We start from the raw sequence: 57,671 nt of genomic DNA on the forward strand, positions 1-57,671 counted from the left end.
GCGTTTGTTGGTCCAACCTTAATTGCTTTCTCTAACGAACATCCGGGCGCTGGCGCTCGTCTGTTCAAAGAGTTCGCGAAAGCGAATCCAGCATTTGAGATTAAAGCTGCGGCCTTTGAAGGTGAGTTAATCCTAGCGAAAGATATCGATCGTCTGGCAACTCTCCCAACTTACGATGAAGCAATCGCACGCCTGATGGCAACCATGAAAGAAGCCGCTGCCGGCAAATTGGTTCGTACACTGGCTGCTCTGCGCGATCAGAAAGAAGCTGCATAAGCCCTTTCCTTCGTTGCTTTTTAACGTATAAACTATTTCTGAATTTTAGGAACACTTGTTATGTCTATCACTAAAGACCAAATCCTTGATGCAGTTGCAGAAATGTCTGTAATGGACGTTGTTGAACTGATTACTATGATGGAAGAAAAATTCGGCGTTTCTGCTGCTGCAGCTGTTGCTGTTGCTGCGGGCCCTGCTGAAGCTGCTGAAGAAAAAACTGAATTTGACGTTGTTCTGGCATCTGTTGGTGCGAACAAAGTTGCAGTTATCAAAGCAGTACGTGGCGCAACCGGTCTTGGCCTGAAAGAAGCTAAAGACATGGTAGAATCAGCTCCTGCAGTTATCAAAGAAGCTGCAAGCAAAGACGAAGCTGAAACTCTGAAAAAATCTCTTGAAGAAGCAGGCGCTTCTGTTGAACTTAAATAAGTTCAATTTCAAGAACGCAGCTTAAGTAATTAGGCTGATGGCTGGTGATTTTTTAATCACCAGCCTTTTTGCGCTGTAAAGCGTGATGGGTGTTAACAGCTTTTCACGCAGTTTTAATGTTAACAAACAACCCTCCAATACTTCTTTCTATTTGACTACTTAATATACTGTGTTCTGCGCTACGACCCGCTCGGGTAGCTCGGTAGCAATTGCAACGCAATGAAATGATTTAAGAGTAATAGCAATGAGTATTCAGGAAAGTATTCATTTTCCATTTCTTCAAAAAACGCGTTCCTGTTCTGCCCTTAATCTAAAGGCGAACGATTTGGGTCACTGATCAACGAGCTGAGGAAACCTATGGTTTACTCCTATACCGAGAAAAAACGTATTCGTAAGGATTTTGGTAAACGTCCACAAGTTTTGGATATACCTTATCTCCTTTCCATCCAACTTGACTCGTTCCAGAAGTTTATCGAGCAAGATCCTAATGGCCAGAATGGTCTGGAAGCAGCTTTCCGTTCTGTATTCCCAATTCAGAGCTACAGCGGTAATGCTGAACTGCAATATGTCAGCTATCGTTTAGGCGAGCCTGTTTTTGATGTTAAAGAATGTCAAATTCGCGGTGTGACCTATTCTGCACCATTGCGTGTAAAACTGCGCCTGATCGTGTATGAGCGAGAAGCTCCAGAAGGCACCGTTAAAGACATCAAAGAACAAGAAGTCTACATGGGTGAAATTCCACTCATGACTGAAAACGGAACTTTTGTTATCAACGGTACTGAGCGTGTTATCGTTTCCCAGTTACACCGTAGTCCTGGTGTATTCTTCGATAGCGATAAAGGTAAAACTCACTCTTCAGGTAAAGTGCTGTATAACGCACGTATTATTCCTTACCGTGGTTCATGGCTTGATTTCGAATTCGATCCGAAAGATAACCTGTTTGTACGTATTGACCGTCGCCGTAAATTACCTGCGACCATTATTCTGCGTGCAATGGATTACAACACCGAAGAAATCTTAAATCTGTTCTTCGATAAAACTGTATTCCAAATCCGTGATAACAAACTGATGATGACGCTGGTTCCTGAGCGTCTGCGTGGTGAAACTGCTTCTTTCGATATCGAAGCAAACGGCAAAGTCTATGTTGAAAAAGGCCGTCGTATCACTGCTCGTCATATTCGTCAGTTAGAAAAAGAAGAAGTTAGCAACATCGAAGTACCTGTTGAATACATCGCAGGCAAAGTTGTTGCAAGAGATTACATCGATGAGAGCACCGGTGAGCTGATTTGTGCAGCAAACATGGAACTGTCATTAGATATGTTGGCACGTCTGAGCCAGTCTGGTCACAAAACAATCGAAACATTGTTTACCAATGACCTAGACCACGGTGCTTACATGTCTGAAACCGTTCGCGTCGACCCAACTAACGATCGCTTAAGCGCTCTGGTAGAAATCTACCGTATGATGCGCCCTGGTGAGCCACCAACACGCGAAGCTGCAGAAAACCTGTTCGAAAACTTATTCTTCTCTGAAGATCGTTACGACTTGTCTGCTGTAGGCCGCATGAAATTCAACCGTTCACTAAACCGTGAAGAGATTGAAGGTTCAGGCATCCTGAGCAAAGAAGATATCATTGAGGTAATGAAAAAACTCATTGAGATCCGTAACGGTAGAGGTGAAGTGGATGATATCGACCACTTAGGTAACCGTCGTATTCGTTCCGTTGGCGAAATGGCTGAGAACCAATTCCGTGTAGGTCTGGTTCGTGTTGAGCGTGCAGTGAAAGAGCGTCTTTCTCTGGGCGACCTTGATGCATTAATGCCACAGGATATGATCAACGCTAAGCCAATTTCAGCCGCAGTTAAAGAGTTCTTTGGTTCCAGCCAGCTGTCTCAATTTATGGACCAGAACAACCCACTGTCTGAAATTACGCATAAACGTCGTATCTCTGCATTAGGCCCTGGTGGTCTGACTCGTGAACGTGCAGGCTTCGAAGTACGTGACGTACACCCAACTCACTATGGTCGTGTTTGTCCAATCGAAACCCCTGAAGGTCCGAACATCGGTCTGATCAACTCATTATCTGTTTATGCACAGACCAATGAGTACGGTTTCTTAGAAACCCCATACCGTTTAGTTCGTGATGGCATCGTAACAGATGAAATCCATTACCTGTCTGCAATCGAAGAAGGTAACTTCATCATTGCTCAGGCGAACACCGTATTAAGCGACGATGGCCGTTTCATCGAAGAACTGATTACTTGTCGTAACCGTGGTGAATCAAGCTTATTCAGCCGTGAACAAGTTGAATATATGGACGTTTCGACTCAACAGGTTGTTTCTGTTGGTGCGTCACTGATCCCATTCCTTGAACACGATGATGCTAACCGTGCATTGATGGGTGCGAACATGCAACGTCAAGCGGTTCCTACTTTACGTGCTGACAAACCATTAGTTGGTACAGGTATGGAACGTGCGGTAGCGGTTGACTCCGGTGTTACTGCTGTTGCAAGACGTGGTGGTTCAGTTCAATACGTTGATGCTTCTCGTATCGTTATCAAAGTTAACGAAGATGAGATGTATCCGGGCGAAGCTGGAATCGATATCTATAACCTGACTAAATACACTCGTTCTAACCAGAACACCTGTATTAACCAGATGCCTTGCGTATCTTTAGGTGAACCAGTTGAACGTGGTGATGTGTTAGCTGACGGTCCTTCAACAGACCTCGGCGAATTAGCACTGGGTCAAAACATGCGCGTGGCATTCATGCCATGGAATGGTTATAACTTCGAAGACTCCATCTTAGTTTCAGAGCGTGTTGTTCAAGAAGACCGTTTCACAACCATTCACATTCAGGAACTCTCTTGTGTGTCTCGTGACACCAAATTAGGGCCTGAAGAGATCACTGCGGATATTCCAAACGTTGGTGAAGCAGCTCTGTCTAAACTTGATGAATCCGGTATCGTTTATATTGGTGCAGAAGTGAAAGGCGGCGATATTCTGGTTGGTAAAGTAACCCCTAAAGGTGAAACCCAATTAACACCAGAAGAAAAACTGCTGCGTGCTATCTTCGGTGAAAAAGCTTCAGACGTTAAAGACTCTTCTTTACGTATCCCTAACGGCGTATCAGGTACGGTTATCGACGTACAAGTATTTACTCGTGATGGTGTAGAGAAAGACAAACGTGCTTTGGAAATCGAAGAAACTCAGTTACGTGATGCGAAGAAAGACTTAACAGAAGAGCTGCGTATTTTTGAATCCGCACTGTTCTCTCGTATCCGTTCTGTACTGATCAGCGGTGGTATTGAAGCTGATAAACTGGACAAACTACCTCGTGACCGTTGGTTAGAATTAGCATTAGCTGATGAAGAGAAACAGAACCAGTTAGAGCAATTAGCTGAACAGTACGATGAACTGAAATCTGATTTCGCTAAGAAACTGGAAGCAAAACGTCGCAAGATCACTCAAGGTGATGACCTTGCACCGGGCGTACTGAAAATTGTTAAGGTTTATCTGGCTGTTAAACGTCAGATTCAACCGGGTGATAAAATGGCGGGTCGCCATGGTAACAAAGGTGTTATCTCAAAAATCAACCCAGTTGAAGACATGCCTTACGATGAAAACGGTAACCCAGTTGACATCGTTCTGAACCCGCTGGGCGTACCATCACGTATGAACATCGGTCAGATTCTGGAAACGCACTTAGGTATGGCTGCTAAAGGTATTGGTGAAAAAATCAATGCTATGCTTAAACAGCAGCAAGAAGTTGCCAAACTGCGTGAATTCATCCAGAAAGCGTATGATTTAGGTGATGATCCGCGTCAGAAAGTTGACTTAACTACTTTCTCTGATGAAGAAGTTATGCGTTTGGCTGAGAACTTGAAAAAAGGTATGCCAATTGCAACACCAGTATTTGATGGTGCAAAAGAGAAAGAAATTAAAGAACTGCTGAAACTGGCTGGTTTACCAACGTCAGGTCAGATTACATTGTTTGATGGCCGTACTGGCGAGAAATTTGAGCGTCAAGTAACCGTAGGTTACATGTACATGCTGAAACTGAACCACTTGGTTGACGATAAGATGCACGCCCGTTCAACTGGTTCTTACAGCTTGGTTACTCAGCAACCGCTGGGTGGTAAAGCGCAGTTCGGTGGTCAGCGTTTCGGGGAGATGGAAGTGTGGGCACTGGAAGCATACGGTGCAGCCTATACGCTTCAAGAAATGCTTACAGTTAAATCGGATGACGTTAACGGCCGTACGAAGATGTATAAAAACATCGTCGATGGCAGCCATCAGATGGAACCTGGTATGCCGGAATCTTTCAACGTATTGCTGAAAGAAATCCGTTCACTGGGTATCAACATCGAACTGGAAGACGAGTAATTCGTTTTGCGCCGGAAGGTCTGATTTTCAGTCTTCCGGCCGATGTAAGTACTGGGATTTGGCGAGAGTGACTTGACCTCTCGCCCAATAGGTCTAACTCCGACAGGAGCATTTTGTGAAAGACTTAATAAAATTTCTGAAAGCGCAAACCAAGACCGAAGAGTTTGATGCGATCAAAATTGCTCTGGCATCACCTGACATGATCCGTTCATGGTCATTCGGTGAAGTTAAAAAGCCAGAAACCATTAACTACCGTACGTTCAAACCTGAGCGTGACGGACTTTTCTGTGCGCGTATTTTTGGGCCAGTAAAAGACTACGAATGTCTGTGCGGTAAGTACAAGCGTTTAAAACACCGTGGTGTGATTTGTGAGAAGTGTGGCGTTGAAGTTACACAAACTAAAGTGCGTCGTGAGCGTATGGGTCATATTGAACTCGCGTCTCCAACTGCGCATATTTGGTTCTTAAAATCACTGCCATCCCGTATCGGTTTGCTGCTCGATATGCCACTGCGCGATATCGAACGCGTTCTGTATTTTGAATCTTATGTTGTTGTTGAAGGGGGTATGACCAGCCTTGAACGTGCACAGATTCTGACAGAAGAGCAATACTTAGATGCGCTGGAAGAATTCGGTGACGAATTTGACGCGAAAATGGGTGCGGAAGCAATCCAAGGTCTGCTGAAAAACCTCGATCTTGAGAACGAGTGCCAAACGCTGCGTGAAGAGTTAAACGAAACTAACTCAGAAACCAAGCGTAAAAAGCTGACTAAGCGTATCAAACTGTTAGAAGCGTTTATTCAATCTGGTAACAAACCAGAGTGGATGATCCTGAACGTTCTGCCAGTTCTGCCACCTGATCTGCGTCCATTAGTACCACTGGATGGTGGTCGTTTCGCTACATCGGATCTGAACGATCTGTATCGTCGCGTAATCAACCGTAACAACCGTCTGAAACGTCTTCTGGATCTGGCTGCGCCAGACATCATCGTACGTAACGAAAAACGTATGCTGCAAGAAGCGGTTGATGCACTGTTAGATAACGGTCGTCGTGGTCGCGCAATCACAGGTTCTAACAAACGTCCTCTGAAATCTTTGGCTGATATGATCAAAGGTAAACAAGGTCGTTTCCGTCAGAACTTACTTGGTAAGCGTGTTGACTACTCAGGTCGTTCTGTAATCACCGTAGGTCCATACCTGCGTCTGCATCAGTGCGGTCTGCCTAAGAAAATGGCGCTTGAGTTATTCAAACCATTTATCTACGGCAAATTAGAATTACGTGGTCTGGCAACAACCATTAAAGCTGCGAAGAAAATGGTTGAGCGCGAAGAAGCGGTTGTTTGGGATATCTTGGATGAAGTTATCCGCGAACACCCAGTTATGCTGAACCGTGCACCAACACTTCACCGTCTGGGTATCCAAGCGTTCGAACCAATTCTGATCGAAGGTAAAGCTATCCAATTGCACCCACTCGTTTGTGCGGCATATAACGCCGACTTCGATGGTGACCAAATGGCGGTACACGTTCCTCTGACTCTGGAAGCTCAGTTAGAAGCGCGTGCGTTGATGATGTCAACCAACAACATCCTGTCTCCGGCAAGTGGTGAGCCTATCATCGTTCCTTCTCAGGACGTTGTATTAGGTATCTACTACATGACGCGCGACTGCGTAAACGCGAAAGGCGAGGGCATGGTTTTAGCCGGTCCTAAAGAAGCTGAGCGTGTTTACCGTTCTGGCCATGCTTCACTGCATGCCCGCGTTAAAGTTCGTATCACTGAAGAAGTGAAAGACAGCGAAGGTAACATTACGATTAACACTGGTTTAGTTGATACCACTGTTGGCCGTGCAATTTTATGGATGATCGTACCGAAAGGTCTGCCTTACTCGCTGGTTAACCAAGCGTTAGGTAAGAAAGCTATCTCCAAAATGCTGAACACCTGTTACCGCGTACTGGGTCTGAAACCTACTGTTATTTTTGCTGACCAAATCATGTATACCGGTTTTGCCTATGCGGCACGTTCTGGTGCATCGGTTGGTATCGACGATATGGTTATTCCAGAGAAAAAAGCTGGGATCATCGCCGAAGCAGAAGCAGAAGTTGCAGAAATTCAGGAACAGTTCCAGTCTGGTCTGGTTACAGCAGGCGAACGTTACAACAAAGTTATCGATATCTGGGCAGCGGCAAACGAACGTGTTGCTAAAGCGATGATGGAAAACTTGTCTACTGAAGCAGTCATTAACCGTGATGGCGAAGAAGAACAACAAGTTTCCTTCAACAGTATCTTTATGATGGCCGACTCCGGTGCTCGTGGTTCTGCAGCGCAGATTCGTCAGCTGGCCGGTATGCGTGGTCTGATGGCTAAGCCAGATGGCTCCATCATCGAAACGCCAATCACGGCAAACTTCCGTGAAGGTCTGAACGTTCTCCAGTACTTTATTTCTACCCACGGTGCTCGTAAAGGTCTTGCGGATACCGCATTGAAAACTGCGAACTCCGGTTATCTGACTCGTCGTTTAGTTGACGTTGCTCAGGACTTGGTTGTCACTGAAGATGACTGTGGTACTCACGAAGGTATCCTGATGACTCCGGTTATCGAGGGTGGCGACGTTAAAGAACCACTGCGTGAACGTGTACTTGGACGTGTAACTGCAGAAGATATCCTGATCCCAGGTACTGCAGATATTCTGGTTCCACGTAATACACTGTTACACGAAAAACTGTGTGACCTGTTAGAAGCTAACTCTGTTGACAGCGTGAAAGTACGTTCCGTAGTAAGTTGTGAAACTGACTTCGGTGTGTGTGCTCACTGTTATGGTCGTGACCTTGCTCGTGGTCATATCATCAACAAAGGTGAAGCTATCGGTGTTATCGCGGCACAGTCAATCGGTGAGCCGGGTACACAGCTGACGATGCGTACGTTCCACATCGGTGGTGCGGCATCTCGTGCGGCAGCAGAATCTAGCATCCAAGTTCGTAACACAGGTACGTTGAAACTGTTCAACGCGAAATATGTTACTAACTCAGAAGGCAAGCTGGTAATTACTTCTCGTAATACAGAACTGCGTCTGATCGACGAATTCGGTCGTACTAAAGAGAGCTATAAAGTTCCTTACGGTGCGCACTTAACGAAAGGTGATGGTGCAGCAGTGATCGGCGGTGAAACCGTTGCAAACTGGGATCCACACACCATGCCAGTTGTCAGTGAAGTATCTGGTATCATCAGCTTCTCCGACATGCTTGAAGGTCTGTCAATGACTCGTCAAACTGATGAGTTAACGGGTCTATCTTCAATCGTTGTTATGGATACTGCTGAGCGTACCAGTGCTGGTAAAGACTTACGTCCTGCACTGCGTGTCATTGATGCGAATGGTAAAGATGTTCTGATCCCTAACACAGACATGCCTGCTCAGTATTTCTTACCGGGTAACGCAATTGTTCAGTTAGATGATGGCATCGCAATCAACGCCGGTGATACTTTAGCGCGTATTCCACAAGAATCCGTGGGTACTAAAGATATCACGGGTGGTCTGCCACGCGTTGCTGACCTGTTCGAAGCTCGTCGTCCGAAAGAGCCTGCGATCCTGGCTGAAATCAGCGGTATTATCTCATTTGGTAAAGAAACCAAAGGGAAACGCCGTCTGGTTATCACTCCATTAGATGGAAGTGAGCCATACGAAGAGATGATCCCTAAATGGCGTCAGCTCAACGTATTCGAAGGTGAAATCGTTGAACGCGGTGACGTCGTTTCTGATGGTCCTGAGTCTCCACATGATATCCTGCGTCTGCGTGGTGTTCATGCTGTGACTCGTTACATCACTAACGAAGTTCAGGAAGTTTACCGCTTACAAGGCGTTAAGATTAACGATAAACACATCGAAGTTATCGTTCGTCAGATGCTGCGTAAAGTTACCATCGAAGATGCAGGAAGCTCTGAATTCCTCGAAGGTGAGCAGGTTGAGTACTCTCGCGTTAAAGTATCGAATCGTAAACTGGAAAATGAAGGTAAAATTCCAGCTAACTTTGGTCGTGACCTACTGGGTATTACTAAGGCATCTCTGGCAACAGAATCCTTCATCTCAGCAGCATCGTTCCAAGAAACGACTCGCGTACTGACAGAAGCTGCGGTAGCAGGTAAACGTGATGAACTGCGCGGTCTGAAAGAGAACGTTATTGTTGGACGTCTGATCCCAGCGGGTACCGGTTTCGCGTATCACCAAGATCGTATCCGTCGTCGTCATCTGAGCGAAGCTGTGGAAGCTCCACAAGTCAGCGCAGATGAAGCAACAGCGAACTTAGCTGAACTGTTAAATGCAGGTTTTAGCAGTGACAACAATTAAGATCCATTAAATTTTAATTGTTTGAAACAAAAACCGATGCCGTAATAAGCATCGGTTTTTTTATAACTAAAAATCACAACAAAGAGATTATTTTTTAATGGTTGTCAGAATATCGACGTGAGGATAAGAAATATAATTTTGTAAATGGTCCAAATGCTTTAATGGTGGCGGAATCAATATTTCTTTTTTGGCTTCATCCAATCCAGCACTTCTAAATATTTTATTCAAAGTCTCAGTAAACCAGTAACAGATAGGAAAGCTTTTCTCTTCTGGAAAATGTCCTAACTGAATTCGGGTTATACTGCCATCCTTTCTTGGTGATTCATCGAATAGGTTGAAACCATAAGGTTGATAAAAATTAGGCGTATTATTCAATTCTGTATTTAAAACCAATGTAATTAATTTTCCTCCGCACTTAAGTAAACTTGAAATATGAAAGATCATTGATTCTAATTCGTAACGATCTTTCATACATACCATTGGATAAATAGCAATCACAACATCAAAATATTGCTGATAACATAAAGGAATATAAGAAAGATATTCAATGTCTAAAGGGGCATTTTTCTCCTGTTGACGCGCATAGTTAAGCATTCCCTTTGATATATCATAGCCCATCACTTCTTTGGCTCCCATCGCCTTGAATTCTCTAGATAAACTACCTGGCCCACAACCGAAATCAAGTACGGTACGCCCCGTTAAATTACCAAGTAAATTCTTTATTGTTGGGATTTCTAAATATTGACGATATGGCCAATGTAATGATTGATGATAGAACTCTGGTAAATCATCAAAAGGGGAATCAGGTAGCGTATTTAAGTTTTCTATTGATTCTTTTTCATTGAGTAATTGATATTTTCTAAGCATAAAAACCTCTTTCTTATCGAATGAAATAATGATTTTTTTAGTGTAACAGTCATTTTTGATCTATTTTTAATCTTTAAAATAAGGTCTTAATAAAAAAGATTTGTAATATAAATTAATTTATCGTGACTGAGTTTATTTCTATATTTTTGAAAATCATGGGGTTAATTAGAGTGATTTTTAGGTGTGATAATTATTAAGTGTTATGTTTGTGATATTTATTATTGTGTCAATCTGAATGTAAATAAAGGAATAATGGCGTCCATGATATAAATTATATTTAGGATGGGAGCTGCAATATTATTTATTAAAAGATGAAAATAAACGAATTAAATTCATTCAGTTAATAGGAATATACACATGAAAAAAAATACAGAAAATAATGAAGTTGAAAATAATAACACTGAAAATGATAATAATAAGACATCTAGCAGTACGATGCAGAATATGACTTCACTTGGGGTGCCAAGTATTATGGTTAACCAAACCTCTCAGCTGGTGACTGGTACGGGAGATATCGCTTTAGACTTAGTTGTGGTGATTGACACTAGCGGCTCCATGTCTGATGAGTCCACTGATTTAAGCCAACAAATAGATGCGGCTATTGAAAAAGCGGCAGCAAATTGCCCATCCCATTTAAGGGCGACATTTTTAGGTATCCAAGGCGTTTGGACGGGAACTAAGTTTGATCAATCAGTGAGTGATTATTTAATCTTAAAAGGGGTAAACGAAAGCAACCTACAAGCGCGGCCACCTTTTAAAGAGGCTGATGGTATTGACCATGCAGGTAATAAAGAAGATCTCTGTCGTGCCGTCATTGATGTGAGTAAATACTTTGATTGGCGTGACGGTGCTCGTCGCGCCATTTTTGTCTTAGGTGATGAAGGCATGGAGGGGGGCGGTGGTCGACTTACCAGTGCAGCAATAGCTAAAAACAATGAAGCAATTGAGGTTGCTCAACATGCCCATGTCAAAGTGTATACCTACCAAGGTACACCTGATGATACGCCAACCAACCTCGACCGTTTCCCAAGCTTAGCGGATAGAGACAGAGTAACAAAAGAATATGCTCGTTTAGCGGAACAAACTGGGGGGCGTGCGTATATTTACACCACGGGAATTGCGAATTTCAGCTTAGTGTTAGAAGAAATTCTCTGTGACAGTCTTATCCCTCCTACTATCCCAAACCCAGAGCGTTCAGACTGTGCGAATGTCTGTGACCAACTGCCGACTATCTTAGGAACGGTGAATACGCTAGCTGAAATTATCAATAAGGCGATAGATGCTTGTTGTGGTAACGAGAGTCATCATAGTCACCATCCGCACCACCATTCAGGCTGTCAGTGTCAAAAATAATAATCAAAAGGCCTGCAATTGCAGGCCTAATACTACGATGAGTCAAATGAATATTTGTGAGAAAGCTTTTATAAATTGGGATTACTGACTGGTATCTATGATAAAAAATGAATAAAGTACCTCGCTAATATACCGCTCATAACGTTAGTCATAGGTAACAGAGGATAATATTTTGGCTCCTATCACCGAAGAAAAACATGATGGACAAACTCTGCTAGTCAGTAGCTCACGGCTAAATGATGGAACATCTATTATGTTTTATCGAATCGGAACAGATAAGCCTGAGTATGAAATTGAAATATATAGCCATGCTAGTCGTTCCAGCTCAGAAGATATTATATGGCTAGATTATGATGCAGAGTATGGCTGTGGTGATGTCCACTCAGACACTTTTCTCAAAATAGATGATGAGGCAGAAGAAGAATTATCTTGTCACTGCTATTACAGCGGAGATAGCATCATTTTGCATGCTCAGCTCCCGATTAATACTCTTCGGCTTATCCAGGCATCGAATAGATTGCAATTACGGCTATCTATTGCAGGATTGGTCATCAATCACGGAAATCACACAATACTACTCTCCGACAGGATAATAAGTGAGTGGAAACAGATTATTGTTCTTCAATAGGATAAGGCCCTCAATGAATTCCATTGGGGCCTTATTTGTGGTGTACAGATTAAACGCTATGGATATATATCAGAGTACGATTTAGTAGAAGATACCGATAATCGCACAGTGGGCAACAAACCCAACCATCAACGGTATGGCGGTTCGTTTCACCACATCGAACGGCTGAAGTTTCGCGCCACTGGAGACGGCAATTATCACCCCCGAAACCGGAGACATACCACGCCCCATATGAGAAGCCTGCTGCATTGGTAGGATCATGGCAATTGGGTTAACACCCATACTGTGTGCAATTTGTGGGATTAACTCCACGAATGCTAAGAATGGTGCGTTACCTGAACCCATAATGATTGCGGCGGCTAAGGTGACTAATGCAAACACAATCGCCATCGCAAATGGTGGTAAACCGACGGATTCTGCACCAAGGATTAATTGGTCGATGGCACCACTGACTTTGATCCCGTGAGCAAACACACCCGCAGCGACTAACAGCCCGACTACGTTACTAAACGCATGCCCCATCCCATTTAAGAAGGTTTGGAACCCATTGCACACTTGCTTGAAGTTACGCACTCGCACGGTTTCCAGCACCATACAAATCGCCATAGCAATCAGTACGATGGTCACAACGTCGAGGTGAATTCCCTCAAAAAACAGGTTGGAAGAGCCGACCGCCATAATGATGGGCAGCATCGGTAAAATCGCATAATAACCCGGAACCGATTTAGCGACTTTTTCCTTATCATGAGATTGAACGGCTTTACCGATTTCAGGTACGAAACCCTGTTTACGGTCACAATGACGTTGCCAGAAAATATGGGTGATACCGACCACCAGCACAGTGGCTAATGCCGCAGGCCCTTGGTAGTAAAGCACGTATTCAACCACGGACATATCAACGGCTTTCGCACCACGGATAGCATCAATCGCGGTTGGTGTATAAGCAACCCCAAGGGATGTTGCGATAACCCCAGCAGCAGACGCAGGGGAGAGCCCTAAACCAATCATAATTGGGAACATCGTACCCATTAACAGCACCGCTAAGCCTGTCGCTGACGGAATAGCTAACTGTAAGATGCTCGCTAACAAGAATGAGAAAAATAGCAGCACATAAGGTGAGCGCATATTTTTCAGCGGTTTAGTGGCAACACGAACAACGGCTTCGTTCGCACCAATATGATCCATGTAGTGTGCAAATCCCATCAGCGCCATAATCATCAGACCAAGATCTGCGGCACGGCTACTAAATAGGTCACGCATCACTTCGAATGGGTCAAGCCAAGTGATACCGGTGGTTGCTACGCTTTTTGGTAGAATTGGACCCCAGCCAAGAGCGAGGGTACAGATCATCAAGACTAAACCTGCAATTAACAAGACAGGTTCAGCTTTGTAGCCTTTCAAAATAAAGCGAGCAACCAAAACAACGACAATCAGAACCGTTAGAATTGGGATCATGCATTAGCTCCTGGCTTGAAACGCTCTGCGGTGATTTGCACTACTTGCTTCAGAACATCACTTGCGGCATACAGGGATTTCACAGGTAGATATTCATAAATCGAGTGGAAGTTATGAGCACCCGTGAAAATGTTCGGGCAAGGAAGTCCGTTTTGTGAAAGAGCCGCACCATCATAGCCTCCACGCATTGGGATAACTTTTGGTGTGATCCCACAAGCTTCATAAGCTGCGTGAGCAATATCGATTGGATAACGGTTTTCACCTTGTAGGCTGTTGTACACGTTTGAGTAACGGTCAGCTAAGGTACAGGTTACGCTTTCTGGTCCCCACAGGTCTTCACAGTGACCCGCTAATTTTTTCAGGAATGCCATACGAGTGCGGTAGCCCTCTTCGGTAAAGTCACGCACATCCATTTTCAGGACAGTGCGAGCACTGTTACCGGACATCTGCTTAACCCAGTAATAACCTTCACGGTTTTCGGTATATTCAGGCGCTTCGCCGCCCGGCAGCATCGCGATAAATTTCTGTGCCATTAGCAGGGAGTTTACCAGTTTGCCTTTCGCGGACATTGGGTGAGCTGATTTACCTGTAAAGACGATTTCCACATCCCCCGCGTTCCAGTTTTCATACACCAACTCGCCAATACCGCAGCAGTCTAAGGTGTAGGCAAAATCAGCACCAAACTCTTTCACATCAAATACTTTTGCACCGCGCAGACCTTGTTCTTCATCAGGAACGAAGCCCACTTTGATGTCCCCGTGTTTGATATCTGGGTTTTGTTTAAAGTACTGCAACATATCCATAATCGAGGCGATAGCTGCTTTATCATCGGCACCTAATAGGCTGGTACCGTCGGTGACAATGATGTCATCACCAAGGTAGTTTTCTAATTCTGGGAACTCACTTTTACGTAGGTAAATGTTGAGTTCTTTATTCATGCAAATATCTTCGCCGTTATAAGGCAAAATTTGTGCTTTGGTGTCGTTAGTCTGCTCTGCGCTAGTATCTAAGTGACCAAAGAATGCCACCGTTGGCACTTGATAATCGAGGTTAGAAGGCAGCGTTGCGGTAACGATGGCCGTATCACGCAGTTTGATGTCCTGTAAGCCTAAGCCTTCTAACTCTTGAACTAATTGTTTGGCAAGAACGCGCTGGCCTTCTGATGATGGCATGATGCCCGCTGCGCCTTTTTCCCTATTCGTGGTGGTGTTAATTTTTGTATAAGAAATAAAACGGTCAACAATATTCATTATTCTCATTCTCCAGCATCATGGTGATGCATTATTTTTATACTTTCATTATTGCAATGAAGATAAACGCTACTTCGTTGCAATATTCTTTTATCATGAATAACGATAAAATAAATATCTGACCAGTTATTTTTTTGACTAAAGACACAGAGTGATTAAAAAAGAAGAATAGAAGTAGCAATATTTAATTATTGAATTAGAATGTTTATCACAAAATACTCAGCGGTAAAGTATATCAATCTTATTGATAAGTAATGGCTATTTTTATTTCCATGCCATCTATTATATTTAATTCTAGATATTCATCTTTCCTAACTTAAATTGTTATTTAACGAAGATAATAAAAATTTAAAATTCAGTTATATTATGGTCATAATTTCATTGTAGTTTAAAAAACCATTAAAATAATTTTTAAATATTATTAATATTTTAATTTAATCGGATTAATGAATCATTGTTTCAGTTTTTGTGATCTGACTAATATAATTATTTAAAAATTAAACGTCGTATTTTCCAAGTTCCATTTAATGGGAAATATTCTCTTCAATATTTCCCATTGAAAAATGAACCATTAACGTCCTAAGTAGCCATCCCAATCTTTCCAAACAGGTTGTAACCCGGCTTGTACTAAAGCATGGGCGACTTGCGCTGCACTGCGGTTATCGTGGGGCGAGAATTGCTCTAACTCGGTTTTCGAATCCGCATAGCCTCCTGGCTGAGTTTTAGAGCCAGCACTGACGCTGTTAATCGCCAGTGGTACCACATGATCCCGAAAATAAGGGGATTCTCGGGTGGACAGCGACAATTCCACTGTAGGAGCAAGCAAGCGAAAGGCACAAATTAGCTGAACAAGCTCCGCATCCCCCATCAGCGAGGCGGGTTCGATTCCTCCCGCGCAAGGACGTAAGCGTGGAAATGAAATAGAATAGCGGCTCTGCCAATAGTGTTGCTGCATATACAGAAGATGCTCTGCCACCATGTAACAATCCGTTCGCCAGCTACTGGAAAGCCCAATTAATGCCCCCAATCCAATTTTATCAACACCTGCTTGACCAAGGCGCTCTGGCGTTGCTAATCGCCAATGAAAATCCTGTTTTTTGCCTTTTAAATGATGAAGTTGATAAGTTGGCTCATGGTAGGTTTCTTGGTATACCATCACGCCATCTAATCCTAAGGTTTTCAGCTCGCGGTACTCTTCGGTTGATAAAGGCTGAACCTCCATCATAAGAGAACTGAAATAGGAGCGGATCACTGGGATATGGCGGCGAAAATAGTCCATTCCGACTTTGGTTTGATGTTCACCCGTTACCAAGAGCAAACTGTCAAAACCAATTTGGCGGATGGTTTCACATTCACGGACAATCTCTGCATCGTCGAGGGTTTTTCGCTTAATACGGTTGCTCATCGAAAATCCGCAATAGGTACAGTCATTGGCACATAAGTTGGAAAGGTACAGAGGAACATAAAACCCAACAGTATGACCAAAGCGCTGACGTGTTAAGCGCTGTGCCTTTTGCGCCATTGGCTCGATATAATGCCGCGCAGCAGGGGAAAGCAGCGCCATAAAATCATCGAGAGTCAACGTGTCACTCTGTAATGCTTGCTCCACATCTGCGGCGGTTTTGCTGTTGATCTGTAATGTAAGGTTGTCCCAATCTAACTGTTCCCAACGTTCCCGAAAGCTTTCAATCATTGCAGCGCCTCCAAAAATTGAGTCAGAGGGCTAGATGCCTCTGCTCGCTGTTTGGGTGCCGCAAGGCCGCTTTGACGAGCGAGTTGTGCCGCTTCAACCGCCATTTTAAAGGCTTGCGCCATTAATACGGGCTGTTTAGCGACGGCAATGGCGGTATTGACTAGCACCGCATCGGCACCCATCTCAATGGCTTCGGCGGCGTGGCTAGGCGCACCAATTCCAGCATCTACCACCACCGGCACATTGGCTTGTTCGATGATGATTTGCAGCATCTCCTTGGTGACTAAACCTTTATTGGTACCGATAGGTGCGCCCAGAGGCATCACCGCCGCGCAGCCCACTTCTTCTAGTCGCTTACACAAAACAGGATCTGCGCTGCAATAAGGCAATACCACAAATCCTTCTTTGACGAGTTGCTCTGCCGCGAGTAACGTTTCGATAGGGTCTGGTAATAAGTAACGGACATCAGGATGAATTTCGAGTTTTACCCAATGAGTGCCGAGGGCTTCACGAGCGAGACGTGCGGCGAAAATAGCTTCTTGGGCATTCTTAGCCCCGGAAGTGTTGGGAAGCAATTTCACCCCCAGCTCTTGAAGTGGCTGCAAAATACCATCATCTTGCCCACGTAAATTAACGCGCTTCATCGCCATGGTCACCAGCTGGCTGCCCGAGGCTTGGATGGCTTGCTGCATTAATGTTGGATTGGCAAACTTGCCTGTTCCTGTAAATAAACGTGACTGAAAAGTGACATCAGCAATTTTTAACATTATTAACCCCCTGCGATAGCTTGAAACAGCAGAATGTTGTCTTGTTCATTCAGAAAATGGCTCTCCCACTGGCTTTTGGGAATGATCACCTGATTGATAGCCAGTGCTGAGCCGGATGTACTTTGCCCGAGTTGCGTTAATAGCTGGTGGACGGTAATGGGCGGTTCAAGCTCCATCGGCTGGTCATTGATTATGATATGCATGTGGCCTCTCGGCAGACGGGGCACTGTTTTGACCGGGTCAGCTGCAAGGTATTCCATTGCTGCTGCTTTCCATCAAACAGGCGTAGTTTTCCACTTAACGGGGAGGGTAATCCCACCAGCAATTTGATGGCTTCTAATGCTTGTAAAGTACCAATCACACCCACCACAGGGCCTAAAACCCCCGCCGTACGGCAGTTACGTTGAGGCTCTTCTTGGTCGGGATACAAACAGGCGTAGCAGCCCGATTGAAAAGGCGGCTCCAGAACCATCAGTTGCCCGCCAAAGCCAACGGCACTGCCGCTGATGAGCGGGGTATTGCTAAGGACGCATGCGGCATTGACTGCATGGCGAGTGGCCATGTTGTCACAGCAATCAAGCACCAAATCCACCTGTTCCACTAAGGGAAGCAAACTGTCAGCATCAAGCTTTTGTTGGAAAATGCGCGTCTGAGTATGGGGATTAAGCTGCTTTAAACGCGCTGCGGCTAGCTGCGCTTTTGACTGGTTAATATCCTGCGTGTCATACAGTACTTGGCGCTGCAAGTTAGACACATGCAGGTCATCATGATCCGCTATCCATAATTCACCGACACCCGCCCCTGCTAGATACAAACTTGCAGGGGAGCCCAGCCCACCTAAACCGACAATCAGTACCTTGCTCTGTTTGAGTTTTTGTTGCCCTTCAGGGCTGACATCCTCAAGCAGCAATTGGCGGCTATAACGCATAAATTCGAGATCATTGAGCATGGTCGTTTTCCTTTAAGCGAGAGGCCGATTCAACCAGATCCAGCAATGTTTGTGTTGCACTTTGCCAGTCATCGGCTTGGGTGATAGCACTGACAACTGCCACACTGCCGACACCAGTGGCGAGCACGGCAGGGGCTCGTTCAATGGAGATGCCGCCAATTGCGACTGTCGGATAGTCTGGAGTCTCTTCTACCATCTGCTGTAACGCCTCTAAACCTTGCGGCGAGGAGGGCATCTGCTTGGTTTGGGTCGGAAAAATATGCCCAAGGGCGATATAAGATGGACGCACTGTTTTGGCAATCGCGACTTCATCAGGATCGTGGGTGGAGATCCCCAGCCGTAGCCCAGCTTGGTGAATCGCCACCAGATCGGTGGTTTCCAGATCTTCTTGCCCTAAGTGGACGCCATAGGCGTCTAACTCTATGGCTAAACGCCAATAATCATTGATAAATAATCGGGCGTTATGCTGCTTACCAAGGGCTATTGCTTGTTGGATCTGTTCACGGACTTGGTGGTCTTGCTTATCTTTGATGCGCAATTGCAAGGTGGAAACACCTGCATTTAGCAGGCGTTCAATCCATTCAACAGAATCCACAACCGGATACAGACCGAGGCAGTGCTCGGTCGGTGGAAATGGACTATTTGGGAGATTAAGCGTTTTGTTCATCACTCACGACCTCAGCAATCTCAGCCCCATGATAGAGTTCGCTACCGTGAGCACGGAACGCTTCCGACATCTGCTCCATGCCCGCTTCTTTTTGTGCTGCCTCTTTTTGTGCTGCATAGTCACGAACTTCTTGGGAAATCTTCATGGAGCAGAATTTTGGTCCACACATAGAGCAGAAGTGGGCAATTTTCCCTGACGCTTGCGGTAAGGTTTCATCGTGATATTTACGCGCGGTTTCTGGATCGAGGGCAAGGTTAAACTGGTCTTCCCAACGGAACTCAAAACGCGCTTTGGACATGGCGTTATCACGGATTTGCGCCCCCGGATGACCTTTCGCGAGGTCAGCGGCGTGGGCAGCAATCTTGTAGGTGATAAGCCCCTGTTTGACGTCTTCTTTATTTGGCAAACCAAGGTGCTCTTTTGGCGTCACGTAGCACAGCATTGCACAGCCAAACCAGCCAATCATTGCCGCGCCAATGCCGGAAGTGAAGTGGTCATAGCCCGGTGCGATATCGGTGGTTAGAGGGCCTAACGTATAGAATGGGGCTTCGTGGCAGTGCTCTAGCTCTTCGGTCATATTGCGGCGGATCATCTGCATCGGCACATGTCCCGGTCCTTCAATCATCACCTGCACATCGTATTCCCACGCAATTTTGGTCAGCTCGCCTAAAGTATGTAACTCTGAGAATTGCGCTTCATCGTTAGCATCTTGTACGGAGCCTGGGCGTAACCCATCTCCAAGAGACAAGGAAACATCATAAGCGGCACAAATTTCGCAGATTTCACGAAAATGCTCATACAGGAAGTTTTCTTGGTGGTGGGATAAACACCATTTCGCCATGATAGAGCCACCACGAGAGACAATACCGGTTAGTCGTTTAGCGGTCATTGGCACATAGCGCAGTAAAACACCGGCATGGATAGTGAAGTAATCCACCCCTTGCTCGGCTTGCTCTAGCAGAGTATCGCGGAACATTTCCCAAGTGAGGTTTTCAGCAACACCGTTCACTTTTTCGAGGGCTTGGTAGATAGGCACGGTACCAATTGGCACTGGGCTATTACGTAAAATCCATTCGCGGGTTTCGTGAATATAGCGACCCGTGGATAAATCCATCACCGTATCTGCGCCCCAGCGGGTAGACCAAATCAGTTTTTCCACCTCTTCTTCAATGGATGAAGTCACGGAAGAGTTACCAATATTGGCATTCACTTTCACTAAGAAATTGCGTCCGATAATCATCGGCTCAGATTCTGGGTGGTTAATATTGGCAGGGATGATAGCGCGACCCGCCGCCACTTCTTGGCGTACAAATTCCGGCGTAATATTTTCTGGCAAAATAGCGCCGAAGCTTTGCCCTGGATGCTGCTGTCTTAAAACTTCACTGCGAATGCGTTCACGCCCCATATTTTCACGAATGGCGATAAATTCCATTTCAGGGGTCACAATACCTTGGCGAGCATAATGCAACTGAGTGACGCATTTGCCTATTTGCGCTTTCAGTGGTGCAGGGCGGTGATTAAAACGTAAGTGATCTAAGCCTGCATCCGCGAGGCGCTGCTGGGTAAAATTGGAGCTGAGATCCTCGACGGCAACAGTATCAGCACGTTCACTGATCCACGGTGCGCGAATTTTTTTCAATCCTTTGTGAACATTGAGTTCAGAGACAGGGTCGCCGTAAGGGCCTGAAGTGTCATAAACAGGAACGGCTTCGTTATCTTCAAATTTAGGATTATCTTTGTCGCCGCCGATAAGTGTCGGGGAGAGCTGGATTTCACGCATCGGAACTTGGATGTCGTCGCGCGAGCCTTGTAGGTAGATACGTTCAGAGTTAGGGAATGAAACACCGGAAATGGTATTAATAAAGTCTTCTGCGGCGTCACGTTGCTCTTTTCGCGTGCGTGCTGGCGCAGCTTTAGGGGAAATATCGGTACTCGGTATAACTGAATTATTAGCATTATTGGACATAGCAATTTCCTGACATCGTCACAGGCTATACGGCGTAAATCGCCAATAGCGGGTTTATCGAAAGAAAGTTGCTTGTCTGGAGTTCGGAGGAGTAATGGTGTGGCGTTGCGGCTAGTTTTTCGCCAAGAAATGAGCGAAAATTGCGCTGAAGATTACTCTTGTTCCCTTCGCGGGTATTAACCCGATCAGGTTCCGCGGATCCCGAATTAACGGTCTCAGCCTGATGCAAATGCATACTAGGCACTCCGACAAGAGCATTCAGTATAAAGTTTCCCCGTCATTCTTCAAGCGATAAGTGCGTTGGCTTCTCTCGGCCACCCTAGTCACATACTTGTGTATGCTCCTAGGGATATCCTCGCTTGCCGCCTTCTTCTCACTCGAATAATTTAGGGGAAATCAGTGTATTGGGTAAAAATTTAAAAAATAGGAATTAATAATTAAAAATGGGGTTTTACAAACTCCACGAATATTGCGGCCAGTGATTTTCGTTGGCGGCTTGGAGAAGACGCGGGTCGCCGTTGACGATAAATGTCTCATCGGCGAAATGGCACATTGGTAGGTCATTGGCGGAATCGGTGTAGAAATAAATATACGCATCAGTGATTGGCTGGTGGGCGATCCACTGGGTTAAACGCTTAACTTTACCTTCTTTAAAGGTCGGGATACCGTCAATTTCGGTGGTGTAGCAGCCATTTGAATGCTTAATATCAATGCCCATCGTGACATCAGCACCGAGGCGATCCGCTACCTTCTTCACAATAAAAGAGACCGTTGCTGAGATCACAATGATCGGGATCCCTTGCGATCGATATGAGGCAACGGTACTTAATGCGTTAGGGTAAATGCGTGGAATGATAATGGTATCCACAAAATCATCTAACCACTCATCGACTTGCTCAGTTTTAAAGCCGTCAAGGGTCTGCAAACTAAACTTTAAGTAAGTCACCATATCCAAATTGCCCGCATTGTATTGCGCCATCATCTCTTTATCGGCTTCGACAAAACGCGGGTCGGTAATGATCTTTTTATCCCACAGATATTGCGTCCAAAGTACGCTGCTATCGCCACGGATCAGGGTGTCATCGAGATCAAAAATCGCTAATTTGGTTTGTGTAGATAGGTTTTGCATGGGGTTCCTTTCGCTGGCTAGCTTATCGTTGGCTAGCTTAGAGCACGAATTTCATTTTTATTAAACATTAACTCAAGGCGTGTGCCCGGCTCAAATAAACGTTCGGATGAGCGGTTGAGCAAGTCTACGGTCATATCCCCCGCAGGCGTGTTTACGCTATAGCGAATGATATTCCCTAAAAGCTGGTGGTCAAGGATCACGGCATCCACTGGCGCTGAAATATGGTTGCCATACTGGCGTCCCATCTCACGAACATAAATAGATTCTGGGCGAATGGCGAGGGTGCCTTGTAAATTGACGCCTAGCATCCCATTGGCTTTTTCAGCGTCCACCAGATTGTAATGCCCCATAAATCGAGCCACAAATTCAGTGGCAGGCTGAGTATAGATATTTTCCGCGGTATCACTTTGGATAATCGAGCCTTTGTTCATTAAGAAGATGCGGTCAGACATAATCATCGCTTCGTCTTGGTCGTGGGTGACGAAAATGGTGGTGAGCTTCAGCTCTCGCTGGATTTCACGAATTTGCTGGCGTAAGTGCTTACGAATACGGGCATCAAGGGCGGATAACGGCTCATCGAGAAGTAAAATTTGCGGCTTCATCACCAATGCACGGGCAAGGGCGACACGCTGGCGCTGACCACCCGAAAGCTGGTGCGGGTATTGGTGCTCTTTGCCTTGTAATTCCACCATCTCAATGACTTCTGCCACAGCTTTATCACACTCAGCGGCGGGCATCTTGCGCATTTTCAACCCAAACGCGATGTTTTCAGCCACGGTCATATTTGGGAATAAGGCGTAGCTTTGAAATACCATGCCCACGCCGCGCTGTTGAGCTGGTTGTTGGGTGATATTCTGGCGGTTGATATACAGCTCCCCGCTGTCAGGTTGCTCAAGCCCAGCGATACAGCGCAGTAAAGTGGATTTCCCACAGCCGCTTGGCCCCAGTAGAGTAATAAATTCCCCTTGCTCAATCGTAAACTGGATATCGGAGAATACTTGGTTCGGACCAAAGGATTTTGTTAGGTTTTCAGCAATAACGTAGCTCATCGTTCATTTCCCTCACGATTCAAGCGCGTTGCTAACCAAGTCAGCAGCAACGTAAATAGGAAGTAAGACATCACTAGCGCAGAGGTAAAGTGTCCGCTAGTTTGACGCATATTAAATAGATAGATCTGCAAGGTTTCGAAGCGGGTTCCCACTAAGATATTGGCGAATACGAATTCTCCCATTAAGAATGAGAAGGAAATTAGTAAGGAGACCAACAATCCTTTACGGATATTTGGCAGCACTATCATTAAAAAAGCTTTAAAGGTGCTGGCACCGAGTAAGTGAGCGGCATCCATTAAGTCATGCAGATTGATCCCTTGAAAGCTGTTCGCCAGTGCGCGGTACATAAACGGCAATGTGATAGTGAAGTAGGTGCCAATTAAGATCCACGGAGTACCGACCAGCATAAATGGCTCATCCGCAAAGATTTGCAGTAAACCGACTGAAGAAACCACAGGTGGGATCGCAAAGGGGAGAATAATCAATAAATCCATCAACCCTTTGAGCTTTGGAAAGCGGTAAAAAACGGCAAAAGTCATTGGCAAAATGACCAGTACGCTGATCAGTAATGTGCCAAAGCAGATCAATAATGATCGTCCAAATGCCATCAAAAAGCGCGGATCTTGCCACAGTTGCAGATACCATTTGATGGATAGGGCATCAGGCATAATCGTCGCGCCCCATGAGCTCGAAATGGAGTAAATAAAGGTGGCGATAATTGGCAGTGCAAGGATAGCGGCAACGGTGCCGAGAACTATTTTATGAAACAGTAAACTCGGGGCTTTTGAGCGACGAATATTAGGATTTAGCATGGTAGCTCCGCTTTAATAGCCAGTGGTGGATGGCGGTGATAAACCCGAGGATCGCAATCAGCGCCACGGACAGCGCGGCTGCCATATTTGGCTCTAAGAACAGGTCGCCAGAGACAAGGCTGGCAATGCGGATCGTCACTAAGTTGTAGTTTCCACTGGTGAGCGCATAAGTACTGGCATAAGCGCCAACAGCATTGGCAACCAAGATAATAAATGTGCCTAACAGTGCAGGGGAAATGACTGGAATGCCCACTTTCAGCCAATAAGTTAATTTGCTGGCACCCATGGTTTTTGCCGCATCTTCCCATTCAGGTTTGAGCGCATCGAATGCAGGATAAAGCAGTAAAATACCGAGTGGGATTTGGAAGTAGATATAGAGCAGCATCAAGCCACTGGCGCTATAAATATTAAAATCATCAATCCACCCCCACGCTTTAAGTTGTAGGGTAATTGCCCCGTTAAAACCTAAGATAATAATAAAGGCGAAAGCTAATGGCACGCCGCTGAAGTTGCTTGCCATGGTGGTAAACGAAATCATGAAATTGCGTACTTTGCCTTGCATCTTATAAATAGAGAATGCCGTTACGCAGGCGATCAGCAAACCAACCACGCTACAAATGAGCGATAGCCATAGGGTGTTTTGAAACGCTTGCAGATAGAAATCGTTGGTGAAGATCTCGACGTAATTCTCAAAAGACCACGCTTCTTCGTAGACAAAACTGTTGAAGAGCACCCATATCATCGGGGCGATTTGAAACAGGCAAAACAGCACAATAAACGGCACGATTAACAGTGCGGCGCGCCAGTGAAAACGCACAAATGGTTTTTTAGTCATTATGGTGCCCTCCGTTTTTGGATGGGGCTGTGCGCAGTCGGCGGGAATGTCAGCCATGAGTAACCTCGGCGAGTAAGTCATCACAAACAGTTTTGTTTGGATGGGGAACATCAAGTAGCTGGCAAACGGTGCCACAAATCGCCGTTTGTTCCATCGGAACGTCTGGGCGATGAGAGAATGCGCTCCCGATAGTAAACAGCGGAACCGTACACTCCTCCGGTAAAATTCCGCCGTGGCTACGGTCGTTATTCATGCCGTGATCGCTGGTGATGATGATTTGGTAGCCTTGTTCTATCCACATTGGTAGATAGTTGGATAAATAAATGTCGGCTTTACGGGTCGCATTGCGATACTGGGGAGAATCAAAACCAAACTTATGCCCCGTATCATCGATATTCATGGGGTGGATCAGCAAAAAATCGGGATCGTGCTGGGTGCGTAGATATTCCGCATCCATAAACAAGTGGTCATCAGGGTAGTGGTCTGCTTGGTAAAAGCAGCCATGCTGAATAGGTAACTGTTTATCATGGGTAAATCGGTCACGGTTCGCCTCGAATGGCGCGCGGTTATACAGCTCACTGACCCAATAGTATGCTGCCGCTGCTGTCGTTTTTCCGGCTTGGTGAGCCAGTGAAAAGAGGCTCTCGAAGTGAGAAAGTCGCACCACATCGTTATTGACGATGCCACTTTGAACCGGAGGAATGCCCGTCAAAATGCATTCGTACAGTGGGCGAGACATGGATGGGAGCTCACACTCCATTTTATAAAGTGTTGCTCTATCGGCTTTGATAAGACCATTGAGATAGCCCATACATTGATGGGCTACTGAATAACTTAAACCGTCAAGAACAACAAGTATGACTTTTTCAGACATCAGACTGTTGATTCCTAATTGCGATTATTGCTGGTGAATTAATACTTGCTGCTGCCACATTTTTGGTAAGTTGCGTGATGACTTTTCCCAGCCTTGCGCATCTTTAATCGGGTGGACATTTTTGTATTGGTCATCTGGCAGTAATTTGGCTTGGATATCCGCAGGCAGTGTCAGGTATTGAGCACGAATCGGGCGCGCATAACCTTCTGCAAGGTTAATTTGACCTTTATCACTGAAGATAAACTCACGGGCTAATTTCGCAGCATTTGGGTTCTTGGCGAATTTATTGATGATGGTGGTGTAACCGGAGATAACGCTGCCATCGGATGGGATAACCACGATAAAGCGGTCACGGTTGATTTGGTCACGGTAGTTCAGTGCGTTGAAGTCCCACAAAATGCCCACTTCCACTTCACCTTTTTCGATGTTGGCAACAGTTGGGTCATTGACGGATAAACGTTTCTGTTTCGCTAATTCACCAAAGAATTCAATGGCAGGCGTTAGGTTATTTTCATCACCACCACGGGCAAAGGCGGCAGCCAGTACGGCGTTGTTGGCTTGTGCGGCAATACCGACATCCCCAACGGTGACTTTGTATTTTCCTTTAAGTAAATCATCCCAGCTTTTTGGTGTGTCTTTGACTAAGTCTTTATTGATCATAAACGCGATAGTACCGGTGTAAGCCAACGCCCAGTGACCGTCTTTATCTTTTGCCCAATCAGGCACTTGTGACCAAGTGGTCGGTTTGTACGGCTGAGTCACGCCTTTTTGCACAGCAACAGGGCCAAATGACGCGCCGACATCACCGATATCTGCGGTGGCGTTATTTTTTTCAGCAGCAAATTTTGCAATTTCCTGTGCAGAGCTCATGTCTGTATCTTGATGCTTTAAACCGTATTCTGTCGATAAATCCTGCCATGTGCCTTTCCAGTTCGCCCATGTGTCAGGCATCCCGACGCTATAAACTTGGCCTTCTTTCTTTGCAGCTTCGATAAGTTGGGTTAAATCGCTGTCAGCCGCAAATGCCATTTGAGAAGCGCTGAGTGACAGTAAAATTGCAGGTACGATAGCTTTCATCTTGTTTCTCTCTATAAGAGTCGCCGTATTGGTTAGTTGGCATGCTAATTATTCGAGATGACAATGAATTGACAGTTGTGTGACACTTTTTAGATGCTGTGACTTTTAAATGTCTAAAAAGTGTCAAAATCGTGAAAGGGTAGTGACGAATCAAACGGTTGTATGACAATCTATAAAACAAGCGTATCTTTAACCGCAACTCAGCATGCTGAAATAGAGAAACAGAATGAATAAACACACATTAGCAGGAACCGAAAGCGGCTGGTGGTTTGTCTGCTTTGCGGGGCGGTTGTGGTTGCCCCAAGGTGATGTACCTAAAGGTGCTGCACAGCAGTTTGGATTAACGGGAAAACTAGCAACTCCGATCGGTGAGTGGCAAGGGGAAATTGTCTGGCTGATTGCTGAAAAAATGCCATCAGATATGGCTTCGCCTCGCGTGGTCGCTTCTCAAGATGAAGGCCTCTTTCGTTTAGCAGGACGGGGCGTTCAACTCGCGGAATTTTATCGCTCGCACCGCTACTGTGGCTATTGTGGAACGGCGATGCGCCACAGTTCAACGGAATGGGCATGTCTGTGCGACCACTGCCATGAGCGTTATTATCCACAAATTGCCCCTTGCATTATCGTTGGTATTCGCCGCGATGATCATATTTTGCTAGCACAGCATCGTCGCCATTCACAAAATCCGCTGTTCACGGTGCTGGCAGGGTTTGTGGAAGTGGGGGAAACCTTAGAAGAGGCAGTGGCTCGCGAAGTGATGGAAGAGAGCCATATAAAAGTGCGTAATATTCGTTATGTCTCTTCCCAGCCTTGGCCATTTCCGCACTCGCTGATGATGGGCTTTTTAGCTGATTATGATAGTGGGGATATTCAAGTGGATCCTAAAGAGTTAGTGAGCGCTAACTGGTATCACTATAATTCCCTGCCGCTGATCCCGCCGGGAGACACGATTGCTCGGCGATTAATTGAAGATAGTGTGGTGCTATGTCGTCAATTTGATGAAGATAACCACTAATTGCGCTGGCGCTGATATTGTTTCCCTTTGCTGGTATAATATTGCGCCTTAGCCATTTGCGGCGGCCACAATAATAATGGAGTAAATAATGACTGAGTTAAAAAATGACCGCTATCTACGTGCGTTGCTACGTCAGCCTGTAGATGTAACCCCAGTATGGATGATGCGTCAAGCCGGGCGTTATCTACCAGAATACAAAGCAACCCGTGCAGAAGCTGGTGATTTTATTGCTTTGTGCAAAAATACTGAGTTAGCGTGTGAAGTCACGTTACAGCCACTTCGTCGTTTTCCATTAGACGCCGCAATTTTATTCTCTGATATTCTGACTATCCCTGATGCAATGGGACTTGGGCTTTATTTTGAAACTGGAGAAGGTCCACGTTTTGAAAAGCCAATCAAGAACGCTGCGGATGTTAAAAATATCCCTATTCCCGATCCAGAAATGGAACTGGGCTACGTGATGGATGCCGTTCGTGCCATTCGTAAAGCCTTAAATGGTGATGTACCACTGATTGGTTTCTCGGGTAGCCCGTGGACATTAGCGACCTATATGATAGAAGGCGGCAGTAGCAAAGCGTTCACTAAAATCAAAAAAATGATGTATGAAGATCCAAATACGCTGCATTTGCTGCTGGATAAGCTGGCAGATAGCGTGATTTTGTACCTGAATGCTCAAGTGCGTGCGGGTGCGCAATCTCTGATGATTTTCGATACGTGGGGCGGCGTGCTGACTAAGCGTGATTATCTGGAATTCTCCCTGCGTTACATGCACAAAATCGTCGATGGCTTAATTCGTGAAAATGACGGTCGCCGTGTACCCGTGACGTTATTCACTAAAGGTGGCGGTCAATGGTTAGAAGAGATGGCGGCAACAGGTTGTGATGCGCTAGGTTTGGATTGGACGACCGAAATTGCGGATGCGCGTCGCCGTGTTGGTGACAAAGTAGCGCTGCAAGGCAATATGGATCCTTCTATGTTATATGCACCACCTGCGCGTATTGAGCAAGAAGTGCAGCATATTTTAGCGGGCTTTGGTCAAGGTGAAGGGCATGTCTTCAATTTAGGTCATGGTATCCATCAAGATGTAGCGCCCGAACATGCGGGTGCATTTGTGGACGCTGTTCACCGTTTTTCTCGCCAATATCATCAGTAGCCGCCAGGGCATAATCGAGGTAGAACCCAGTGTTTTATCTCGATTTGAACCTCTCAATGTGTGGTGTATTTACAGGATCTTGTAAGTACATCATTATCATCTATGATTAATCCTTATTAATAATGGTTCCGTGATGGCAATTGATACTCAGCAGTTGCGACAACAGCAGGTAGAGTTAGCTCAACAAGTCATTTTGCAAGACGAGTTTGTCCCGCCGCGTTTTATTGGTGGTGCGGATGTCGGTTTTGAGCAAGATGGCACCGTGACTCGTGCGGTGATTGTGGTGCTGTCATGGCCTGAGCTGCAATTGGTGGAGTATCAAATAGCACGGATCCCAACTCAGTTACCCTATATGCCCGGGTTGCTCTCGTTTCGTGAAGTCCCAGGGTTAATAGCTGCATGGGAAAAAATCCAACAAAAGCCTGACTTAGTGCTGGTGGATGGTCAAGGCATTGCTCACCCACGACGTTTTGGAGTGGCTTGCCATTTTGGATTGTTGGCCGATGTCGCGACGATAGGGGTAGCAAAAAGTCGTTTATGTGGTGATGTTGTCGAACTCAATGCTGAACCTGAAAGTGTCGAAATGTTGAAAGCGGCTCAAGAGCAATTAGGATGGGTTTATCGCAGTAAGAAACGCTGTAATCCTTTATATCTTTCTCCGGGTCACAAAGTCAGTTTTATTTCCTCGCTAGAGTGGGTAAAACGGTGTATTCAGGGGTATAGATTGCCAGAACCGACCCGTTTTGCTGATGGAATCGCTTCGAATCGCACATTTTTTAAGCGAATGAATGAGAAAATTGGCTAATTATCAGCAAAATATGTGGCATTGGCAGATTTTCAGGTAAACTGCGAAGTATTGAGATTGATGAGTCAGAAATTATGTTAAGAAATCCTATTCATTTGAGGTTAGAGAAACTAGAAAGCTGGCAGCATATGACCTTCATGGCATCCCTGTGCGAGAGAATGTATCCTAATTATCAAATGTTTTGCCAGCAAACTGAATTTGCTGATGTGAAGGTTTATCGTGCCATCCTTGATTTAGTTTGGGAAACCTTGGTTATCAAAGATAGCAAAGTCAATTTCGACAATCAGTTAGAGAAGTTAGAAGAAATTATTCCAGTCGCCGATGACTTCGATATATACGGTGTTTATCCCGCTATCGACGCTTGTATCGCTTTAGGTGAGCTCATTCATGCAAAACTGAGTGGTGAAACCCTTGAGCACGCAATCTTAGTCAGTGAAGCATCGATTCGTACTGTTGCTATGCTTGAAATGACTCAAGCAGGGCGTGAAATGACCGATGAAGAGCTAAAAGTGGTGCCTGCTGTGGAAGAAGAGTGGGACATTCAATGGGACATTTTCCGCTTATTAGCCGCTTGCGAAGAACGAGACTTAGAGTTAATTAAAGGATTAAAATCTGACCTCCGCGAGGCGGGTGTCAGCAATATCGGTATTACTGTCGACTAAATTTTATGCTTTTAAGCATGAAAACGTGACGTAAAGCAGTAATGCTGTGTACTAAGACTTCACATTTACCCCTACTCTGTTCTACATTTAGGGGCGAGAAGAAGTGGCTATCGGGGGCGTGTATCAGGGGCTGTCTATTTGGCATATCCGACGCACTCGATGCTTTGCAAACGATAAACACACTGTGTAAGGATAATTTATGAACAAGACTGAATTAGTTGATGCTATCGCAGAATCAGCAGATCTGACTAAAACTCAAGCTAAAGCAGCTTTAGAAGCAACTCTGAGCGCAATTTCAGATTCTCTGAAAAGCGGCGAAGCAGTACAACTGGTCGGTTTCGGTACTTTTAAAGTTAGCCACCGTGCAGCTCGTACCGGTCGTAACCCACAAACTAAAGCAGAAATCCAAATTCCTGCAACAACTGTACCAGCATTCTCTGCCGGTAAAGCACTGAAAGACGCTGTAAAATAAGTACATTGTCTAAGAGAATTATCAGAGGGGGTATGAAGTTACCCCTTTTGTTTATTCGCCAAAGGTTGCTGGTGTTGGGAGCAGTCTCAATACTAAGCGCCTGTTCTTCTAATTCGCCTCGACTCCCTGAGTTTAGTGCCAGCGGATTTATTGCCGATGAAGGCGTAATCCGAATGTGGAGACTGAATGATGCGAAGAGTCAGCCGTTGGTCTTAATGGTGGTGTATAGCCCCTATAAAAGAACCGACACCTCTGTCAATTTCTTCGAATATCGTGATGGTAAATTGTGGCAGATCCGCAGCCAAGTCCTCAATCAAGGGGATAACAACATCACTGAACAACTGCGCTTTAGTAAAGATAATGAAATTGTATTCATGCAGCGCGCGCAAAATAATATCAAAACCCCGCTTTCCTCCGATGAAATTAATCGCTGGCGCTTTGAAGCTGACCGCATCTTGAATATCAATACCGCATTGATTGTGGGTGGTGTAGAGCTACATCAAGGGTATTGGAAGCAAGGTAAAATCACGACTTGTAATGGTGAAAAGCGCGATGTTACTTTCGAACCGTATGCACAGAAATGGCTAGATGATAGAGCCAAAGTCTGGACGAAAGAGCTGAATTTGGCGTGGTTGGAGTCACCAGAGGGTACTCAGCTTTTGATGGTGGCGGATACCAACTTTTGCAGCTGGCAACCTTCTAAAGATTCGCTTTAATCTCACCGCTCGTCGTCTTTCAAATCCTAGCGTTGTTGGCTTCGGTGACTTAACCCAGTCACATAGTTATCTATGCTCCTGGGCATAAGTAACCTCGCCGCCTAGCTATGCTTCGAAATACTTAGAGCCATTGGCTGGGTGAAGGTCAAAGGCTAAAAGCAAACAGCAAAAACTCAAAAGCAAAAAGCTGATAAAAGTTTCCTCTTATCAGCTTGTGGGTTATTTGTTTCTATTATTTGTTCTATTACTTAATGCGGGCGATAGCGCGGTAGCCGATATCGTTGCGATAGAAACTGTCTGACCAATTGATGGTTTTGGCAACTTCGTATGCTTTAGCTTGGGCTTTTGCGATGTCATTACCTAATGCAGTGACACACAGAACGCGTCCACCGGCAGTAATGACTTCACCTGCTTGATTTAGCTTGGTACCTGCGTGGAACACTTTGCTATCAGCCGCTTCTGACGTTGGTAGACCAGAAATCACATCGCCATTGCGATAATCCCCCGGATATCCACCTGCAGCAACCACGATGCCGAGTGCAGGGCGTTCATCCCACAGGGAATCTTTACCTGCGAGTTCACCTTTAGCTCCCGCTAAACACAGAGCAACTAAATCAGATTGTAAGCGCATCATAATTGGCTGAGTTTCTGGGTCACCAAAACGGCAGTTAAATTCGATGACTTTCGGATTGCCTGCTTTATCAATCATCAAACCGGCATATAAGAAACCTTGATAACGGTTCCCTTCTTGATCCATCCCTTTAACGGTCGGGTAAATCACTTGCTCCATCACACGCTGATGAACTTCATCAGTCACGACAGGCGCAGGAGAATAGGCACCCATACCGCCAGTGTTTAACCCAGTGTCACCATCGCCAACACGTTTATGATCTTGGCTAGTTGCCATTGGAATGACATTTTCACCATCCACCATGACGATGAAACTCGCTTCTTCGCCATCGAGAAACTCTTCGATAACGATACGATGACCTGCGTCGCCAAAGGCATTTCCAGCCAGCATATCATGGACGGCATCTTTAGCTTCTTGCAGCGTCATTGCAACAATCACGCCTTTACCAGCAGCCAGACCATCAGCCTTGATAACGATTGGGGCACCAACTTTATCTAAATAAGCCAAAGCAGGCTCAATTTCAGTAAAGTTTTCATAAGCGGCCGTTGGAATATGATGACGCGCTAAGAAATCTTTGGTGAACGCTTTAGAACCTTCTAACTGAGCAGCACCTTGTGTTGGTCCAAAAATGGTTAAACCAGCCTGTTTGAATGTGTCGACCACACCAATCACTAACGGTGCTTCAGGGCCTACGATGGTTAAACCGATTTGCTTGTCTTTGGCAAATTGCAGTAAACCATCAATGTCAGTTGCTGAGATTTCAACATTTTCTAGTGCAGGTTCCAGCGCAGTACCTGCGTTACCCGGCGCAACATACACTTTATCTGCTAATGGGGACTGTGCGGCTTTCCATGCTAAAGCGTGCTCGCGACCGCCACCACCAATAATCAGTATATTCATAGAAACCCCTAGCAATTAGTGACGGAAGTGACGCATGTTAGTGAAGATCATTGCAATGCCATGCTCATTCGCAGCGGCAATGACTTCATCATCGCGAATAGAGCCACCTGGTTGGATAACACAGGTAACGCCTACAGAGGCAGCTGCATCGATGCCATCGCGGAATGGGAAGAATGCATCGGATGCCATTGCACAGCCTGCGACTTCTAAACCTTCATCGGCAGCTTTAATCCCTGCAATCTTAGCAGAGTACACACGGCTCATTTGGCCCGCACCAATTCCGATAGTCATGTCATTCTTCGAGTAAACAATTGCATTTGATTTCACGAATTTTGCCACTTTCCAGCAGAACAGCGCATCTTTTAATTCACGCTCAGTTGGCTGGCGTGTGGTCACGACGCGTAAATCTTCCGCTTCGACCATACCTAAGTCACGGTCTTGAACCAGTAAACCGCCATTCACACGTTTGAAATCTAAACCAGCAACAGGTTTGCTCCACTCACCACACACCAGAACGCGCACGTTTTGCTTAGTAGATAAAGAAGGTAATGCATCTTCAGCAATAGAAGGGGCAATAATCACTTCAACAAATTGGCGTTCAATGATGGCTTCTGCGGTGGCTTTATCTAATTGACGGTTAAAAGCAATGATGCCACCGAATGCAGAGGTTGGGTCAGTCTTGAATGCCTTATCATAAGCAGCATGGATATTGTCGCCAATGGCTACGCCACAAGGGTTAGCATGCTTAACAATAACGCACGCAGGCTCATCGAAAGATTTAACACACTCAAGAGCGGCATCAGTGTCTGCGATATTATTATAAGAAAGCGCTTTACCTTGAATTTGGTTCGCAGTGGCAATCGACGCTTCTTTTGGATTTTCTTCTATATAGAAAGCCGCGTCTTGATGGCTATTTTCGCCATAGCGCATATCTTGCTTCTTAATGAAGTTTAAATTTAGAGTACGAGGGAAGCGACCTGAAGGCTGAGTGGTATCGCCATGATATGGCGCAACCAGTTCACCAAAGTAGTTAGCAATCATGCTGTCATAAGCTGCAGTGTGCTCGAATGCTTTAATGGCTAAGTCAAAGCGTGTTGACCAGTTCAGGGAGTTTTCGTGGTTATCCATCTCTTCGATGATTTTGTCATAGTCATTATTGTTAACCACGATAGCCACGTCTTTATGGTTCTTCGCTGCGGAGCGAACCATGGTTGGGCCACCAATATCGATATTCTCAACGGCATCTTCTAATGTGCAATTTGGTTTTGCGACGGTTTGAGCAAATGGATAAAGGTTTACAACCACCATATCAATAGGTGCAATGTCATGCTGCTGCATGATGGCATCATCTTTACCGCGACGACCTAAGATCCCGCCGTGAACTTTCGGGTGCAGAGTCTTAACGCGACCATCCATCATTTCAGGAAAACCTGTGTAATCTGAAACTTCAGTGACCTTAAGGCCTTGCTCTGCTAGTAATTTAGCGGTTCCACCGGTAGAAAGCAGTTCAACACCACGGTGAGAAAGCGCCTTAGCGAATTCAACAACCCCTGTTTTATCAGACACACTAAGCAGGGCACGGCGAATAGGACGAAGCTGTTGCATGAGAGAGATCCCTTGGATTTGGATAAAGAAGCAATATCTATATATAAGTCACTAACAATTTCAGAGCATCAAAATAAAATTAATGCCGAATTTTCGCGCTAATTGTAGCGCAAACGTTTGCGTAATGCGCGAACTATTTTCACTATTTTTTCAGTCTGTGGATAAATCTGTGTGTAAGTGGGTATAAATAGGGGTTTTGCTGTGGAATGCAGCAGTTGAACTAAAAACCGTAAAAAATCTTAAAAAAAGGGTTGCAGGATTTCTGTGACTCCCTATAATGCGCATCCACTGACCGGGAACAAGCCAACGCAAAGCGCGATGGACACTGAATCGGCAGCGAGAGAATCTGAAAAGATTAAGTAAAAAAATACTTGACTCTCACTGAGGAAAGCGTAATATACGCCACCTCGCGACAACGACCTAAGTTGATAAAAACTGAGTCGAATTTCTAAAGAAATGTCGCAACGCTCTTTAACAATTTATCAGACAATCTGTGTGGGCACTCACAGGACACTATCAAAAAAATATTTGATTTTAAGTCTTGAAGAGTGACTAACACGTTAATTCATATATATGAACTAATAGGTAATTTGGTTTCTTCGGAAATCAAACGACAGTAACATTCTTTGAGCATCAAGCTTTTTAATTGAAGAGTTTGATCATGGCTCAGATTGAACGCTGGCGGCAGGCCTAACACATGCAAGTCGAGCGGTAACAGGGGAAGCTTGCTTCTCGCTGACGAGCGGCGGACGGGTGAGTAATGTATGGGGATCTGCCCGATAGAGGGGGATAACTACTGGAAACGGTAGCTAATACCGCATAATCTCTCAGGAGCAAAGCAGGGGAACTTCGGTCCTTGCGCTATCGGATGAACCCATATGGGATTAGCTAGTTGGTGAGGTAATGGCTCACCAAGGCGACGATCCCTAGCTGGTCTGAGAGGATGATCAGCCACACTGGGACTGAGACACGGCCCAGACTCCTACGGGAGGCAGCAGTGGGGAATATTGCACAATGGGCGCAAGCCTGATGCAGCCATGCCGCGTGTATGAAGAAGGCCTTAGGGTTGTAAAGTACTTTCAGTTGGGAGGAAGGCGTTGATGCTAATATCATCAACGATTGACGTTACCAACAGAAGAAGCACCGGCTAACTCCGTGCCAGCAGCCGCGGTAATACGGAGGGTGCAAGCGTTAATCGGAATTACTGGGCGTAAAGCGCACGCAGGCGGTTGATTAAGTTAGATGTGAAATCCCCGGGCTTAACCTGGGAATGGCATCTAAAACTGGTCAGCTAGAGTCTTGTAGAGGGGGGTAGAATTCCATGTGTAGCGGTGAAATGCGTAGAGATGTGGAGGAATACCGGTGGCGAAGGCGGCCCCCTGGACAAAGACTGACGCTCAGGTGCGAAAGCGTGGGGAGCAAACAGGATTAGATACCCTGGTAGTCCACGCTGTAAACGATGTCGATTTGGAGGTTGTTCCCTTGAGGAGTGGCTTCCGGAGCTAACGCGTTAAATCGACCGCCTGGGGAGTACGGCCGCAAGGTTAAAACTCAAATGAATTGACGGGGGCCCGCACAAGCGGTGGAGCATGTGGTTTAATTCGATGCAACGCGAAGAACCTTACCTACTCTTGACATCCAGAGAATTTAGCAGAGATGCTTTAGTGCCTTCGGGAACTCTGAGACAGGTGCTGCATGGCTGTCGTCAGCTCGTGTTGTGAAATGTTGGGTTAAGTCCCGCAACGAGCGCAACCCTTATCCTTTGTTGCCAGCACGTAATGGTGGGAACTCAAAGGAGACTGCCGGTGATAAACCGGAGGAAGGTGGGGATGACGTCAAGTCATCATGGCCCTTACGAGTAGGGCTACACACGTGCTACAATGGCGTATACAAAGAGAAGCGACCTCGCGAGAGCAAGCGGAACTCATAAAGTACGTCGTAGTCCGGATTGGAGTCTGCAACTCGACTCCATGAAGTCGGAATCGCTAGTAATCGTAGATCAGAATGCTACGGTGAATACGTTCCCGGGCCTTGTACACACCGCCCGTCACACCATGGGAGTGGGTTGCAAAAGAAGTAGGTAGCTTAACCTTCGGGAGGGCGCTTACCACTTTGTGATTCATGACTGGGGTGAAGTCGTAACAAGGTAACCGTAGGGGAACCTGCGGTTGGATCACCTCCTTACCATTGAAGTGTTTTTGTGAAGTGCTCACACAGATTGTCTGATAGAAAGTAGAGCAATAGGCTATACGTGGGAGAGCTATTCGAAAGAATGGGTCTTACACGAGATATGCAACAAAGTAATTTGTGCAGTATTTCGTGTCCCCTTCGTCTAGAGGCCTAGGACACCGCCCTTTCACGGCGGTAACAGGGGTTCGAATCCCCTAGGGGACGCCAATTGCGCCGATATCGAGTGAAAGACGATGTCCCCAATAATGATTAAGCCAATTACCTTGTAGTTGGTTTAACAATTATGCTCTTTAACAATCTGGAACAAGCTGAAAATTGAAAACAACGCACATTGTTTATCGCTTAAACAATGTGAGAGTCTCTCAAAAATCTCAACTTGAAGATGTTCTCTGTTACGATGGCAAATCGTAATGAGCGAGCAGTCAGCCATTCAAGGCGGACAGCGCACAGCAAGCGCAGCATACATGAGTATGTGAGCATTGCGAGCACTGCCCAACACAGAATGGATGCACGCGCAGCCATTACTTGTCAGAATGACACGAAAAGACACCTTCGGGTTGTGAGGTTAAGCGACTAAGCGTACACGGTGGATGCCTAGGCAATCAGAGGCGATGAAGGACGTGCTAATCTGCGAAAAGCGTCGGTAAGGTGATATGAACCGTTATAACCGACGATATCCGAATGGGGAAACCCAGTGCAATTCGTTGCACTATCGTTTGATGAATACATAGTCAAACGAGGCGAACCGAGGGAACTGAAACATCTCAGTACCTCGAGGAAAAGAAATCAACCGAGATTCCCCTAGTAGCGGCGAGCGAACGGGGAGCAGCCCAGAGTCTTAATCAGCATTAGCATCAGGAGAACGGTCTGGAAAGGCCGGCAGTAAAGGGTGATAGCCCCGTATCTGAAGATGTTAGTGTTGTGAACTCGACGAGTAGGGCGGGACACGTGTTATCCTGTCTGAATATGGGGGGACCATCCTCCAAGGCTAAATACTCCTGATTGACCGATAGTGAACCAGTACCGTGAGGGAAAGGCGAAAAGAACCCCGGCGAGGGGAGTGAAATAGAACCTGAAACCGTGTACGTACAAGCAGTGGGAGCCTTGATTTATCAGGGTGACTGCGTACCTTTTGTATAATGGGTCAGCGACTTATATTCTGTAGCAAGGTTAACCGTATAGGGGAGCCGTAGGGAAACCGAGTCTTAACTGGGCGAATAAGTTGCAGGGTATAGACCCGAAACCCGGTGATCTAGCCATGGGCAGGTTGAAGGTTGGGTAACACTAACTGGAGGACCGAACCGACTAATGTTGAAAAATTAGCGGATGACTTGTGGCTGGGGGTGAAAGGCCAATCAAACCGGGAGATAGCTGGTTCTCCCCGAAAGCTATTTAGGTAGCGCCTCGTGAACTCATCTTCGGGGGTAGAGCACTGTTTCGACTAGGGGGTCATCCCGACTTACCAACTCGATGCAAACTACGAATACCGAAGAATGTTATCACGGGAGACACACGGCGGGTGCTAACGTTCGTCGTGAAGAGGGAAACAACCCAGACCGCCAGCTAAGGTCCCAAAGTCATAGTTAAGTGGGAAACGAAGTGGGAAGGCTCAGACAGCCAGGATGTTGGCTTAGAAGCAGCCATCATTTAAAGAAAGCGTAATAGCTCACTGGTCGAGTCGGCCTGCGCGGAAGATGTAACGGGGCTAAACTATGCACCGAAGCTGCGGCAGCGATATGTAAATATTGTTGGGTAGGGGAGCGTTCTGTAAGCCTGTGAAGGTGTGCTGTGAGGCATGCTGGAGGTATCAGAAGTGCGAATGCTGACATAAGTAACGATAATGCGGGTGAAAAACCCGCACGCCGGAAGACCAAGGGTTCCTGTCCAACGTTAATCGGGGCAGGGTGAGTCGACCCCTAAGGCGAGGCAGAAATGCGTAGTCGATGGGCAACGGGTTAATATTCCCGTACTGGTGATAATTGCGATGGGGGGACGGAGAAGGTTAGGCTGGCCGGGCGACGGTTGTCCCGGTTTAAGGATGTAGGCAGGTGAATTAGGCAAATCCGGTTCACTATATGCTGAGGTCTGATGACGAGTCACTACGGTGGCGAAGTAGCTTATACCCCGCTTCCAGGAAAAGCCTCTAAGCTCTAGATTATCATTAATCGTACCCCAAACCGACACAGGTGGTCAGGTAGAGAATACTCAGGCGCTTGAGAGAACTCGGGTGAAGGAACTAGGCAAAATGGTGCCGTAACTTCGGGAGAAGGCACGCTGGCATTAGGTGAAATGGTTTACCCATGGAGCTGAAGCCAGTCGCAGATACCAGCTGGCTGCAACTGTTTATTAAAAACACAGCACTGTGCAAACACGAAAGTGGACGTATACGGTGTGACGCCTGCCCGGTGCTGGAAGGTTAATTGATGGGGTTATCCGTAAGGAGAAGCTCTTGATCGAAGCCCCAGTAAACGGCGGCCGTAACTATAACGGTCCTAAGGTAGCGAAATTCCTTGTCGGGTAAGTTCCGACCTGCACGAATGGCGTAATGATGGCCAGGCTGTCTCCACCCGAGACTCAGTGAAATTGAACTCGCTGTGAAGATGCAGTGTACCCGCGGCAAGACGGAAAGACCCCGTGAACCTTTACTATAGCTTGACACTGAACATTGAGCCTTGATGTGTAGGATAGGTGGGAGGCTTTGAAGCGTGGACGCCAGTCTGCGTGGAGCCAACCTTGAAATACCACCCTTTAATGTTTGATGTTCTAACGTCGCCCCGTTATCCGGGGTGCGGACAGTGTCTGGTGGGTAGTTTGACTGGGGCGGTCTCCTCCCAAAGAGTAACGGAGGAGCACGAAGGTTGGCTAAGCATGGTCGGACATCATGCGGTTAGTGCAAAGGCATAAGCCAGCTTGACTGCGAGAGTGACAGCTCGAGCAGGTACGAAAGTAGGTCTTAGTGATCCGGTGGTTCTGAATGGAAGGGCCATCGCTCAACGGATAAAAGGTACTCCGGGGATAACAGGCTGATACCGCCCAAGAGTTCATATCGACGGCGGTGTTTGGCACCTCGATGTCGGCTCATCACATCCTGGGGCTGAAGTAGGTCCCAAGGGTACGGCTGTTCGCCGTTTAAAGTGGTACGCGAGCTGGGTTTAGAACGTCGTGAGACAGTTCGGTCCCTATCTGCCGTGGGCGTTGGAAGATTGAAAGGGGCTGCTCCTAGTACGAGAGGACCGGAGTGGACGCACCACTGGTGTTCGGGTTGTCATGCCAATGGCATTGCCCGGTAGCTAAGTGCGGAAGAGATAACCGCTGAAAGCATCTAAGCGGGAAACTTGCCTTGAGATGAGTCTTCCCTGACTCTTTAAGGGTCCTAAAGGAACGTTTAAGACTAAGACGTTGATAGGTTGGGTGTGTAAGCGTAGCGATACGTTGAGCTAACCAATACTAATGAACCGTGAGGCTTAACCTGACAACACCGAAGGTGTTTTAGAGATTGAGAGATTAAGTTGATTCAATAGCGAGTGAGAAGCCGAAAGGTGAAGGACACAGCAGCTTGTTCAGGATTGATATTCTGGTTTAAGAAAAAACTTAAACGGGAATAAACAGAATTTGTCTGGCGGCAATAGCGCGGTGGTCCCACCTGACCCCATGCCGAACTCAGTAGTGAAACGCCGTAGCGCCGATGGTAGTGTGGGGTCTCCCCATGTGAGAGTAGGGAACTGCCAGACATTAAATTAGCCGAGAAGCCACCCATTGGGTGGCTTTTTTGCGTTTGGGAAATTGAAATCGCCGAAAGGTGTATGACAAATGGTCTTCTCGTTAGCAAAATCTGGGGCGGCACTCACCAACGGCCTAAAAGCGCCGAATATCCCTGTGCTTCCCGCCTTATTTTACTGTCAATCGAGGTAGTCCCCGTGAGATCTGGTGAATAAAAGCACTTTAACGGTGAATAGCTGATCCAACACAATCTCAACTGTGTTGTTATTACTCTCTGAATGCCTTTATTTAAAAGCTATCATGCAAAATCTACCATCTGAAAATCATTATTCAAGAAACTATAAGTCTTAAAATCCTCTCTAATTCAGATCAAAAAAGTCTAAGCCATTTTAGCTATTATGTTGTAATAAAAAGTCTGGATATCATCGAGTTACCAGTTTGCTAGACTCTCAATATTGCTATAACACTGTCCATCGCTTGAAATTATTTCAACTTGCGTTGAAACGCTCGACAAGTAGAGTCACATTGGTTAGATTGTTTAGCATTCTAGAAGTCTAAACGTACAAAGTATATTTAAGGGGATGAACCATGCCAATTCGCCTGCCTGATGAGCTACCAGCAGTTAATTTCTTGCGTGAAGAAAATGTTTTTGTCATGACCACGACAAGAGCCAGCCTTCAGGAGATCCGTCCCTTGAAAGTACTGATACTGAACTTAATGCCTAAAAAAATTGAAACTGAAAACCAATTTTTACGGTTGCTATCAAACACGCCATTGCAAGTCGACATCCAGCTTCTACGCATTGATCAGCGAGAATCTAAAAACACGCCAACGGAGCACTTGAACAATTTTTACTGTGATTTTGAAGAGATTAAACACCAAAATTTTGATGGCTTAATTGTCACAGGAGCTCCGCTCGGCTTAGTAGAATTTGCTGACGTGTGTTATTGGGAACAAATAGAGCGAGTGATTGCATGGGCAAAAGAGCATGTGACTTCAACATTGTTTGTTTGCTGGGCTGTTCAAGCTGCACTTAACGTATTATATGATTTACCTAAATTAACCCGTAAAGAGAAACTTTCTGGCGTATATTCACACGAAACATTAGAGCCTTACTCGTTATTAACTCGCGGGTTTGATGCTTCTTTTTATGCACCGCATTCCCGTTATGCCGATTTCCCTGAAGACTATATTCGTCAGAACACAGACCTTGATATTTTAGCTAGCTCACCGGAAGCAGGAGCATACTTATTTGCATCAAAAGATAAGCGTTTGGCATTTGTCACAGGGCATCCTGAGTACGATGCAGAAACATTATCTCAAGAATATTGGCGTGATGTGGATGCGGGGGTCACCCCTGAACTACCGTGCAATTATTTCAAAAATGATGATCCGAATAACTCACCGGAAGTTCGTTGGCGTAGTCATGGCCACTTGTTATTCTCCAATTGGCTCAACTATTATGTGTATCAGATCACACCATTCGATCTTACTCATATGGAACCGACATTAGATTAAAAAACTCACTTAATACCAGTTAACTGGTCATGTCTCAGAATATAAGGCTGAGTAATAAAAATTATTTAGCCTTTAAATTTGAATTCCCGCCTTTTTTTAGATAAATAGATGAATAATTTCTGTCTATTTACCCATTCTCTATTTTTCAAAAGTAAACTTCTACTCATATATAACTTTATGATTTAACTTATATTTAACATTGATTTTTTTATGATAGAAATTAAAAGCAAAATAATAAATCTATTTAATTTCTTTGTAATCAATACAATGCAGTGATTTAAAATTAAAATGGAAATCGTTTTTGATTTATTTGTTTTTTGGGTTTACTCTTAATTCATAGCTAGCCATGAGTGAGGAGAAAACAATGGATCAGCAGTTATCTATTTCAAATTTAACATTCAAAAAAGCATTTTCTCAGCAAGCGAAACAGATATTAGATACTGATTCTATTGGGTTTATATCTTTTCTTGTCGAGAGCTTCTTACCAAGAAGAGAGCAGTTACTTGAAGATAGAGTACATCGTCAAAAAGGGATTGATGCAGGTGATTTACCTAATTTCATTATGGAATCGAATTCCATTAAAAATGCAAATTGGAAGATTCAAAATATTCCTGATGATTTACAAGATCGTCGCATAGAAATTACTGGGCCAGTTGATCGGAAAATGGTGATCAATGCATTGAATGCTAACGTAAAAGTATTTATGGCCGACTTTGAAGACTCTCTATCGCCATCATGGGAAAGATTGATCGATGGGCAAATCAACTTACGGGATGCGATCACCGGCGAAATCTCTTACACCAATGAAAATGGCAAAGTTTATCAGCTGAAATCTAATCCAGCTGTATTGATAGCGCGAGTACGTGGACTGCACTTAGATGAGAAACATGTGCTGGTTGATAACCAACCGATCCCCGGTGGACTGTTTGATTTCGCACTCTACTTTTTCAATAACTATCAGGCATTACTGGCAAAGGGGAGCGGCCCTTATTTCTATATTCCGAAACTGGAATCTTGGCAGGAGGCTCAGTGGTGGAGCGATGTATTTAGCGCCGCAGAAGATTATGTGGGCTTACCACGTGGCACTATCAAAGCCACTGTATTAATTGAAACACTCCCTGCGGTTTTCCAGATGGATGAAATTTTGTACTACATGCGCCACCACATTGTTGGGCTTAACTGTGGGCGTTGGGACTATATTTTCAGCTATATCAAAACATTGAAAGAGCACGATGACCGAGTTTTACCGGATAGACAGTCAATGACAATGACTCAGGAATTTTTAAGCGCCTATTCTCGTTTGCTGATCAAAACTTGTCATCATCGCGGCGCGTTTGCAATGGGGGGAATGTCCGCCTTTATTCCAAGTAAAGATGAACAGGAAAACCAAGCCATTCTCGCCAAAGTGAAAGCGGATAAAGAGTTGGAAGCGCGCAATGGTCATGATGGTTCATGGATTGCGCACCCAGGTTTGGCAGATACCGTCATGACGGTTTTCAATGACGCATTAGGTGAGCGAAAAAACCAATTAAACATACGACGTGAAAATGATGATGAAATCACCGCACAGCAGCTATTAAAGCCTTGCGAGGGCGAAAGAACCGAAACCGGTATGCGCGCCAATATTCGCGTGGCGGTGCAATACATTGAAGCATGGATTTCAGGAAATGGCTGTGTGCCTATCTATGGTTTGATGGAGGATGCAGCTACCGCTGAAATTTCGCGGACATCAATTTGGCAGTGGATCCGTCATGGCAAATCATTATCAAACGGCATGAAAGTTACGAAAGCATTATTTGAAGAGATGTTGGATGAAGAGTTGCAAGTCATCCAGAAAGAGCTTGGTGACCATCGTTTTCAAAGTGGGCGATTCAAAGAAGCTAGCGAGCTGATGCGCCGAATCACAACCCAAGATGAATTGATCGAGTTCTTAACGATACCGGGCTACCAATTACTAGATTAGCCAAGCTGAAGAATGCAGGTAGCACTCAATTACCCTACAAAGACAGATAACAAGAAAGGATGTAAATCATGACAACATCGCGCTTAGAACAGATTGCTCAATTGGAAAATGAGTGGAAAAAACCACGCTGGAAAGGCATCACTCGCCCATATGCGGCCGAAGAAGTGATCAAATTACGTGGCTCGGTCAATCCTGAGCATACATTAGCTCGTAAAGGTGCAGAACGCTTTTGGGCACAGCTGAATGGCGGCGCGAAGAAAGGCTACGTAAATGCATTAGGTGCATTAACTGGTGGGCAAGCATTGCAACAAGCAAAAGCGGGGATTGAAGCTGTTTATCTATCTGGTTGGCAGGTTGCGGCAGATGCGAACTCGGCATCTAGCATGTATCCAGACCAATCACTCTATCCTGTGGACTCAGTACCTAACGTGGTTCAGCGGATCAACAACACATTCCGTCGTGCTGATCAAATTCAATGGGCGAATGGGATTGGTCCCGATAATAAAGAATACATTGATTTCTTTTTACCTATTGTCGCGGATGCGGAAGCTGGCTTTGGTGGGGTACTGAATGCGTTTGAACTGATGAAGCATATGATTGAAGCGGGCGCAGCGGCGGTACACTTTGAGGATCAATTGGCGGCGGTGAAAAAATGTGGCCATATGGGTGGGAAAGTTTTAGTTCCAACCCAAGAAGCAGTCCAAAAATTAGTTGCAGCGCGCTTAGCGGCGGATGTTTCGGGTGTTCCTACTATTTTGGTTGCCAGAACGGATGCGGACGCTGCTGATTTATTAACGTCAGATTGTGACCCTTATGATGAGCCATTTATCACTGGTGAGCGTACGGCCGAAGGTTTCTTCCGTACCACTGCAGGGATAGAGCAAGCGATTAGCCGAGGCTTAGCCTATGCCCCTTATGCAGATTTAGTCTGGTGTGAAACTTCCAAGCCAGATCTGGAAGCTGCGCGCCAATTTGCTGAGGCAATTCACGCTAAATTCCCGGGTAAATTATTGGCTTATAACTGTTCGCCTTCATTTAACTGGAAGAAAAATTTGGACGACAGCACCATTGCTCGTTTCCAACAAGAGTTGTCAGATATGGGCTATCGCTTCCAGTTTATTACCTTGGCAGGAATTCACAGCATGTGGTTCAACATGTTCGACCTTGCCCACGCTTATGCGCAAGGCGAGGGAATGAAACACTATGTTGATAAAGTTCAGGAATGTGAATTTGCCGCTATCAATAAAGGCTATACCTTCTCTTCTCATCAGCAAGAAGTGGGAACTGGTTATTTTGATAAGGTGACGACGGTGATTCAAGGGGGGAGCTCTTCAGTCACGGCATTAACGGGTTCGACTGAAGAAGAGCAATTCTAATCGGGGAGAAATATACGGTTCCTATTGCTCGGTGTATGTGTGTTGACATAAGTGTATCTTTTGAGTTTTCAGGCACGCAAGTGCCTGTTTTTTATTGGGAGAGTGAAGATGACCCTCGAAACTGAACAGATCATCGCTCAAACCATTTTGCAGGGCTTTGATGCGCAATATGGGCGATTTCTTGAAATCACCTCGGGTGCTCAAGAACGCTTTGAACGTGGGGATTGGCATGCGGTTCAACACGCGATGAAGCAAAGGATCAAGCTGTATGACCATCATGTGGGGCTCGTCGTTGCTCAGCTGCAATGTATGGGGCTAGTGCAATCACTCAGTCCCTACAATTTGGCTAGGATCAAACAGGTCTATGTGACATTACTACCGGATTACCCGCGTTTTGAAATTGCTGAAAGCTTTTTTAATTCAGTATATTGCCGACTGTTTCAGCATCGAGAGTTGACCCAAGAAAATCTATTTATCTTTACTTCGCAGCCTGCACGGCGCTTTTGTACCTTACCAAGACCATTAGCTCGCGAATATAAGCTTAATGGGAACATGGAAACGGTATTTAATGGGATCTTAAGTGGGTTGCCGATTCGCTTGGTATGGCGCGATTTAGCCTTTGATATTGAATGTATTGTGGCAACGCTAAGGCGGTGTTTCCCAGAAATTGTTGAGCAGGGTGCTCAATTGCATGTGGCGAATGAGTTGTTTTACCGGAATAAAGCTGCATGGTTAGTTGGGAAGCTATATATCAATCACCAAGTTTATCCATTCTTATTGCCTATTCACCATGATGAAGACGGCAAAATGTATGTAGATGCGTGTTTAACTGGGTTTGATGACGCGAGTATTGTGTTTGGCTTCGCTCGCTCTTATTTTATGGTGTATGCGCCATTTCCGGCTGGGTTAGTTTTCTGGTTACGCGAAATATTACCGAGTAAATCAATCGCTGAGTTGTATATGGCGATTGGTTGCCAAAAGCACGGCAAAACAGAATATTACCGAGAATATTTGGCGTATTTAAATTTTTCACGAGAGCAATTTACGCTAGCTCCCGGCGTGAAAGGGATGGTGATGTTAGTGTTTACTGCCCCATCATTTGACCGAGTTTTTAAGATTATTAAAGATAAATTTGCACCGCAAAAAGAGGTGACGAAAGCACGAGTCTTGGAATGCTATACGCTAGTCAAAGAGCATGATCGTGTGGGGCGCATGGCGGATACGCAAGAGTTTGAGAATTTTATCATCGAAAAGCGTTTTGTCAGTGATGAGCTGATGACGGAATTACTGGTGGAGGCCCCGTCTCAGGTTGAAGACTTGGGGGATAAAATATTAATTCGTCATCTCTATATGGAACGTAAGATGATCCCGCTGAATATCTTTATGGATGAAGCGTCAGATGAGCAGCTTTATCACGCAATAGAAGAATATGGCTGCGCCATCAAACAGCTGGCTGCCGCCAATATTTTCCCGGGAGATATGCTATTTAAAAACTTTGGAGTAACACGCCATGGGCGGGTGATATTTTATGATTATGATGAAATTTGCTATATGACCGAAGTGAATTTCCGCCATATCCCTGAGCCGCTTTACCCTGAGCAAGAACTCTCAGGTGAACCATGGTACAGCGTGCGAGAGCAAGATGTTTTCCCCGAAGAATTTGCACAATTCTTATGCCAAGATCCGAAAGTCAGGGACTATTTGCAGCAGCATCATCAGGACTTATTTAGCGCAGATTATTGGCAAAAATTGCAAAAACGTATTTTGGATGGGTATGTAGAAGATGTGTTTGCTTACTCGGAGGATCAGCGTTTTTGTCGTCGATTTCTTCAAACTATCTCTGCGGTTTAGTTGATTGAAAGTGGGTCAATGACCCACTTGATGACTTCACAATTACAGAGCGTTTTGCACCGCTTGCTGTGCTAATTCGGTGATTTTATCATAGTTGCCATTTTCCAAAGCATCTTCCGGTACCAACCATGAGCCGCCAATACATAGCACGCTATCTAGTGCGAGGTAATCACGGTAATTTGCGAGGGAGATCCCGCCTGTTGGGCAGAAGCGAACTTGAGAGAAAGGTCCTGCAATCGCTTTGAGTGCTTTTACACCACCATTGGCTTCGGCTGGGAAGAATTTGAACTCTTTAAGTCCGTAGTTCATACCCGCCATTAATTCTGATACGGTGGAAATTCCGGGAATTAATGGAATGCTGCCTTGATTCGCCGCCGCTAATAACTCGTCTGTTAAGCCTGGGCTGATAGCAAATTGTGCGCCAGCTTGGGTCACTTCAGCCAGCTGTTTTGCATTGATGACAGTACCGGCACCTACAATCGCTTCAGGAACTTCTTCTGCAATGAGTCGGATGGCTTCGATAGCGCATTCCGTTCTCAATGTGACTTCCAATACTTTGATACCGCCTTTGAGTAAGGCTTTTGCTAAAGGAACGGCTTGCTCGAGTTTTTTGATAACAATGACAGGAACAACAGGACCTTGTTTTAGAACATCTTCAGCGGTCATTTTCCAATTATTCATAATAAATCCTATTAAGCGGTATAAACTAAAAATTAATACAGTCAGTCAGTAATACTACAAGCGCCTTCTTCGGCACCGGATAAATGTTGTCTTAATGCACCAAATAACTCTCTACCACAGCCAACTCGTTCTGCACTTAGGTCGATTTGATAAGGCTGACGAGCAGATAAAATTTGTTCGTCCACAAGAAGCTCAATTTCTCCTGTTAATGCATTAACGCGAATTAAATCACCATCTTGGACTTTAGCGAGTAAGCCGCCATTGTATGCCTCTGGGGTGACATGAATAGCGGAAGGCACTTTACCAGATGCTCCTGACAACCGCCCATCAGTGACTAATGCGACTTTATAGCCTTTGTCCAATAGTACCCCGAGTGGCGGCATTAATTTATGTAATTCTGGCATGCCATTCGCAGATGGTCCTTGGAAACGAACTACAATCACGCAGTCTCTGTCTAATTCGCCTGCTGCAAAACGCGGAGCAATATCATTTTGATTATTGAATACGATAGCAGGGGCTTCAATCACTTGGTTTTCAACGGGGACGGCTGACGTTTTCATCACGGCGCGGCCGAGATTTCCAGACAGTAGTTTAGTTCCACCATGATGGGAGAAAGGATGATCAATATCAGCAATTACTTCAAGATCATAAGAATTTTTTGCCCCTTCGCGCCAAGATAGTTGACCGTCGTCCAACCAAGGTTCGAGGGTATAGCGTGATAGCCCAAATCCGGCTACGGTGTGAACGTCGTCATGGAGTAAACCTTTGACAAGGAGCTGGCGGATCAATAACTGAACGCCACCAGCCGCTTGGAATTGGTTAATATCGGCTTGACCATTTGGATAAATTCGGCAAATCAGCGGAACAACAGCTGAAAGATCAGAGAAATCATCCCAATTGATAATGATCCCGGCGGCGCGTGCAATCGCCACCAGATGCATGGTGAGGTTGGTGGATCCTCCCGTTGCCAGAAGTGCCACAATACCATTCACAATCACTTTTTCATCAACCAATTTACCAATCGGTAAATAATTGCCTGATTGCTCAGTAAGGCGTGTAATTTGGCGAGCCGCAGCGCGAGTGAGCTCATCACGTAATGGGGAATCTGGTGGAACAAAGGAAGAGCCGGGTAAGTGTAACCCCATCACTTCCATTACCATTTGGTTAGAATTTGCGGTGCCGTAAAATGTGCAGGTGCCAATGCTGTGATAGGACGCGGCTTCAGCATCAAGTAATGCATTGCGGTCAACTTTCCCTTCAACATATAACTGACGAATTCTCACTTTTTCTTTGTTGGGTAAGCCTGTGCTCATGGGACCTGCGGGGACAAAAACCGCGGGTAGGTGCCCAAAAGAGAGTGCGCCAATCATCAGCCCGGGAACAATTTTATCGCAGATCCCTAAATAGAGCGCACCATCGAACATATTGTGGGAAAGCCCAATGGCAGTGGACATCGCGATAACATCGCGGCTCAGTAATGAGAGCTCCATACCATCTTGTCCTTGGGTAACGCCATCGCACATGGCAGGAACACCAGCGGCTACTTGCCCAATCGCGCCATTTTCTAGTAGGGCTTGTTTCAACTGGTCAGGGTAGCGGTCATAGGGGCGATGGGCGGAAAGCATGTCGTTATAGGAGTTAATGATAGCGATATCGGAACGGGTCATGCTTTTAAGAATACTTTTTTCTTCACTTTGGCAGGCAGCAAAACCATGAGCCAGATTCCCACACGCTAGTTCAGCGCGATGTACAGTATTGCTACGAGCCTGTTCAATTTTTTCGAGATAGGCTTTTCGAGTCTCTTTAGAGCGCGCGATGATACGTTGGGTGATCTGTAAAATGTGGTCATTGACCTTCGTTGAAGTCGTGACGTCAGAAATATTTTTGCTCATGATAATGGCTCCATTATACAAACAGTACTCTTTATGTTACCGGTAACATTGTTCAATGAAAAAACAATTGTTGCAATGATAAAAATGAAGATTTCGACATATCTGTGATCTGAATCAAGAAGAGGATCAGAGAATAATTTGGGAGTAATCGTGACCATTTCAGCCTAACAGAATGATAAATAATAACTATAATGAGTTGGTCAATGGCATTGAGATAAAAATCAAGTAGGGAAATATGGCTGGGTTGAAAAAACGTAATTCGCTTGGGTGGCTGTTAGGTGTTTTTTGGTTGTACTCAAGCAGCATTCAAGCGACAGAAGTGCCTGATGTAGTCTTAACCACCGGGTCTTACGGCGTATTAGAGAAGGCGATTTCAGCCAGCCAAGGTAGTCATGCTGAGCAAAAAATGGCGAATGCAACTGCCATTTTGTTGGGCACTCCTTACAATAATCGCACTTTAAATATGGATGCATTCTCAACGGAACGGTTAGTCATTGACTTAAAAGCCGTTGATTGCATGACATTCATTGAGTATAGCGAAGCCTTTAAATATGCGGATGATGCTGAACAATTTGCCTCATATTTAGAGAAAGTACGCTATGTCGATGCAAAAGTCGCATTTAATCAACGTCGTCATTTCTTTTCGGATTGGGCAGAAGGGGATCATAAAGTTGTCTCTGATATAACGGCTCAATTGAGCCCCCACACTGTTTTTGTTAATAAACAACTGAATAAAAAAAGTAACGGTGATCCTATTATTGCTACGGTTAAAATAACACCAAGAGTGATTAGTTATATTCCAACTCGGTTTATTGATAGAAAATTACTGAAGCAGTTAAAAACAGGGGATTACATTGGTATTTATTCCCCAGCATCAGGATTGGATGTCACTCATGTAGGTATTGTTATTCGAGAAGGGGATAAAGTGATTTTTCGCCATGCTTCTTCACAACGAAAAAATTTACGGGTAATGGATGTCGAACTATTTTCTTATCTTCAAGGAAAAAGCGGAATTATGGTATTTAGATAAAGTCAGTTTGAAAGTTAAGCCAGCTAATTACCTGTATTTTTAATATTGATTACGCATGGTATTATTTTAAATAAATTTTAATTTTTAAAAAAAATTTAAAGCGTAAGTACAAGTGATTTTTAGTTACCAATTATTTCTATAACTGTTTAAATTGTAAAATATTATTAAATTAGAGATGTTTTAATAATGGTTTCACATGGTTAAAACAACTAATGATATTAAAAAAATATTTTATAAAGCAATGAATTACAACCCACAGTAGTAAAGTTTAAAAATTTAAATCATAATGTCACCTTAAATTCCTATCAATAATAGATAATTCAATTGCTTTTATCTATTTTAAAAAAAATATATTGTTTTTATAATGCCCGTTAATGTTTGATTAGATTCTTTATATTGGGGTGAGTATGTACATATCAGAAAAACAAAATATTTATGCTTTGCTTGGCAACCATCTTCGTAAAGCTAGAGTGCGTAAAGGGTTATCAGGGCAGGAGTTAGCTTCTATTATTCAGCTTAGCCAGCAGCAGGTATCTCGATATGAACTTGGTGTTAATAAGCTGAGTTTAGATAAATTAATCGAGATTGCTATTTTACTTGAAATGGATATTCATGAAATTACTACTATGATTGCGCGTCAATTTGAAAAAGAGAAAGTTAATTCTAGTGAGGTTGCACTGGCTAGTTTTTAATTTCCTCCCACTTTCATTAAAATCTTATAGATTAAAAAAATTATAATGATTAAATGATTTTAATTATTAATGATATCTTCAACGCAATAATTAAAAATCATGAATCTGATGATTCTGCTTTTAAATGATAAAAGCAGATAACGATTAAATTCGATAAGCTTTTTTTATAAAATTATTCATATGCTGTTTTTTTTGATTCATTTAATTTACTCTTTTTTTAAGGTTTGTTCATATTTAAAACGATAATTTGCAAAAAGTTCTCATGGTTTTATCGAGGACGGTGTGCTTAAATGTGCGACAATTCAACATGGAAAAAGGGCAGTTTTAAATGGCTAGGGCAATATGGATATTTGTCATATTCCTACTTGTCGGTTGTTCAACGACACCTTCAAAAACGGGTTACTATCTCGATCAGAGTTACCCGTCACAGAATACCAGCGAGCGTATTCAATTTATTGTTCTGCATTACACTGTTTCTGATGATGCCCACTCAATTAAAATATTAACGAAAGGAAAGGTGAGCTCCCACTACCTCATTCCTAGCCAACCTGCACAAAAAAATGGTCAGCCTGTTATCTTACAACTCGTTCCTGAGCGTTTGAAAGCGTGGCATGCAGGGGATAGCCGCTGGCAATACCATCATGGACTCAATGATAGCTCGATTGGTATTGAAATCGTTAATGAAGGTTTGGTGAGAAAAAATGGTCAAGATATCTGGCCGCCTTTTAATGACACACAGATAGATGCGTTGATCCCTCTATTGAAAGACATCATGCAACGTTATGACATTCCGCCTGAAAATGTCATTGGCCATAGTGATATCGCACCGCTGCGTAAGCAAGATCCAGGACGTGCATTTCCGTGGCAATCATTAGCGCTGCATGGAATAGGCGCTTGGCCTGACCCTCAAACTGTTAATAAGTATTTAGCAGGGCGACAAATTAATGCACCTGTCAGTGTATTAAACCTACAAAAAGCTTTGAAATTTTATGGCTATGCAGGGATCCCACTGACAGGAAAATTAGATAAAGAAACTAAGCAGACGCTGCGCGCATTCCAAATGCATTATCGTCCGCGGGATATTGATGGGCGGGCAGATGCGGAAACGGAAGCTATCACTTTAGCCTTGATTGAAAAATATCGTAATATGCCGAAATTCAAACAATCTTTGAAATCGAATAAATCGGAAAGTGCATCCAGTCAACAGGGTGATTAACCCCGCCAGCAACATGATTAATTGAAGAAGTGCGGGGAGATCCCGCACTTTTGCTTACTAGCGATTAGCGCCATATTCATGGCTGATTTCTTTAGCGGCTTTGATCACCATTGCTCCCAGCTCTGTTACCCGATCATCGGTGATCCGCGAAAGTGGTCCAGAAATTGAGATCGCGGCAAATGCCTCTTTATGCTCATCATAAATACAGGCACCAATACATCTTAACCCCAGCGCATGCTCTTCATCGTCATAAGAAAATCCTTGTTTTTTAGCTTGTTGCAGATTTTCTTTCAATGCTGATGGGTTAGTTAATGTATGCGGTGTATAGGCATGTAAGCCTTTTTTACCAAGTAATGGAATTAGCTGCTCTTCAGGCAAATTGGCAATAAACGCTTTTCCTGCACCCGAGGCATGTAACGGCAGTTTTCCGCCAATCGGGGCAGACATACGCATTAACGCATTACATTGCACTTGGTCAACAATCACAGCGTCATATTCCGTGTGATCCAAAATTGCTAAATTGACGGTTTCGCCAGATTCATCCATCAAACGGCGCAATATCGGATGGACAAGGGCTAATAAATTACGACTTTCAAGGAAGCTACTGCCAATAATAAAGGCATGAGAAGCGATGACCCACAGCCCGAGATCCCCTGTCTGGCGTACAAAGCCGTGCTGTTCGAGGGTCATTAATAAGCGGTGAGTCGTAGAATTAGGTAAACCGGCTTGAAGGGCTAAATCAGTGAGGGCGATCCCGCCTGTCGATTCAGAAATGTATTCCAAAAGCGTCAGTCCGCGGCTTAAGGATTGAACTTGTCCCGCCGCCGTAGCGCCACTCGCAGGTCCTTTTGCCTTCTTTATTTTTTTAGTAATGGGTGTAGCCGCCATCAAGTGTCTCCTGACAGGAATGAATATTCGTTTCTATTATGAATGATTTCCTTCAAAAATACTCATCGGATCAGCAAAAAGTCGATCTTTGGCAACCTGAAAAACTCTCATCATAACCAAGAATTTTCTCTTCTGAAGTTATGATAGGATGTGATTCATACAAATTTAGTTTAGTTTCAATTCATTGACGATTTAGCTGTGCGAAGTCATAGCATGGGGCCGATTAAGCCGAGGGATTATCATTTTCAGGAGGACAGTGCAGTGTCCAGCAAAAAAAACCAATTAGAACAACAATTAAAAAATAGAATTCTCGTCCTAGATGGTGCGATGGGAACGATGATCCAACGCCATAAGCTCTCTGAAGAGCAGTTTCGAGGTGCGCGTTTTGCGGATTGGCCAAGTGATTTGAAAGGTAACAATGACTTACTTGTGCTCACCCAGCCTGAGATTATTTGCGATATCCATAGACAATATTTTGCAGCAGGGGCGGATATTGTTGAAACCAATACGTTTAACTCCACCACCATTGCGATGGCGGATTATAAAATGGAAGCCCTTTCTGCACAAATTAACGAAACCGCAGCTCGCCTTGCGCGTGAATGTGCCGATGAGTGGACACGTAAAACCCCGGAAAAACCGCGTTATGTGGCTGGGGTTTTGGGACCAACAAACCGTACGGCATCGATCTCCCCTGATGTGAATGATCCAGCCTATCGCAACGTGACATTTGATCTGCTGGTGGACGCATATCGCGAATCCACACGATCGCTGATTAAAGGTGGTGTCGATCTGATCATGATCGAAACTATCTTTGACACATTAAATGCAAAAGCGGCGATTTTTGCCGTAGAAACTGAATTTGAAGCCCTTGGGATCCATTTGCCAGTGATGATCTCAGGGACTATCACCGATGCCTCGGGGCGTACTTTATCGGGGCAAACCACGGAAGCATTTTATAACTCATTGCGTCACTCTCAGCCGCTATCATTTGGGCTTAACTGCGCACTGGGGCCTGATGAACTTCGTCAATATATCGCTGAATTATCTCGTATTTCAGAGTGCTATGTTAGCGCCCACCCCAATGCAGGATTACCGAATGCATTCGGTGAATACGATCTTGATGCCCAAAATATGGCGCAGCAGATCCGCGAATGGGCGGAAGCCGGCTTTTTAAATATTGTCGGTGGATGCTGTGGTACCACACCACTTCATATCCAAAAAATGGCGCAAGCCGTTGAGGGTCTTAAACCTCGACAGTTACCAAAATTGCCAGTGGAATGTCGGTTATCCGGTTTAGAGCCGCTGAATATTGGCGCGCAGTCTCTGTTTGTGAACGTGGGTGAGCGAACTAACGTCACAGGCTCGGCAAAATTTAAGCGTTTAATTAAAGAAGAAAATTACCAAGAAGCTCTTGATATCGCTCGTCAACAAGTGGAAAACGGCGCGCAGATCATCGACATCAATATGGATGAGGGAATGCTAGATTCCCACGCGGCGATGGTACGTTTTCTGAATTTGATCGCGGGGGAGCCTGATATTGCACGGGTGCCTATTATGATCGACTCCTCGAAATGGGACGTGATCGAAAAAGGGCTGAAGTGCATCCAAGGCAAAGGGATCGTGAACTCCATCTCAATGAAAGAGGGAGTTGATGCCTTTATTGAACACGCCAAATTAGTCCGTAAATATGGTGCAGCGATGGTGGTTATGGCGTTCGATGAAGTGGGGCAAGCAGATACCCGCGAGCGTAAAATCGAAATTTGCCGCCGCGCATACCAAATATTGACAGAAACAGTCGGTTTTCCGCCTGAAGATATTATTTTTGACCCGAACATTTTTGCGGTTGCTACGGGGATTGAAGAGCATAATAACTATGCTGTTGATTTTATTGAAGTCTGTAAAGATATTAAAGATCAACTGCCCCATGCATTGATCTCCGGTGGGGTGTCTAACGTCTCTTTCTCATTCCGAGGGAATGATCCGGTACGTGAAGCTATTCACGCTGTTTTCCTGTATCACGCGATCCGCAATGGGATGGATATGGGGATCGTCAATGCGGGGCAACTGGCCATTTATGACGATCTTCCCGCCGAGCTCAAAAACGCGGTAGAAGATGTGATCCTCAATCGCCGAGAAGACGGCACTGAAAAGCTGCTGGAATTGGCTGAAAAATACCGTGGAACAGGGGGACAAGAGCAGCAAGTTCAACAAGCGGAATGGCGCAGCTGGGAAGTGGAAAAACGGCTTGAATACTCGCTAGTGAAAGGGATCACGGAATTTATTATCCAAGATACACAAGAGACTCGCCAACGTGCATCAAGCCCTATCGAAGTGATCGAAGGCCCCTTAATGAATGGTATGAACGTGGTGGGTGACCTATTTGGTGAAGGGAAAATGTTTCTGCCCCAAGTGGTGAAATCTGCCCGCGTGATGAAGCAAGCCGTGGCGTACTTAGAGCCGTATATTCAGGAGCTAAAACAGTCGGGAAGCAGCGCAGGTAAAATATTATTAGCGACGGTAAAAGGGGATGTACACGACATTGGTAAAAATATCGTGGGCGTCGTTTTGCAGTGTAATAACTATGAAATCATTGACTTAGGCGTCATGGTGCCATGTGAAACGATCCTGAAAACTGCCCGAGAACAGAAGGTCGATATTATCGGTTTATCGGGGCTGATTACACCGTCGTTGGATGAAATGGTGCATGTGGCAAAAGAGATGGAGCGACAAGGGTTTACCTTACCGCTATTGATTGGCGGGGCAACCACCTCGAAAGCCCACACCGCCGTAAAAATCGAGCAAAACTATTCAGGACCCACTGTCTATGTGCAGAATGCATCCCGTACGGTGGGTGTTGTCTCCGCATTACTTTCAGCAACCCAAAAAGCCGAGTTTGTTGCCCGAACACGCCGTGAATATGACACAGTTCGCCTGCAACATGGGCGTAAAAAACCAAGAACGCCACCCGTCACATTAGAAGCCGCTCGAGCTAATGGGGTGAATATTGACTGGCAACAGTACCAGCCACCAGTTCCTAAATTCCTAGGCGTTCAAGAAGTAACGGCATCCATTAAAACATTGCGTGACTATATCGACTGGACGCCATTCTTTATGACATGGTCATTGGCAGGTAAATATCCGCGAATTCTGGAAGATGAAGTGGTTGGGGAAGAGGCGCGCAAATTGTTGGCTGATGCGAATGCGATGCTCGACACACTGGATAGCCAAAAATTACTGACGCCAAAAGGGATCTTTGGAATTTTCCCTGCAAACCGCGTAGTGGATGATGTGGAAATCTATCGTTCCTCTGCTCGAAATGAAGTCCAAGCAGTTTCACTGAATTTACGCCAACAAACGTTGAAAACAGATTTTCCTAACTACTGTTTATCCGATTTTGTGGCACCGAAAGAGAGTGGTAAAGCGGACTATATCGGTGCATTTGCGGTTACTGGCGGATTAGAAGAGGATGCATTGGCCCAGCAGTATGAAAATGCCCACGATGATTATAATAAAATCATGGTGAAAGCCTTGGCTGATCGCTTAGCAGAAGCCTTCGCAGAATATTTGCATCAACAAGTCAGAACCCAGTATTGGGGCTATGCGTCAGAGGAAGCGCTGAGCAACGAAGAGTTGATCCGTGAAAATTATCAAGGAATTCGCCCTGCGCCGGGTTATGCCGCTTGTCCTGAACACACAGAAAAGGAAAAAATCTGGCAACTCCTGAATGTGGAAGACAAAATTGGGATGAAATTGACCAGCTCTTATGCAATGTGGCCGGGTGCCTCAGTATCGGGTTGGTACTTTAGTCACCCGGATAGTAAATACTTTGCGGTGGCACAGGTGCAAAAAGATCAAATTGAAGATTATGCCAAACGCAAAGGAATGACTGTCGCAGAATTA

The 57,671-nt window shown here is 45.1% G+C and carries 40 protein-coding genes, 1 tRNA gene, 3 rRNA genes and 1 riboswitch (2 of these 45 running past the window's edge); of the genes, 24 read left to right on the plus strand and 20 right to left on the minus strand.

The genetic code is table 11. The features are described 5' to 3' along the window. From rplJ to rpoC, 4 genes are all read left to right on the plus strand, one after another. Positions 1-276: the 3' portion of a 50S ribosomal protein L10 gene (gene rplJ / locus LDO73_RS01805; RefSeq protein ID WP_224059932.1), read on the plus strand. It extends 222 nt beyond the left edge of the window; only the last 276 of its 498 coding nucleotides appear in the window; its start codon lies off the left edge, out of view; it ends in the stop codon at positions 274-276. A gap of 60 nt (positions 277-336) precedes the next feature. Further along, positions 337-702, plus strand: coding sequence for a 50S ribosomal protein L7/L12 (rplL, locus tag LDO73_RS01810; protein WP_006657047.1), 366 nt, complete (start codon positions 337-339; stop codon positions 700-702). A 357-nt stretch (positions 703-1,059) separates the two neighbouring features. Next, positions 1,060-5,088, plus strand: coding sequence for a DNA-directed RNA polymerase subunit beta (gene rpoB / locus LDO73_RS01815; RefSeq protein ID WP_224059933.1), 4,029 nt, complete (start codon positions 1,060-1,062; stop codon positions 5,086-5,088). 115 nt (positions 5,089-5,203) lie between these two features. Continuing rightward, on the plus strand, positions 5,204-9,424 hold the full coding sequence (rpoC, locus tag LDO73_RS01820) for a DNA-directed RNA polymerase subunit beta' (protein WP_224059934.1): 4,221 nt from the start codon (positions 5,204-5,206) through the stop codon (positions 9,422-9,424). Between the two features lie 87 nt (positions 9,425-9,511). Here rpoC and LDO73_RS01825 read toward each other — a convergent pair whose 3' ends face one another. Continuing rightward, positions 9,512-10,291 (minus strand): class I SAM-dependent methyltransferase, encoded by a 780-nt coding sequence (locus LDO73_RS01825; RefSeq protein ID WP_224059935.1) that lies wholly within the window; start codon positions 10,289-10,291, stop codon positions 9,512-9,514. Positions 10,292-10,648: 357 nt separating this feature from the next. Here LDO73_RS01825 and LDO73_RS01830 point away from each other — a divergent pair, with 357 nt between their 5' ends. Together LDO73_RS01830 and LDO73_RS01835 are read left to right on the plus strand one after the other, a co-directional pair. Continuing rightward, complete coding sequence (locus LDO73_RS01830) at positions 10,649-11,644, plus strand: VWA domain-containing protein (protein ID WP_423810866.1); 996 nt, start codon at positions 10,649-10,651, stop codon at positions 11,642-11,644. Between the two features lie 172 nt (positions 11,645-11,816). Beyond that, complete coding sequence (locus tag LDO73_RS01835) at positions 11,817-12,272, plus strand: hypothetical protein (RefSeq protein ID WP_224059936.1); 456 nt, start codon at positions 11,817-11,819, stop codon at positions 12,270-12,272. A gap of 81 nt (positions 12,273-12,353) precedes the next feature. Here the strand turns inward: LDO73_RS01835 and dcuC are convergent, their stop codons facing one another. The 14 genes from dcuC to LDO73_RS01905 form a co-directional block, all read right to left on the minus strand. Continuing rightward, the gene (gene dcuC / locus LDO73_RS01840) at positions 12,354-13,727 is read right to left on the minus strand and encodes a C4-dicarboxylate transporter DcuC (protein ID WP_224059937.1); all 1,374 of its coding nucleotides are present in this window, start codon (positions 13,725-13,727) and stop codon (positions 12,354-12,356) included. After that, positions 13,724-14,977 (minus strand): peptidase T, encoded by a 1,254-nt coding sequence (gene pepT, locus LDO73_RS01845; RefSeq protein WP_224059938.1) that lies wholly within the window; start codon positions 14,975-14,977, stop codon positions 13,724-13,726. The genes dcuC and pepT overlap by 4 nt, the downstream gene beginning before the upstream one ends. A 571-nt stretch (positions 14,978-15,548) precedes the next feature. Further along, on the minus strand, positions 15,549-16,670 hold the full coding sequence (gene thiH, locus LDO73_RS01850; protein WP_154626059.1) for a 2-iminoacetate synthase ThiH: 1,122 nt from the start codon (positions 16,668-16,670) through the stop codon (positions 15,549-15,551). Then, positions 16,667-17,437: a thiazole synthase gene (locus LDO73_RS01855; protein ID WP_181478648.1), complete on the minus strand. Its 771-nt coding sequence runs from the start codon at positions 17,435-17,437 to the stop codon at positions 16,667-16,669. Before LDO73_RS01855 ends, thiH begins: the two co-directional genes overlap by 4 nt. A 2-nt stretch (positions 17,438-17,439) precedes the next feature. Then, positions 17,440-17,640 carry a sulfur carrier protein ThiS gene (thiS, locus tag LDO73_RS01860; RefSeq protein ID WP_224059939.1) on the minus strand — a complete coding sequence of 67 codons (201 nt, stop codon included), beginning with the start codon at positions 17,638-17,640 and terminating at the stop codon, positions 17,440-17,442. Next, positions 17,628-18,386, minus strand: coding sequence for a HesA/MoeB/ThiF family protein (locus LDO73_RS01865; protein WP_224059940.1), 759 nt, complete (start codon positions 18,384-18,386; stop codon positions 17,628-17,630). Before LDO73_RS01865 ends, thiS begins: the two co-directional genes overlap by 13 nt. After that, positions 18,376-19,053 (minus strand): thiamine phosphate synthase, encoded by a 678-nt coding sequence (thiE, locus tag LDO73_RS01870; protein WP_224059941.1) that lies wholly within the window; start codon positions 19,051-19,053, stop codon positions 18,376-18,378. Before thiE ends, LDO73_RS01865 begins: the two co-directional genes overlap by 11 nt. Continuing rightward, positions 19,037-21,019: a phosphomethylpyrimidine synthase ThiC gene (thiC, locus tag LDO73_RS01875; RefSeq protein WP_224059942.1), complete on the minus strand. Its 1,983-nt coding sequence runs from the start codon at positions 21,017-21,019 to the stop codon at positions 19,037-19,039. The genes thiE and thiC overlap by 17 nt, the downstream gene beginning before the upstream one ends. Positions 21,020-21,164: 145 nt before the next feature. After that, a riboswitch (TPP riboswitch) is annotated at positions 21,165-21,277 on the minus strand. Positions 21,278-21,470: 193 nt separating this feature from the next. Next, entirely contained in the window at positions 21,471-22,148 is a 678-nt protein-coding gene (locus tag LDO73_RS01880) for an HAD family hydrolase (protein WP_224059943.1), read from the minus strand. Positions 22,149-22,180: 32 nt separating this feature from the next. Next, a complete protein-coding gene (locus tag LDO73_RS01885) occupies positions 22,181-23,197 on the minus strand; it encodes an ABC transporter ATP-binding protein (RefSeq protein ID WP_224059944.1) in 1,017 nt (338 codons plus the stop codon). Next, complete coding sequence (locus LDO73_RS01890; protein WP_224059945.1) at positions 23,194-24,009, minus strand: ABC transporter permease; 816 nt, start codon at positions 24,007-24,009, stop codon at positions 23,194-23,196. The genes LDO73_RS01885 and LDO73_RS01890 overlap by 4 nt, the downstream gene beginning before the upstream one ends. Continuing rightward, positions 23,996-24,901, minus strand: coding sequence for an ABC transporter permease (locus LDO73_RS01895; protein WP_423810867.1), 906 nt, complete (start codon positions 24,899-24,901; stop codon positions 23,996-23,998). The genes LDO73_RS01890 and LDO73_RS01895 overlap by 14 nt, the downstream gene beginning before the upstream one ends. After that, positions 24,894-25,718 carry an alkaline phosphatase family protein gene (locus tag LDO73_RS01900; protein WP_224059947.1) on the minus strand — a complete coding sequence of 275 codons (825 nt, stop codon included), beginning with the start codon at positions 25,716-25,718 and terminating at the stop codon, positions 24,894-24,896. The genes LDO73_RS01895 and LDO73_RS01900 overlap by 8 nt, the downstream gene beginning before the upstream one ends. Before the next feature lie 24 nt (positions 25,719-25,742). Then, a complete protein-coding gene (locus LDO73_RS01905) occupies positions 25,743-26,795 on the minus strand; it encodes an ABC transporter substrate-binding protein (protein WP_224059948.1) in 1,053 nt (350 codons plus the stop codon). Between the two features lie 226 nt (positions 26,796-27,021). Between LDO73_RS01905 and nudC the strand changes: the two genes are divergently transcribed. From nudC to LDO73_RS01935, 6 genes are all read left to right on the plus strand, one after another. Further along, on the plus strand, positions 27,022-27,810 hold the full coding sequence (nudC, locus tag LDO73_RS01910) for an NAD(+) diphosphatase (RefSeq protein WP_224059949.1): 789 nt from the start codon (positions 27,022-27,024) through the stop codon (positions 27,808-27,810). A gap of 88 nt (positions 27,811-27,898) precedes the next feature. Beyond that, on the plus strand, positions 27,899-28,963 hold the full coding sequence (hemE, locus tag LDO73_RS01915) for a uroporphyrinogen decarboxylase (RefSeq protein WP_224059950.1): 1,065 nt from the start codon (positions 27,899-27,901) through the stop codon (positions 28,961-28,963). A 133-nt stretch (positions 28,964-29,096) separates the two neighbouring features. Beyond that, the gene (gene nfi / locus LDO73_RS01920) at positions 29,097-29,768 is read left to right on the plus strand and encodes a deoxyribonuclease V (RefSeq protein WP_224059951.1); all 672 of its coding nucleotides are present in this window, start codon (positions 29,097-29,099) and stop codon (positions 29,766-29,768) included. 74 nt (positions 29,769-29,842) lie between these two features. Then, on the plus strand, positions 29,843-30,430 hold the full coding sequence (locus LDO73_RS01925; protein ID WP_224059952.1) for a YjaG family protein: 588 nt from the start codon (positions 29,843-29,845) through the stop codon (positions 30,428-30,430). Between the two features lie 199 nt (positions 30,431-30,629). Then, on the plus strand, positions 30,630-30,902 hold the full coding sequence (locus tag LDO73_RS01930; RefSeq protein WP_006657071.1) for an HU family DNA-binding protein: 273 nt from the start codon (positions 30,630-30,632) through the stop codon (positions 30,900-30,902). A 173-nt stretch (positions 30,903-31,075) separates the two neighbouring features. Next, entirely contained in the window at positions 31,076-31,618 is a 543-nt protein-coding gene (locus LDO73_RS01935; RefSeq protein ID WP_263422583.1) for a DUF1481 domain-containing protein, read from the plus strand. A 244-nt stretch (positions 31,619-31,862) separates the two neighbouring features. Here LDO73_RS01935 and purD read toward each other — a convergent pair whose 3' ends face one another. Both purD and purH read right to left on the minus strand, forming a co-directional pair. Further along, positions 31,863-33,149, minus strand: a complete 1,287-nt coding sequence (gene purD / locus LDO73_RS01940; RefSeq protein WP_224059954.1) for a phosphoribosylamine--glycine ligase — start codon at positions 33,147-33,149, stop codon at positions 31,863-31,865. Positions 33,150-33,164: 15 nt separating this feature from the next. After that, a complete protein-coding gene (purH, locus tag LDO73_RS01945) occupies positions 33,165-34,754 on the minus strand; it encodes a bifunctional phosphoribosylaminoimidazolecarboxamide formyltransferase/IMP cyclohydrolase (RefSeq protein ID WP_224059955.1) in 1,590 nt (529 codons plus the stop codon). Between the two features lie 643 nt (positions 34,755-35,397). Between purH and LDO73_RS01950 the strand changes: the two genes are divergently transcribed. The 8 genes from LDO73_RS01950 (at position 35,398) to aceK (ending at position 47,372) form a co-directional block, all read left to right on the plus strand. Next, a 16S ribosomal RNA gene (locus tag LDO73_RS01950) occupies positions 35,398-36,938 on the plus strand. Positions 36,939-37,075: 137 nt separating this feature from the next. Continuing rightward, positions 37,076-37,151: transfer RNA gene (locus LDO73_RS01955), tRNA-Glu, on the plus strand. A 356-nt stretch (positions 37,152-37,507) separates the two neighbouring features. Beyond that, a 23S ribosomal RNA gene (locus tag LDO73_RS01960) occupies positions 37,508-40,416 on the plus strand. A gap of 143 nt (positions 40,417-40,559) precedes the next feature. Continuing rightward, positions 40,560-40,675: ribosomal RNA gene (gene rrf, locus LDO73_RS01965) — 5S ribosomal RNA — on the plus strand. The 16S, 23S and 5S rRNA genes sit together here with 1 tRNA gene alongside, the layout of an rRNA operon. A 577-nt stretch (positions 40,676-41,252) precedes the next feature. Continuing rightward, entirely contained in the window at positions 41,253-42,182 is a 930-nt protein-coding gene (metA, locus tag LDO73_RS01970) for a homoserine O-acetyltransferase MetA (RefSeq protein WP_224059956.1), read from the plus strand. Between the two features lie 364 nt (positions 42,183-42,546). Next, entirely contained in the window at positions 42,547-44,145 is a 1,599-nt protein-coding gene (gene aceB / locus LDO73_RS01975) for a malate synthase A (RefSeq protein ID WP_224059957.1), read from the plus strand. Between the two features lie 68 nt (positions 44,146-44,213). Next, entirely contained in the window at positions 44,214-45,521 is a 1,308-nt protein-coding gene (gene aceA, locus LDO73_RS01980) for an isocitrate lyase (RefSeq protein ID WP_224059958.1), read from the plus strand. A 108-nt stretch (positions 45,522-45,629) separates the two neighbouring features. Continuing rightward, positions 45,630-47,372, plus strand: coding sequence for a bifunctional isocitrate dehydrogenase kinase/phosphatase (gene aceK / locus LDO73_RS01985; protein WP_224059959.1), 1,743 nt, complete (start codon positions 45,630-45,632; stop codon positions 47,370-47,372). A 42-nt stretch (positions 47,373-47,414) separates the two neighbouring features. Here aceK and LDO73_RS01990 read toward each other — a convergent pair whose 3' ends face one another. Both LDO73_RS01990 and edd read right to left on the minus strand, forming a co-directional pair. Further along, entirely contained in the window at positions 47,415-48,053 is a 639-nt protein-coding gene (locus tag LDO73_RS01990; RefSeq protein WP_224059960.1) for a bifunctional 4-hydroxy-2-oxoglutarate aldolase/2-dehydro-3-deoxy-phosphogluconate aldolase, read from the minus strand. Between the two features lie 41 nt (positions 48,054-48,094). Beyond that, positions 48,095-49,945 carry a phosphogluconate dehydratase gene (edd, locus tag LDO73_RS01995; RefSeq protein ID WP_224059961.1) on the minus strand — a complete coding sequence of 617 codons (1,851 nt, stop codon included), beginning with the start codon at positions 49,943-49,945 and terminating at the stop codon, positions 48,095-48,097. Between the two features lie 235 nt (positions 49,946-50,180). On the opposite strand from edd, the gene LDO73_RS02000 reads away from it, so the two are divergent. From LDO73_RS02000 to LDO73_RS02010, 3 genes are all read left to right on the plus strand, one after another. Next, entirely contained in the window at positions 50,181-50,975 is a 795-nt protein-coding gene (locus LDO73_RS02000; protein ID WP_224059962.1) for an N-acetylmuramoyl-L-alanine amidase-like domain-containing protein, read from the plus strand. 413 nt (positions 50,976-51,388) lie between these two features. Then, positions 51,389-51,667 (plus strand): helix-turn-helix domain-containing protein, encoded by a 279-nt coding sequence (locus LDO73_RS02005; RefSeq protein ID WP_423810880.1) that lies wholly within the window; start codon positions 51,389-51,391, stop codon positions 51,665-51,667. Positions 51,668-51,995: 328 nt separating this feature from the next. Beyond that, positions 51,996-52,883 (plus strand): N-acetylmuramoyl-L-alanine amidase, encoded by an 888-nt coding sequence (locus LDO73_RS02010; RefSeq protein ID WP_224059964.1) that lies wholly within the window; start codon positions 51,996-51,998, stop codon positions 52,881-52,883. Between the two features lie 57 nt (positions 52,884-52,940). On the opposite strand, the gene iclR is transcribed toward LDO73_RS02010, so the two are convergent. Next, positions 52,941-53,771, minus strand: a complete 831-nt coding sequence (iclR, locus tag LDO73_RS02015; protein WP_224059965.1) for a glyoxylate bypass operon transcriptional repressor IclR — start codon at positions 53,769-53,771, stop codon at positions 52,941-52,943. Between the two features lie 261 nt (positions 53,772-54,032). Between iclR and metH the strand changes: the two genes are divergently transcribed. Continuing rightward, a protein-coding gene (metH, locus tag LDO73_RS02020) for a methionine synthase (protein ID WP_224059966.1) crosses the window boundary here: on the plus strand, positions 54,033-57,671 show its 5' portion. Its footprint extends 45 nt past the window's final position; only the first 3,639 of its 3,684 coding nucleotides appear in the window; the start codon lies at positions 54,033-54,035; its stop codon lies off the right edge, out of view.

Origin of the sequence: Providencia alcalifaciens (assembly GCF_915403165.1) — a bacterium.
Taxonomy (GTDB): Bacteria; Pseudomonadota; Gammaproteobacteria; order Enterobacterales; family Enterobacteriaceae; genus Providencia; species Providencia alcalifaciens_C.

Excerpts from the sequence above, each read along its gene's own strand:
- LDO73_RS01990 (WP_224059960.1), bottom strand. The coding sequence starts at position 48,053 with ATGAATAATTGGAAAATGACCGCTGAAGATGTTCTAAAACAAGGTCCT.
- iclR (WP_224059965.1), bottom strand. The coding sequence starts at position 53,771 with ATGGCGGCTACACCCATTACTAAAAAAATAAAGAAGGCAAAAGGACCT.
- LDO73_RS01830 (WP_423810866.1), top strand. The coding sequence starts at position 10,649 with ATGAAAAAAAATACAGAAAATAATGAAGTTGAAAATAATAACACTGAA.
- nfi (WP_224059951.1), top strand. The coding sequence starts at position 29,097 with ATGGCAATTGATACTCAGCAGTTGCGACAACAGCAGGTAGAGTTAGCT.
- LDO73_RS01930 (WP_006657071.1), top strand. The coding sequence starts at position 30,630 with ATGAACAAGACTGAATTAGTTGATGCTATCGCAGAATCAGCAGATCTG.
- LDO73_RS01885 (WP_224059944.1), bottom strand. The coding sequence starts at position 23,197 with ATGAGCTACGTTATTGCTGAAAACCTAACAAAATCCTTTGGTCCGAAC.
- thiC (WP_224059942.1), bottom strand. The coding sequence starts at position 21,019 with ATGTCCAATAATGCTAATAATTCAGTTATACCGAGTACCGATATTTCC.
- hemE (WP_224059950.1), top strand. The coding sequence starts at position 27,899 with ATGACTGAGTTAAAAAATGACCGCTATCTACGTGCGTTGCTACGTCAG.
- LDO73_RS01905 (WP_224059948.1), bottom strand. The coding sequence starts at position 26,795 with ATGAAAGCTATCGTACCTGCAATTTTACTGTCACTCAGCGCTTCTCAA.
- rplL (WP_006657047.1), top strand. The coding sequence starts at position 337 with ATGTCTATCACTAAAGACCAAATCCTTGATGCAGTTGCAGAAATGTCT.
- pepT (WP_224059938.1), bottom strand. The coding sequence starts at position 14,977 with ATGAATATTGTTGACCGTTTTATTTCTTATACAAAAATTAACACCACC.
- LDO73_RS01895 (WP_423810867.1), bottom strand. The coding sequence starts at position 24,901 with ATGGCTGACATTCCCGCCGACTGCGCACAGCCCCATCCAAAAACGGAG.
- aceB (WP_224059957.1), top strand. The coding sequence starts at position 42,547 with ATGGATCAGCAGTTATCTATTTCAAATTTAACATTCAAAAAAGCATTT.
- LDO73_RS01935 (WP_263422583.1), top strand. The coding sequence starts at position 31,076 with ATGTGGAGACTGAATGATGCGAAGAGTCAGCCGTTGGTCTTAATGGTG.
- thiH (WP_154626059.1), bottom strand. The coding sequence starts at position 16,670 with ATGATTGAAAGCTTTCGGGAACGTTGGGAACAGTTAGATTGGGACAAC.
- LDO73_RS01825 (WP_224059935.1), bottom strand. The coding sequence starts at position 10,291 with ATGCTTAGAAAATATCAATTACTCAATGAAAAAGAATCAATAGAAAAC.
- nudC (WP_224059949.1), top strand. The coding sequence starts at position 27,022 with ATGAATAAACACACATTAGCAGGAACCGAAAGCGGCTGGTGGTTTGTC.
- purD (WP_224059954.1), bottom strand. The coding sequence starts at position 33,149 with ATGAATATACTGATTATTGGTGGTGGCGGTCGCGAGCACGCTTTAGCA.
- LDO73_RS01925 (WP_224059952.1), top strand. The coding sequence starts at position 29,843 with ATGTTAAGAAATCCTATTCATTTGAGGTTAGAGAAACTAGAAAGCTGG.
- thiE (WP_224059941.1), bottom strand. The coding sequence starts at position 19,053 with ATGAACAAAACGCTTAATCTCCCAAATAGTCCATTTCCACCGACCGAG.
- edd (WP_224059961.1), bottom strand. The coding sequence starts at position 49,945 with ATGAGCAAAAATATTTCTGACGTCACGACTTCAACGAAGGTCAATGAC.
- aceK (WP_224059959.1), top strand. The coding sequence starts at position 45,630 with ATGACCCTCGAAACTGAACAGATCATCGCTCAAACCATTTTGCAGGGC.
- LDO73_RS01880 (WP_224059943.1), bottom strand. The coding sequence starts at position 22,148 with ATGCAAAACCTATCTACACAAACCAAATTAGCGATTTTTGATCTCGAT.
- LDO73_RS01865 (WP_224059940.1), bottom strand. The coding sequence starts at position 18,386 with ATGCTCAATGATCTCGAATTTATGCGTTATAGCCGCCAATTGCTGCTT.
- LDO73_RS01855 (WP_181478648.1), bottom strand. The coding sequence starts at position 17,437 with ATGTTAAAAATTGCTGATGTCACTTTTCAGTCACGTTTATTTACAGGA.
- LDO73_RS01890 (WP_224059945.1), bottom strand. The coding sequence starts at position 24,009 with ATGCTAAATCCTAATATTCGTCGCTCAAAAGCCCCGAGTTTACTGTTT.
- dcuC (WP_224059937.1), bottom strand. The coding sequence starts at position 13,727 with ATGATCCCAATTCTAACGGTTCTGATTGTCGTTGTTTTGGTTGCTCGC.
- LDO73_RS01900 (WP_224059947.1), bottom strand. The coding sequence starts at position 25,718 with ATGTCTGAAAAAGTCATACTTGTTGTTCTTGACGGTTTAAGTTATTCA.
- rpoB (WP_224059933.1), top strand. The coding sequence starts at position 1,060 with ATGGTTTACTCCTATACCGAGAAAAAACGTATTCGTAAGGATTTTGGT.
- LDO73_RS02010 (WP_224059964.1), top strand. The coding sequence starts at position 51,996 with ATGGCTAGGGCAATATGGATATTTGTCATATTCCTACTTGTCGGTTGT.
- metA (WP_224059956.1), top strand. The coding sequence starts at position 41,253 with ATGCCAATTCGCCTGCCTGATGAGCTACCAGCAGTTAATTTCTTGCGT.
- thiS (WP_224059939.1), bottom strand. The coding sequence starts at position 17,640 with ATGCATATCATAATCAATGACCAGCCGATGGAGCTTGAACCGCCCATT.
- purH (WP_224059955.1), bottom strand. The coding sequence starts at position 34,754 with ATGCAACAGCTTCGTCCTATTCGCCGTGCCCTGCTTAGTGTGTCTGAT.
- aceA (WP_224059958.1), top strand. The coding sequence starts at position 44,214 with ATGACAACATCGCGCTTAGAACAGATTGCTCAATTGGAAAATGAGTGG.
- LDO73_RS02000 (WP_224059962.1), top strand. The coding sequence starts at position 50,181 with ATGGCTGGGTTGAAAAAACGTAATTCGCTTGGGTGGCTGTTAGGTGTT.